At 58.1% G+C, this 57,671-nt stretch carries 50 protein-coding genes, 4 tRNA genes and 1 rRNA gene (1 of these 55 running past the window's edge); 31 read left to right on the plus strand and 24 right to left on the minus strand.

Features of this window, described 5'->3' with window-relative positions:
- Positions 1-70: 70 nt before the first annotated feature.
- A tRNA-Thr gene (locus tag H7K56_RS14925) sits at positions 71-146 on the plus strand.
- A gap of 32 nt (positions 147-178) precedes the next feature.
- Positions 179-294 (plus strand): 5S ribosomal RNA (gene rrf, locus H7K56_RS14930).
- A 151-nt stretch (positions 295-445) separates the two neighbouring features.
- Here rrf and H7K56_RS14935 read toward each other — a convergent pair.
- The 15 genes from H7K56_RS14935 to msrP all read right to left on the minus strand — a co-directional run bounded on the left by H7K56_RS14935 (position 446) and on the right by msrP (position 14,445).
- Positions 446-1,207: an amino acid ABC transporter ATP-binding protein gene (locus tag H7K56_RS14935; protein WP_058759889.1), complete on the minus strand. Its 762-nt coding sequence runs from the start codon at positions 1,205-1,207 to the stop codon at positions 446-448.
- A gap of 8 nt (positions 1,208-1,215) precedes the next feature.
- A complete protein-coding gene (locus H7K56_RS14940; RefSeq protein ID WP_058759888.1) occupies positions 1,216-2,316 on the minus strand; it encodes an amino acid ABC transporter permease in 1,101 nt (366 codons plus the stop codon).
- Positions 2,317-2,331: 15 nt separating this feature from the next.
- Entirely contained in the window at positions 2,332-3,510 is a 1,179-nt protein-coding gene (locus H7K56_RS14945; RefSeq protein WP_021508165.1) for an amino acid ABC transporter permease, read from the minus strand.
- A gap of 66 nt (positions 3,511-3,576) precedes the next feature.
- The gene (locus H7K56_RS14950; protein WP_058759887.1) at positions 3,577-4,602 is read right to left on the minus strand and encodes an amino acid ABC transporter substrate-binding protein; all 1,026 of its coding nucleotides are present in this window, start codon (positions 4,600-4,602) and stop codon (positions 3,577-3,579) included.
- A gap of 537 nt (positions 4,603-5,139) precedes the next feature.
- Positions 5,140-5,436 carry a DNA-binding transcriptional regulator Fis gene (fis, locus tag H7K56_RS14955; protein WP_003855228.1) on the minus strand — a complete coding sequence of 99 codons (297 nt, stop codon included), beginning with the start codon at positions 5,434-5,436 and terminating at the stop codon, positions 5,140-5,142.
- A 24-nt stretch (positions 5,437-5,460) separates the two neighbouring features.
- Positions 5,461-6,426 (minus strand): tRNA dihydrouridine synthase DusB, encoded by a 966-nt coding sequence (dusB, locus tag H7K56_RS14960; protein ID WP_040679767.1) that lies wholly within the window; start codon positions 6,424-6,426, stop codon positions 5,461-5,463.
- Positions 6,427-6,735: 309 nt separating this feature from the next.
- On the minus strand, positions 6,736-7,464 hold the full coding sequence (locus tag H7K56_RS14965) for a carbonic anhydrase (RefSeq protein ID WP_031279827.1): 729 nt from the start codon (positions 7,462-7,464) through the stop codon (positions 6,736-6,738).
- 195 nt (positions 7,465-7,659) lie between these two features.
- Positions 7,660-8,541, minus strand: coding sequence for a 50S ribosomal protein L11 methyltransferase (gene prmA / locus H7K56_RS14970; protein WP_150360354.1), 882 nt, complete (start codon positions 8,539-8,541; stop codon positions 7,660-7,662).
- Between the two features lie 12 nt (positions 8,542-8,553).
- Entirely contained in the window at positions 8,554-9,999 is a 1,446-nt protein-coding gene (gene panF / locus H7K56_RS14975) for a sodium/pantothenate symporter (protein WP_104093876.1), read from the minus strand.
- A complete protein-coding gene (locus H7K56_RS14980; protein ID WP_021508159.1) occupies positions 9,989-10,231 on the minus strand; it encodes a YhdT family protein in 243 nt (80 codons plus the stop codon). The genes panF and H7K56_RS14980 overlap by 11 nt, the downstream gene beginning before the upstream one ends.
- 71 nt (positions 10,232-10,302) lie before the next feature.
- A complete protein-coding gene (accC, locus tag H7K56_RS14985) occupies positions 10,303-11,652 on the minus strand; it encodes an acetyl-CoA carboxylase biotin carboxylase subunit (RefSeq protein ID WP_021508158.1) in 1,350 nt (449 codons plus the stop codon).
- Positions 11,653-11,663: 11 nt separating this feature from the next.
- The gene (gene accB, locus H7K56_RS14990; RefSeq protein WP_058759883.1) at positions 11,664-12,131 is read right to left on the minus strand and encodes an acetyl-CoA carboxylase biotin carboxyl carrier protein; all 468 of its coding nucleotides are present in this window, start codon (positions 12,129-12,131) and stop codon (positions 11,664-11,666) included.
- A 21-nt stretch (positions 12,132-12,152) separates the two neighbouring features.
- A complete protein-coding gene (gene aroQ, locus H7K56_RS14995) occupies positions 12,153-12,605 on the minus strand; it encodes a type II 3-dehydroquinate dehydratase (protein ID WP_021508156.1) in 453 nt (150 codons plus the stop codon).
- Positions 12,606-12,837: 232 nt separating this feature from the next.
- The gene (msrQ, locus tag H7K56_RS15000; protein WP_021508155.1) at positions 12,838-13,440 is read right to left on the minus strand and encodes a protein-methionine-sulfoxide reductase heme-binding subunit MsrQ; all 603 of its coding nucleotides are present in this window, start codon (positions 13,438-13,440) and stop codon (positions 12,838-12,840) included.
- Positions 13,441-14,445, minus strand: a complete 1,005-nt coding sequence (gene msrP / locus H7K56_RS15005) for a protein-methionine-sulfoxide reductase catalytic subunit MsrP (protein WP_058759882.1) — start codon at positions 14,443-14,445, stop codon at positions 13,441-13,443.
- 306 nt (positions 14,446-14,751) lie between these two features.
- Between msrP and csrD the strand changes: the two genes are divergently transcribed.
- The 8 genes from csrD (at position 14,752) to tldD (ending at position 27,278) form a co-directional block, all read left to right on the plus strand.
- Positions 14,752-16,698, plus strand: coding sequence for an RNase E specificity factor CsrD (gene csrD / locus H7K56_RS15010; RefSeq protein ID WP_150360355.1), 1,947 nt, complete (start codon positions 14,752-14,754; stop codon positions 16,696-16,698).
- 311 nt (positions 16,699-17,009) lie between these two features.
- On the plus strand, positions 17,010-18,053 hold the full coding sequence (gene mreB, locus H7K56_RS15015) for a rod shape-determining protein MreB (protein ID WP_003855260.1): 1,044 nt from the start codon (positions 17,010-17,012) through the stop codon (positions 18,051-18,053).
- Between the two features lie 268 nt (positions 18,054-18,321).
- Positions 18,322-19,356 (plus strand): rod shape-determining protein MreC, encoded by a 1,035-nt coding sequence (mreC, locus tag H7K56_RS15020; protein WP_021508152.1) that lies wholly within the window; start codon positions 18,322-18,324, stop codon positions 19,354-19,356.
- Entirely contained in the window at positions 19,353-19,841 is a 489-nt protein-coding gene (gene mreD / locus H7K56_RS15025; protein WP_031279826.1) for a rod shape-determining protein MreD, read from the plus strand. Before mreC ends, mreD begins: the two co-directional genes overlap by 4 nt.
- A gap of 8 nt (positions 19,842-19,849) precedes the next feature.
- Positions 19,850-20,443, plus strand: a complete 594-nt coding sequence (locus H7K56_RS15030) for a Maf family protein (RefSeq protein WP_058775723.1) — start codon at positions 19,850-19,852, stop codon at positions 20,441-20,443.
- Complete coding sequence (gene rng / locus H7K56_RS15035) at positions 20,433-21,902, plus strand: ribonuclease G (RefSeq protein WP_021508149.1); 1,470 nt, start codon at positions 20,433-20,435, stop codon at positions 21,900-21,902. Before H7K56_RS15030 ends, rng begins: the two co-directional genes overlap by 11 nt.
- A gap of 47 nt (positions 21,903-21,949) precedes the next feature.
- A complete protein-coding gene (yhdP, locus tag H7K56_RS15040; protein WP_150360356.1) occupies positions 21,950-25,768 on the plus strand; it encodes an AsmA2 domain-containing protein YhdP in 3,819 nt (1,272 codons plus the stop codon).
- A gap of 64 nt (positions 25,769-25,832) precedes the next feature.
- The gene (gene tldD, locus H7K56_RS15045) at positions 25,833-27,278 is read left to right on the plus strand and encodes a metalloprotease TldD (RefSeq protein ID WP_136545551.1); all 1,446 of its coding nucleotides are present in this window, start codon (positions 25,833-25,835) and stop codon (positions 27,276-27,278) included.
- A 326-nt stretch (positions 27,279-27,604) separates the two neighbouring features.
- Here the strand turns inward: tldD and aaeR are convergent, their stop codons facing one another.
- The gene (gene aaeR / locus H7K56_RS15050; RefSeq protein ID WP_031279824.1) at positions 27,605-28,522 is read right to left on the minus strand and encodes an HTH-type transcriptional activator AaeR; all 918 of its coding nucleotides are present in this window, start codon (positions 28,520-28,522) and stop codon (positions 27,605-27,607) included.
- A 258-nt stretch (positions 28,523-28,780) separates the two neighbouring features.
- On the opposite strand from aaeR, the gene aaeX reads away from it, so the two are divergent.
- The 5 genes from aaeX to H7K56_RS15075 all read left to right on the plus strand — a co-directional run bounded on the left by aaeX (position 28,781) and on the right by H7K56_RS15075 (position 33,737).
- Complete coding sequence (gene aaeX / locus H7K56_RS15055; protein ID WP_021508145.1) at positions 28,781-28,984, plus strand: p-hydroxybenzoic acid efflux pump operon protein AaeX; 204 nt, start codon at positions 28,781-28,783, stop codon at positions 28,982-28,984.
- Between the two features lie 8 nt (positions 28,985-28,992).
- Entirely contained in the window at positions 28,993-29,922 is a 930-nt protein-coding gene (aaeA, locus tag H7K56_RS15060) for a p-hydroxybenzoic acid efflux pump subunit AaeA (RefSeq protein ID WP_058759877.1), read from the plus strand.
- A gap of 11 nt (positions 29,923-29,933) precedes the next feature.
- Positions 29,934-31,886 carry a p-hydroxybenzoic acid efflux pump subunit AaeB gene (aaeB, locus tag H7K56_RS15065; RefSeq protein WP_021508143.1) on the plus strand — a complete coding sequence of 651 codons (1,953 nt, stop codon included), beginning with the start codon at positions 29,934-29,936 and terminating at the stop codon, positions 31,884-31,886.
- 111 nt (positions 31,887-31,997) lie between these two features.
- Complete coding sequence (locus H7K56_RS15070; RefSeq protein ID WP_081316069.1) at positions 31,998-33,452, plus strand: NAD-dependent succinate-semialdehyde dehydrogenase; 1,455 nt, start codon at positions 31,998-32,000, stop codon at positions 33,450-33,452.
- A 15-nt stretch (positions 33,453-33,467) separates the two neighbouring features.
- Complete coding sequence (locus H7K56_RS15075) at positions 33,468-33,737, plus strand: barstar family protein (protein ID WP_059011515.1); 270 nt, start codon at positions 33,468-33,470, stop codon at positions 33,735-33,737.
- A gap of 59 nt (positions 33,738-33,796) precedes the next feature.
- Here H7K56_RS15075 and yhcN (H7K56_RS15080) read toward each other — a convergent pair whose 3' ends face one another.
- The 4 genes from yhcN (H7K56_RS15080) to argR all read right to left on the minus strand — a co-directional run bounded on the left by yhcN (H7K56_RS15080) (position 33,797) and on the right by argR (position 35,750).
- Positions 33,797-34,063, minus strand: a complete 267-nt coding sequence (gene yhcN, locus H7K56_RS15080; protein WP_021508140.1) for a peroxide/acid stress response protein YhcN — start codon at positions 34,061-34,063, stop codon at positions 33,797-33,799.
- A gap of 103 nt (positions 34,064-34,166) precedes the next feature.
- Entirely contained in the window at positions 34,167-34,433 is a 267-nt protein-coding gene (locus tag H7K56_RS15085) for a YdgH/BhsA/McbA-like domain containing protein (protein WP_021508139.1), read from the minus strand.
- Between the two features lie 90 nt (positions 34,434-34,523).
- Positions 34,524-34,787, minus strand: coding sequence for a peroxide/acid stress response protein YhcN (gene yhcN, locus H7K56_RS15090; RefSeq protein ID WP_021508138.1), 264 nt, complete (start codon positions 34,785-34,787; stop codon positions 34,524-34,526).
- Between the two features lie 492 nt (positions 34,788-35,279).
- A complete protein-coding gene (gene argR, locus H7K56_RS15095; RefSeq protein ID WP_021508137.1) occupies positions 35,280-35,750 on the minus strand; it encodes a transcriptional regulator ArgR in 471 nt (156 codons plus the stop codon).
- Positions 35,751-36,170: 420 nt separating this feature from the next.
- On the opposite strand from argR, the gene mdh reads away from it, so the two are divergent.
- Positions 36,171-37,106: a malate dehydrogenase gene (mdh, locus tag H7K56_RS15100; protein WP_021508136.1), complete on the plus strand. Its 936-nt coding sequence runs from the start codon at positions 36,171-36,173 to the stop codon at positions 37,104-37,106.
- A gap of 46 nt (positions 37,107-37,152) precedes the next feature.
- Here the strand turns inward: mdh and mscM are convergent, their stop codons facing one another.
- From mscM to rsgA, 3 genes are all read right to left on the minus strand, one after another.
- Positions 37,153-40,488 carry a miniconductance mechanosensitive channel MscM gene (gene mscM, locus H7K56_RS15105; protein ID WP_088516104.1) on the minus strand — a complete coding sequence of 1,112 codons (3,336 nt, stop codon included), beginning with the start codon at positions 40,486-40,488 and terminating at the stop codon, positions 37,153-37,155.
- A 17-nt stretch (positions 40,489-40,505) separates the two neighbouring features.
- Positions 40,506-41,402: an archaetidylserine decarboxylase gene (asd, locus tag H7K56_RS15110; protein WP_021508134.1), complete on the minus strand. Its 897-nt coding sequence runs from the start codon at positions 41,400-41,402 to the stop codon at positions 40,506-40,508.
- Positions 41,403-41,495: 93 nt separating this feature from the next.
- Positions 41,496-42,545 carry a small ribosomal subunit biogenesis GTPase RsgA gene (gene rsgA / locus H7K56_RS15115; protein ID WP_031279822.1) on the minus strand — a complete coding sequence of 350 codons (1,050 nt, stop codon included), beginning with the start codon at positions 42,543-42,545 and terminating at the stop codon, positions 41,496-41,498.
- A 102-nt stretch (positions 42,546-42,647) separates the two neighbouring features.
- On the opposite strand from rsgA, the gene orn reads away from it, so the two are divergent.
- From orn to H7K56_RS15135, 4 genes are all read left to right on the plus strand, one after another.
- Entirely contained in the window at positions 42,648-43,196 is a 549-nt protein-coding gene (orn, locus tag H7K56_RS15120) for an oligoribonuclease (protein ID WP_021508132.1), read from the plus strand.
- Between the two features lie 236 nt (positions 43,197-43,432).
- Positions 43,433-43,508, plus strand: a tRNA-Gly gene (locus H7K56_RS15125).
- 91 nt (positions 43,509-43,599) lie between these two features.
- Positions 43,600-43,675, plus strand: a tRNA-Gly gene (locus tag H7K56_RS15130).
- Positions 43,676-43,874: 199 nt separating this feature from the next.
- Positions 43,875-43,950: transfer RNA gene (locus tag H7K56_RS15135), tRNA-Gly, on the plus strand.
- A gap of 431 nt (positions 43,951-44,381) precedes the next feature.
- Here the strand turns inward: H7K56_RS15135 and queG are convergent.
- A complete protein-coding gene (gene queG, locus H7K56_RS15140; protein WP_150360357.1) occupies positions 44,382-45,521 on the minus strand; it encodes a tRNA epoxyqueuosine(34) reductase QueG in 1,140 nt (379 codons plus the stop codon).
- On the opposite strand from queG, the gene nnr reads away from it, so the two are divergent.
- The 11 genes from nnr to H7K56_RS15195 form a co-directional block, all read left to right on the plus strand.
- Positions 45,520-47,037 (plus strand): bifunctional ADP-dependent NAD(P)H-hydrate dehydratase/NAD(P)H-hydrate epimerase, encoded by a 1,518-nt coding sequence (nnr, locus tag H7K56_RS15145; protein WP_150360358.1) that lies wholly within the window; start codon positions 45,520-45,522, stop codon positions 47,035-47,037. The two genes, queG and nnr, sit on opposite strands and share 2 nt — an antisense overlap.
- Before the next feature lie 3 nt (positions 47,038-47,040).
- Positions 47,041-47,517, plus strand: coding sequence for a tRNA (adenosine(37)-N6)-threonylcarbamoyltransferase complex ATPase subunit type 1 TsaE (gene tsaE / locus H7K56_RS15150; protein ID WP_059012451.1), 477 nt, complete (start codon positions 47,041-47,043; stop codon positions 47,515-47,517).
- Positions 47,517-49,172, plus strand: a complete 1,656-nt coding sequence (amiB, locus tag H7K56_RS15155) for an N-acetylmuramoyl-L-alanine amidase AmiB (RefSeq protein ID WP_371824683.1) — start codon at positions 47,517-47,519, stop codon at positions 49,170-49,172. The genes tsaE and amiB overlap by 1 nt, the downstream gene beginning before the upstream one ends.
- A 42-nt stretch (positions 49,173-49,214) precedes the next feature.
- Positions 49,215-51,074: a DNA mismatch repair endonuclease MutL gene (gene mutL / locus H7K56_RS15160; protein WP_150360359.1), complete on the plus strand. Its 1,860-nt coding sequence runs from the start codon at positions 49,215-49,217 to the stop codon at positions 51,072-51,074.
- Positions 51,067-52,008, plus strand: coding sequence for a tRNA (adenosine(37)-N6)-dimethylallyltransferase MiaA (gene miaA / locus H7K56_RS15165; protein ID WP_031280158.1), 942 nt, complete (start codon positions 51,067-51,069; stop codon positions 52,006-52,008). Before mutL ends, miaA begins: the two co-directional genes overlap by 8 nt.
- Before the next feature lie 110 nt (positions 52,009-52,118).
- Positions 52,119-52,433 (plus strand): RNA chaperone Hfq, encoded by a 315-nt coding sequence (gene hfq, locus H7K56_RS15170; RefSeq protein ID WP_010618006.1) that lies wholly within the window; start codon positions 52,119-52,121, stop codon positions 52,431-52,433.
- An 80-nt stretch (positions 52,434-52,513) separates the two neighbouring features.
- Positions 52,514-53,794, plus strand: a complete 1,281-nt coding sequence (gene hflX, locus H7K56_RS15175) for a ribosome rescue GTPase HflX (protein ID WP_021509763.1) — start codon at positions 52,514-52,516, stop codon at positions 53,792-53,794.
- A gap of 79 nt (positions 53,795-53,873) precedes the next feature.
- Entirely contained in the window at positions 53,874-55,109 is a 1,236-nt protein-coding gene (gene hflK / locus H7K56_RS15180; RefSeq protein ID WP_021509762.1) for an FtsH protease activity modulator HflK, read from the plus strand.
- Between the two features lie 3 nt (positions 55,110-55,112).
- Complete coding sequence (gene hflC, locus H7K56_RS15185) at positions 55,113-56,117, plus strand: protease modulator HflC (RefSeq protein WP_021509761.1); 1,005 nt, start codon at positions 55,113-55,115, stop codon at positions 56,115-56,117.
- Between the two features lie 57 nt (positions 56,118-56,174).
- A complete protein-coding gene (locus H7K56_RS15190) occupies positions 56,175-56,375 on the plus strand; it encodes a DUF2065 domain-containing protein (protein WP_031280157.1) in 201 nt (66 codons plus the stop codon).
- A gap of 175 nt (positions 56,376-56,550) precedes the next feature.
- Positions 56,551-57,671, plus strand: partial view of an adenylosuccinate synthase gene (locus H7K56_RS15195; protein ID WP_104188201.1) — the 5' portion only. 178 nt of this gene lie beyond the right edge of the window; only the first 1,121 of its 1,299 coding nucleotides appear in the window; it begins with the start codon at positions 56,551-56,553; its stop codon lies beyond the right edge, outside the window.

Below are 57,671 nucleotides of genomic sequence, written 5' to 3' on the forward strand. Positions count from 1 at the left end.
CGTAGCGCCGATGGTAGTGTGGGGCCTCCCCATGCGAGAGTAGGGAACTGCCAGGCATCAAATTTAGTGTGCTGATATGGCTCAGTTGGTAGAGCGCACCCTTGGTAAGGGTGAGGTCCCCAGTTCGACTCTGGGTATCAGCACCAGTTATGGCATGAGTTCGGTTTAAAAGAATTTGCCTGGCGGCAACAGCGCGGTGGTCCCACCTGACCCCATGCCGAACTCAGAAGTGAAACGCCGTAGCGCCGATGGTAGTGTGGGGTATCCCCATGCGAGAGTAGGGAACTGCCAGGCATCAAACACGAAAGCCCTGAACATTTGTTCAGGGCTTTTTTGTTTTCCGCGGTGACCTTTATCGCAATAAAAACGCTCAATAAAATCCACAGACGTAAAAAAGCCCCTGCCATGCTGGCAAGGGCTGAATGATGCGGCGAATCGTGTTCGCTTAGTGGATAACCTGCGACAGAAACGCCCGGGTCCGCTCGGATTTTGGATTCGCAAAGAACTCTTCCGGCGGCGCCATCTCAACGATTTCACCGCGATCCATGAAGATCACCCGATCGGCAACCGTACGCGCAAAGCCCATCTCATGCGTCACACACAGCATCGTCATCCCGTCTTCCGCCAGGCCGATCATGGTATCCAGCACCTCTTTAACCATCTCAGGATCGAGCGCGGAGGTGGGCTCATCGAATAACATAATCTTCGGCTTCATACACAGCGAACGGGCGATGGCTACGCGCTGCTGCTGTCCGCCAGAGAGCTGCCCGGGAAACTTATGGGCATGCTCAGCAATGCGCACGCGCTGCAGATAGTGCATTGCCAGCTCTTCGGCCTCTTTCTTTGGCATCTTGCGTACCCACATCGGTGCCAGCGTGCAGTTCTGCAGGACGGTCAGATGCGGGAAGAGATTGAAGTGCTGAAATACCATGCCGACTTCAGTGCGCACGCGTTCAATATTGCGCACATCATCATTCAGGTGGATGCCGTCTACGACAATCCGTCCCTGCTGATGCTCTTCCAGATGGTTGATGCAGCGAATAGTGGTGGATTTACCTGAACCCGAAGGGCCGCACAGCACGATACGCTCGCGCGGTTTCACCTGCAGGTTGATATCTTTCAGCACGTGGAATTGCCCGTACCATTTGTTCACGTTTTCGAGCGTAATCATCATGGCGTTAGCCGCCGTTGTCATTGTTTGTGTCATGTAAAACCTCAGTGCGATTTACGCCCGGTGTGGAAGCGCTTCTCCAGATACTGGCTATAGCGCGACATGCTAAAACAGAAAATCCAGTAAACCAGTGCAGCGAAGACGTAGCCTTCGGTCGACATACCCAGCCATGTAGGGTCGACGGTTGCCTGCTGCACGCTACTGAACAGATCGAACAGGCCGATGATGATCACCAGGCTGGTATCTTTAAACAGCGCGATGATGGTGTTCACCAGACCGGGAATGGTCAGCTTGAGCGCCTGCGGTAAAATCACCAGCGCCTGGGTTTTCCAGTAGCCGAGCGCCAGCGACTCTGCCGCTTCGTACTGGCCTTTAGGCAGGGCCTGCAGCCCGCCACGTACCACTTCGGCGACATACGCCGACTGGAACAGGATCACGCCAACCAGCGCACGCACCAGTTTGTCTATCGTGGTGCCCTCCGCCATAAACAGCGGCAGCATCACTGAAGACATGAACAGCACAGTAATCAGCGGTACGCCACGCCAGAACTCAATGAAAATCACCGACAGGGTGCGTACCACCGGCATTTTAGAGCGACGGCCCAGCGCCAGCAGAATGCCGAGCGGCAGCGCCCCGGCAATGCCGACAGATGCGATAATCAGCGTCAGCGTCAGGCCGCCCCACTGGCGCGTTTCCACGCGATCCAGCCCGAAATAGCCGCCATACAGCAGCAGCCAGACGACGACCGGATAGATCACCGCCCAGCAGGCGATATAGCGGCCGCGGCGCGGCATGGATTTGATAAACATCGGCACAATCGACAGCAGGCCAATCACCAGCGCCAGATTGATGCGCCAGCGCAGCTCATGCGGATAGAGCCCGTACATGAACTGGCCAAAGCGCGCGTGGATAAAGACCCAGCAGGCGCCCGCTTTCGTACAGTCCGCACGGGTTTCGCCAATCCAGTTAGCCTGGAAGATCAACCAGTTCAGCGCCGGCGGGATAACGCTCCAGATAATCCACAGGCTGAGTAACGTGAGCAGCGTATTCAGCCAGCTGGAGAACAGGTTTTTACGCGCCCAGAGCCAGGCTTTACCCAGTGGATTGCCCGACACCGGCGGCGTTTCGTGTGTGGTCACAGACATAATGGTTCCGTTCTCTTAACGCTCAACCAGCGCAATTTTGCGGTTATAGAGGTTCATCAGCAGCGAAATGAGCAGACTGATAATCAGATAAACCGCCATGGTGATGGCAATGGTTTCAATTGCCTGGCCGGTCTGATTCAGTACGGTGCCGGCAAACAGCGACACCATATCCGGATAGCCGATCGCGGCCGCCAGCGAGGAGTTTTTTACGATGTTAAGGTACTGGCTGGTGAGCGGCGGGATAATCACGCGCATCGCTTGCGGAATGATCACCTGACGCAGCGTAACCGGGTTGGGCAGCCCGAGCGAACGTGCCGCTTCGCTCTGACCATGCGGTACTGACTGAATCCCGGCGCGAATCACCTCAGCAATAAAGGAAGAGGTGTAGATCGACAGTGCCAGCGTCAGCGCTGCCAGTTCCGGAATCATGGCAAAGCCACCGCGGAAGTTGAAACCGCGCAGCTCGGGCACATCCCAGTGCGTGGCGGCACCAAACAGCGTATGGGCGATCAGCGGCAGCAGCACAATTAAACCGGCCGCAGCGGGCCAGGTGCGGCGCAGCTGACCGGTTTTCAGCTGATGCTTGCGGTTGAAGCGGAACAGCGCGGCGCTGGCGGCGATGGCAATCGCCAGCGCGATCAGGAATGGCCAGGTGCCGGGTGCATACTCCGGCCACGGTATATACAAACCGCGGTTGCTGACAAAAGCCAGATCGAACGCGTTCAGCGCCTGACGCGGGCCCGGCAGATTGCGCAGCACGGCAAAGTACCAGAAGAAGATTTGCAGCAGCGGCGGGATATTACGGAACGTCTCGATATAAATGGTCGACAGCTTGCGCAGCAGCCAGTTATCCGACAGGCGCGCCAGACCGATGGCGAAGCCGAGGATGGAGGCGAAGACAATACAGAGCGCGGAGACCAGCAGGGTGTTGGTTAACCCGACCATAAACACGCGCGCGTAGGTATCGCCTTCGCTGTAATCGATCAGATGCTGGACGATGCCGAAACCGGCATTGCGCTCAAGAAAGCCAAAGCCGGAGGTGATACCGCGATTGGCAAGGTTGATCACCGTGTTGTGGATCAGATAACCCACCACAGCAAACACCGCCACAATCGCGACAATCTGGTAAAGCCAGGCGCGAACCGTAGGATTACCGAACGAAAAATCCCTTTTCACGGTTGGGCGTTGCGACATGTTAAAACCTCAGTGAAGAATACGCGTGGGCACCGCAGGATGCGGTGCCCGACTGGCAGGAGACAATTAACGCACTGGTGGAGCGTACTGGATGCCGCCCTGGTTCCAGAGCGCATTCTGGCCGCGTGCAATTTTCAGCGCGCTGTCTTTACCAACGTTACGATCGAACACTTCCTGATAGTTACCAACCTGCTTGATGATGTTGTACGCCCACTTGTTGTCGAGCTTCAGGTCTTTACCGAAATCACCCTCTGCGCCCAGCAGGTGTGCCATATCTGGCGTGGTTGGTTTCGCCGCCATCTCATCAACGTTCTTCGAGCTGATGCCCATCTCTTCCGCATTCAGCATGGCGAACAGCGACCATTTCACGATGGTGAACCAGTCATCATCACCGCGACGCACGACCGGGCCCAGCGGCTCTTTCGAAATCACTTCTGGCAGTACGATAAAGTCATCCGGCTTGCCCAGCTTGATGCGCAGCGCATACAGCTGTGACTGGTCAGAAGAGAGGGTATCGCAGCGGCCGCTATCCAGCGCTTTTGCAGACTCATCAGAGCGGTCGAAGGTGACCGGCGTGTACTGCATTTTGTTAGCTTTAAAGTAGTCGGCCACGTTCAGCTCGGTATCGGTACCGGCCTGGATACACACGGTGGCACCATCCAGCTCTTTGGCACTTTTCAGACCGGCTTTCTTATGGGTCAGGAAGCCGATGCCGTCATAATAGTTTACGCCGGCGAACAGGAAGCCCATGCCGCCATCACGTGATGAGGTCCAGGTGGTGTTACGCGACAGGATATCCACCTCGCCTGACTGCAGCGCAGTGAAGCGTTCTTTAGCGGTCAGCGGGGTGTATTTTACTTTGCTGGCATCGCCGAAGACCGCAGCAGCAGCGGCGCGGCACACGTCAACATCGATACCGGTGAATTTGCCGCTGGCGTCAGCGTAGGAGAACCCTGGCAGACCATCGCTGATACCGCACTGTATAAACCCTTTCTTCTTAATGGCGTCCAGCGTGGTGCCTGCGTGCGCCTGCTGGGTCACGGCGAACAGCGAGGCGGCAGCAATCAGGGTGGAAAGCATCATCTTTTTCATAAAGCATCCTGTGTGGCGAGATCGTGTGTTGTTATGTTTGCGCGCACTTTACTGTGCGCTTATTTCTTTCTGTGGCGTTTAGCCATCCACGACACTGCAAAGCTGATGCCAGGTTTGCAGAATCCTGAATTCACTGGAAAGATCTTTTAATAAACGGACGTATCCGGAAAGTTGTCGCTACTATCGCGCACCAAAAGGCAGCATGACGAGTCGCCACGATCACAAATAGTGCAAAAAGTTTCACTATATGGAAGCAGTGTGAGCTAACGCTCATGAACAGGTGTACGGCAAAGTGGAATTACCGCTGAAGCGGTTCAGGATCACAAACAAAGCGGGCTGAGAGGCGATCGGAAGGATTTTTTCTGCGCAAAAACAGGGCAGGGCAGCGGCCCTGAGAGAGATGAGCTATCACGCCGGCGATTGCAACTATCGTTACCATTTTGACGTTAATCGTTTCACGCGGTGTTAACGCACAAACAGCAGCAACAAAAACGCCAGCCCAGAGGCTGGCGTTATCGCAGCAAGGAACCAGAACGCTTAGTTCATGCCGTATTTTTTCAGCTTCTTACGCAGCGTACCGCGGTTGATGCCCATCATCAGGGCAGCGCGGGTCTGGTTGCCACGGGTATACTGCATCACCATGTCCAACAGAGGCTGCTCGACTTCAGCCAGTACCAGCTCATACAGGTCACTTACATCCTGACCGTTCAGTTGAGCAAAATAGTTCTTCAGTGCCTGTTTAACCGAATCACGCAGAGGCTTTTGCGTCACCTGATCCTGTGAGTTAACGGTAGAAACGGTCAGTACGTCAGAATTTACGCGTTGTTCGAACATAGTTCTTTCAGCTCTTTATTTCGTTTACGCAAGATTTTCGAAGTATGCCTCCAACGCCTCCAGCTGTTCGCTGGCATCCTCTATGGCGTTGAATGTGCGCCGAAACTGGTCGTCAGGGGCACTTTCCTGCAAATACCAGGAAACGTGTTTTCGGGCAATACGGTATCCCTTGCGCTGACCGTAAAAGTCGTGCAGCTCCCGTATGTGTCCAATCAGCATATGCTTCACTTCAGCCAGCGGCTTCGGTGCCAGCAGCTCCCCTGTGTCCAGATAATGCTGGATTTCCCGGAAGATCCACGGTCTTCCCTGAGCAGCGCGTCCCACCATCAGAGCATCGGCTCCGGTGTAGTCGAGCACTGCCCTGGCTTTGTGCGGGTCAGTAATGTCACCATTCGCGATAATCGGAATAGCGACGCTCTGCTTAACTGTCCGAATGCTGTCGTATTCAGCTTGCCCTTCAAACAAACAGGCGCGCGTGCGGCCATGAATGGTCAGGGCCTGAATACCACAGCGTTCAGCCAATTGGGCAATCTCTACACAATTACGATTTTCTTTGTCCCAGCCGGTGCGAATCTTCAGCGTAACCGGTACATCGACTGCGTTCACCACCGCACGGAGGATTGACTCCACCAGTTGCGGATGCTGCAGCAGCGCTGAACCTGCCATCTTACGATTCACTTTTTTAGCCGGGCAGCCCATGTTGATGTCGATAACCTGTGCACCGGACGCAACATTAATGCGCGCGGCGGCGGCCATCTCATCGGGATCGCAACCCGCAATTTGCACGGCGCGAATACCGGGCTCGTCACTATGCACCATACGCAAACGCGATTTGTCACTGGCCCAGACTTCCGGGTTCGATGACAGCATCTCGGAGACAGTCATACCGGCGCCGTTGTCATAACACAGGGTGCGAAATGGCTTGTCGGATACTCCGGCCATAGGCGCAGCGATGAGTCGATTACGTAGCTGGTGATGTCCAATGCGCATGAAAAAGAAGTGACCCTAACTGTTCGCAAGGCGGCGTATATTACGCATTTTTTCCGGAAGATGAAAGGCCAAACTTTGAACAATTCGCCGTTTAAGATCAGGGAAATGGGGCTTAGCAGCGGGATATTCATCATTACTTGTTTAAATTCAGTGCATTACAAAAAATACGCTGAAATTGTGAGCAAAAGTTTTTCCAAAAATATGCGCTGAATCACAACATAAAAACCGCCACTTCCGCGAATCGGCAAGAGAAATGGCGGTGATTTGATTGAAAAGTGAACGCTTTATTTACGTTTAGTGAGTATTTCGTTACTCAACCACCAGCCGGCCATTGAGCGGCTGCACCGGGCGGCTGTTACCGTGTTCACCTAGCACCGCGCTGAAGGCCTGCAGCTGCTGTGCGGAAGCCGTTACCGGTTGCTTCATCACCAGCCAGCGCACGCCTTCACTGCACGGTGGCGTGGTGAGTGAACCGCTGAAGCGGTAGTAACGGCGATCGGCGGGTAGCAGTGGCGTAATATCGACATCCTGCTGCAGCGTAGCCGGCTGATTGACCTGCGCCGGCAGCGTATCCAGCAGCGTCGTCAGTACCGGATTTGCCGCACCGGCTTCGAACATCACCCCGATGACCGCCAGCTGCTGCTGCTCGTCACTGAATACAAAGTGGCCCTCAAGCGGATAGCGTTTGCCGTCGATCAGGTTTTCGCTCGGGGTATGGAAGTGGAACTGCTTCAGCGTGAAGGTCTCGCCGTCCAGCGTCAGCGTATCGCCCTGCTGCAGGTTGATCTGCACGGTGTGGCCGTTGTTAACAATCGCGGCCTGGCGCGCCTGCAGTTCCAGCGTCAGCGCCGGCAGACTGGCATGCAGCGCCTGGCGAATATCAATCGGCGACTGATTCACGCCCTGCTTGCAGACGTGAAAATCAGGGGACAGGTCGCCCCACTGCTGTGGCTGAGCATAATCCCAGGCGGCAGCCTGAACGTGAGCAAAAGGCGCTGCTGCCAGCAGCAGAGCGATCAGTGTGTGTTTGCTTTTCATCATCATTTATTCACTAAGCGATATATCAATGTTATGTGCCGCGCACGGCACGGTTAACAGGGATAGCGCTATCGCCTGGTGCAGCAGTCTACTGATTTCAATGTAAAGAAACGGCAGGAAAACGGGGCTGGCGGGGATTTGAGACAGGTCTCAGTCGGGTAAAATCGGGCCAGCAGTCGCTGGCCCATGCGTCGGTTAGCGGCGCACGCCAGTGATGCGACACCACTCCTCTTTTTCCGCCACGGCGTCCAGCGCAAAGCGCTCCGCATAGGCTTCACACACGCTCTCCGCCTGGCTGGCCAGCACGCCGGACAGGCCGAGATGGCCGCCGGCTTTCGGCAGCACGCTAATCAGCGGCGCCAGTTCGCGCAGCGGACCGGCGAGGATATTGGCGACCACCACATCCGCCTGCAGGTTTTCCGGCTGCTGGTGCGGCAGATACAGCGACAGGCGGTCGGCCACGCCGTTGCGCTCCGCGTTATCGCGGCTGGCCTGGATCGCCTGCGGATCGATATCAATGCCGATCGCCTGCGCTGCACCGAGTTTCAGCGCGGCGATGGCCAGAATGCCGGAGCCACAGCCAAAATCGATCACCGTTTTGCCCTGCAGATCGAGACCATCCAGCCAGCTCAGACACAGCGACGTGGTGGGATGGGTGCCGGTACCAAAGGCCAGACCGGGATCAAGCATCACGTTGACCGCATCCGGATCCGGCACGTCGCGCCAGCTTGGGCAGATCCACAGGCGTTCACCGAAACGCATCGGATGGAAGTTATCCATCCATTCGCGCTCCCAGTCTTTATCCTCGATCTGTTCGATCTTATGGCGGAAACCCGATCCCAGCAGCGGATGCTGGCTCAGTTCAGCCACCACATCGTCCATGGCGGTTTCCGCGTCGAACAGGCCAATCACATCGGTATCGCCCCACAGGCGGGTTTCACCGGGCAGCGGCTCATACACCGGGTTGTCGTGCGTGTCCTGAAAGGTGACCGACACCGCACCGGCGTCCATCAGCGCGTCGCTGAGGGTTTCGGCGTGCTCGCCGGTGCTGTTAATTTTGATTTGAATCCATGGCATAGCGTTTCTCTTTTATTCCAGGGCAGCATCGCGAGCGTCAGGCGCGCTGCCGAACAGATTACCCACCAGAAAGGCCAGCAGGCTTAATGTCAACGATGGCACGATAGGGTGAAAGCCCCACAGTTCGATTTTCAGGCTGGCAAGCAGCGTATAGCATCCGGCTCCCACCACCATGCCACTGATGGCGCCCGCCGCATTGGCGCGCTCCCAGTACAGTCCCAGCACCAGCGGCCACAGAAAGACCGCTTCAAGGCCACCGAACGCCAGCAGGTTGAGCCAGATAATCATATCTGGCGGATTCCAGGCCGCCAGCAGCAGCAGCAGGCCGAGCACAAAGGTGATGGTGCCGGAGAGCAGCCGCAGACGCGCCTCGTTCTCGCTGTGCTGCGGCGCGATACGCAGGTAAAGATCTTTGATCAGCGTAGCGGACGATTGCAGCAGCTGCGCGTTAATCGTCGACATGATCGCCGCCATTGGCGCCGCGAGGAACACGCCAGCCGCCATCGGTGGCAGCACGGTGATCATCAGCGTCGGGATCACGCGATCCGGAATCGCCAGATCCGGCAGTACCGCGCGACCGAGTGCGCCGGCCAGATGCATACCGAGCATCAGTATCACCACCACGATGGTGCCGAGTATGATACCGCGATGCATCGCTTTGCTGTCTTTGTAGGAGATGCAGCGCACGGCGGTATGCGGCAGCCCAATCACGCCAAAGCACACCAGTACGGCAAACGAACTGAGGAAGGTTGGATTGATGACGTTGCCGACGCCTTCCGGTGACACCAGCTGCGGATCGATGCTACGCAGTTTGGTGACCGCCGTTGCCAGACCGCCCGCCTGGTGGATGACGGCAAACAGCAGCAGGAAGGTGCCAATCAGCATCACCAGCCCTTGCATGGCATCGTTGAGCACGCTGGCGCGAAAGCCGCCGAACGCGGTATACAGCGCGATGGTGCCGCCAAAAATCAGCAGCCCGGTGTCATAAGGAATACCGGCGGCCGTCTCCAGCAGGCGCGCGCCGCCGATGAACTGTACCGTCATGGCACCAATAAACGCCACCAGCAGGCTGATACTGGCCAGCCAGATGAGCAGCGGACTGCGGTAGCGGCCATACAGCATGTCATTGAGCGTCACCGCGTTGTAGCGTCGTGCCAGAATCGCGAATTTTTTGCCCAGCACGCCGAGCGACAGCCAGACCGCCGGCACCTGGATCATCGCCAGCAGTACCCAGCCCAGCCCGTATTTATACGCCGCGCCCGGCCCGCCAATAAATGAGCTGGCGCTGATGTAAGTGGTGGTGATGGTCATCGCCAGCACAAAACCGCCCATCGAGCGACTGCCGAGGAAATACTCACTCAGGAAGTTGCCGTGGCGCTGTTTGCGCATGGCAAACACCGACAGCCCGGCAATCAGCACCAGATAGGCCAGCAGTGGCAGAATGATTTCAGTTTCCATCGTGGTCCTCCAGAGACATATCGCGGAACACCACGCGCACCATCAGCCAGCACAGGCCAATGAACAGCACGGGCGCGAACACGCAGGAGAACTCAAACCAGCGCGGTAAACCGGTGAAACCGCTTTGTGTGCCGCCGAGCCATGCGGACACGCCCCAGACGGCGAGGTACGCCAGCGTCAGGTACAGCGACCAGCGCGCCTCTTTGTTAGCTTGCAAAAAACGCCCATCCATCATGCAACCTCAAAGGCAACAAAAATGAAAAAGGCCGGTTTAACCGGCCTCTGCATTGCTCTGCGCTGCGCTTACTTCTCGTGCAGGCCGAGTTTTTTCTCCAGATAGTGGATGTTAGTACCACCCTGCTGGAAGTTTTCGTCGGTCATGATGCGCATCTGCAGATCGACGTTGGTCTTGATGCCGTCGATGATCAGTTCTGCCAGCGCATTTTTCATGCGCGCAATAGCCACGTCACGGTTTTCGCCGTAGGTAATCAGCTTACCAATCATTGAGTCGTAATACGGCGGCACGCTGTAGCCGGCATAGATGTGCGATTCCCAGCGCACGCCAAAACCGCCTGGCGCGTGGAAACGAGTGATCTTGCCCGGGCTCGGCAGGAAGGTGTTCGGGTCTTCGGCGTTGATACGGCACTCGACCGCATGACCGCGCACCACCACATCTTCCTGTTTGATGGACAGCGGCTGACCGGCAGCAATACGCAGCTGCTCTTTGATCAGGTCGACGCCGGTGATCATCTCGGTGACCGGATGTTCCACCTGAATACGGGTGTTCATCTCGATGAAGTAGAACTCACCGTTTTCATACAGGAACTCGAACGTACCGGCACCGCGATAGCCGATCTCTACGCAGGCGTTAGAGCAGCGCTCGCCGATGTAACGACGCAGTTCCGGCGTGATGCCCGGTGCTGGTGCTTCTTCGACCACTTTCTGGTGGCGGCGCTGCATGGAGCAGTCACGTTCGGCCAGATAGATGGCGTTGCCCTGACCGTCGGCCAGAACCTGAATCTCGATGTGGCGTGGATTCTCGAGGAATTTCTCCATGTACACCATGTCGTTGTTGAAAGCCGCTTTGGCTTCCGCTTTCGTCATGTTGATGGACTGCTCAAGATCCTTGTCGCTGCGCACAACGCGCATACCGCGACCGCCGCCGCCGCCAGAGGCTTTGATGATCACCGGGTAGCCGATGCGCTTGGCGATGGCACGGTTTTTCTCCATGTCGTCGGTCAGCGAACCGTCGGAGCCTGGTACGGTCGGTACGCCGGCTTTTTTCATCGCGTTGATCGCTGACACTTTGTCGCCCATCAGGCGAATGGTGTCGGCTTTCGGACCGATAAAGATAAAGCCAGAGCGCTCAACCTGCTCGGCGAAATCGGCGTTCTCAGAGAGGAAGCCGTAGCCCGGGTGGATCGCAACCGCGCCGGTGATTTCGGCGGCGGAGATCAGCGCCGGGATATTAAGATAACTTTTGACCGACTGCGCCGGGCCGATGCAGACGGTTTCGTCCGCCAGCAGCACGTGCTTCAGATCGCGGTCTGCCGTGGAGTGTACCGCCACAGTCTTGATGCCCAGTTCTTTACAGGCACGCAGAATGCGCAGCGCAATCTCACCACGGTTAGCAATGACAATTTTATCCAGCATGCTTCGCCTCGTTATTCGATGACGACCAGCGGCTCGTCGAATTCAACCGGCTGGCCGCTTTCCACCAGGATCGCCTTCACAACGCCGGATTTATCGGCTTCGATCTGGTTCATCATTTTCATCGCTTCAACGATGCACAGGGTGTCGCCAGCGTTCACTTTCTGACCCACTTCCACAAACGCTTTGGCGTCCGGGCTTGGGGTGCGATAGAAGGTACCGACCATCGGCGAACGCACGATGTGGCCGCTGACTTCAGGTTTAGCCGCTTCTGCAGCGACAGGCGCAGCAGCAGGTGCAACCGCAGCAGCCAGCGCAGGCTGTGGAGCCGGAACAGCATAAGCCTGCTGCATCATAGGGTAACCGACATTGGCAGGTGAACGGCTGATGCGAACCGACTCTTCGCCTTCAGAGATTTCCAGCTCAGCGATGCCGGACTCTTCAACCAGTTCGATCAGTTTCTTAATTTTACGAATATCCATGAGTGTGGTTCCGTACTCTGTTTAATTGGAATGTGACAGGCGTTTTACGGCCGTTTGTAAAGCCCACGAGTAGCCGTCGGCGCCCAGTCCGCAGATGACGCCGGCAGATACATCGGAAAGATAGGAGTGATGTCGGAACGGTTCGCGTGCATGCACATTAGAGAGATGCACCTCAATAAAAGGAATGCTAACCGCCAACAGCGCATCGCGCAGGGCAACGCTGGTGTGCGTAAACGCAGCCGGGTTGATGATGATGTAATCGACGTTGCCGCGGGCTTCGTGAATACGATCAATCAGCTGGTATTCCGCATTCGATTGCAAATGACTCAATTTCACATGGTGCTGGTCGGCCTGTTGCGTCAGATCGCTGACAATCTGCGCCAGCGTCGTGTGACCATACTTGTCAGGCTCGCGCGTTCCCAACAGGTTCAGGTTGGGTCCGTTTAACAGCAGTATGTGAAATTTATGCGCCATCTTGCGGCTATCTCCTGCAATCAGTAAGGCATCGCGTAAAATACCGCGACATCCTTCATTTGTCACTCTTCAGAGTGAAAAAGAAGACTTCGCTTGCAATAAAGCCGGGCATTATATCCGTTTCGAGGCAATTCGCAGCAAAATACTGGTCTTATCTGCGAAGTTGATCCGGCGAGGCCCGAAGGCCACACCTTTTAACAGATCTCGCAGCAGGAAAACAACCTTGCGGGGATTATCGGCGCAGAAGTTTACGCAACTTATTGTAACGCCAGCCTAACAGCGCCAGCGCCAGTAATGCATAAATCCACGGCTGCGGTGACAGCACTTTCACAGACCAAAGATAGTGGACAGGCGCGAGGATCGCGACCAGATAGATGCCGTTGTGCAGCGTTTGCCAGCGGCGTCCCAGTTTGCGCTGGGCGCGCTGAAAAGAGGTGATGGCGAGAGCAAACAGAATAATCCAGCTGATCATGCCCAGTAACAAATAGGGGCGCGAGACAATCTCACTGCCGAGTAATCGCAGATGATCGTAACCCAGTTCCAGCAGATAGTAGCTGGTGAGATGCAGACAGGCCCAGGCAAAGCACCACAGGCCGAGCAGCCGGCGGGTACGAATCAGCAGCGGCTGCTTCAGATAACGCGTCAGTGGGCTCACCAGCAGCGTCGCCAGCAGCAGCTTCAGCGCCATGCGGCCGGTAAAATGCTGGATATCTTTCGCCGGATCGGCGCTCAGCCAGCCCTGGTTTGCCGCCAGAAACAGGTACACCAGCGGCAAAAACGCCGCCAGATGCAGCACCACTTTCAGCAGCGTAACGTGGCGTAATGTCAGGCGCACTCAGTAGTTCTCCCGTAAATCGAGACCGCGATACAGCGAGGCCACCTCTTTAGCATAACCGTTGAACAGCAGCGTCGGCTGGCGTTCCACCTTGAGAATGCCGCCCGCACCGATAAAGCGCTCAGTAGCCTGCGACCAGCGCGGGTGGTTGACGTGCGGATTCACGTTAGCGTAGAAGCCATACTCGTTGGCGGCGATCTGGCTCCAGGTGGTAGGCGGACGATCGTGCGTCAGGGTAATTTTGACGATCGACTTAATCCCTTTGAAGCCATATTTCCACGGCACCGTCAGGCGAATCGGCGCGCCGTTTTGCGGCGGCAGCGCTTTGCCGTAAACGCCGGTGCTGAGCAGCGTCAGCGGATGCATCGCTTCGTCCAGCCGCAAGCCTTCAACATAGGGATAATCCAGCCCGCCGCCGATAAAGCGGTCCTTTTGTCCTGGCATCTGATCGGGCGCGTATAGCGTCTGGAAGGCGACATAGCGGGCATTGCTGGTGGGTTCAGCCAGCTTCAGCAGCTTGTTGAGTTCAAAGCCTACCCAGGGAATCACCATCGACCAGGCTTCAACGCAGCGCATGCGATAGATACGCTGCTCCATGGCGAAGCGTTTGAAGATGTCGTCCATATCCAGCGTCATCGGCTTCGCCACTTCGCCCTCAATGCGCAATTGCCACGGGTCAGTTTTCAGCGTGCCGGCATTGGCGGCAGGATCGGCTTTGTCGAGACCAAATTCGTAGAAGTTGTTGTAGCCTGCGACTTTATCAAACGGCGTCAGCGGCAGGTCCGCCTGCCACTGGGCCGGTTTACTGAACTGCAGATCGCGTCCGGCAGGCGCCGGCGGCCTGTCATTGCCCTTAAACCAGCTCAGCACATCGGCCTGTGCGCCGCCGGGCAGACTGGCCGCGGCAGCACCAAGCCCCAGCGCTTTCAGCACCTGGCGGCGGCGCAGATTAAAAATGCTTTCCGGCGTAACATCGGCTTCGGTAAGGATGTGCTTGCGCTTCATGGCGTTCTCCGGCAAATCGATTAACTGCAGCTAGCATGATCAAACGCTGCCCGGCGCGCCACTTTTGCTGGCAAAATGTGAAATTTCCTGGCCGGTGCGTTCTGTTGAGAATAGGACGAAAAAGCCGCCCCGGAAGCCAGCGCTTCACACTTTGACGTTATACTCGCGCCGCAGGGTGGCGAAACCCGGCGCCGGGCGGGCGCTGATTTGGATCGGTAATTGTGATAATTTGCTCAGGTTTGCACCAGCGCGGCTGGCGCGAACCGTTGGCTGGCGTTCATAAACCGCAGTGATACAGGCACAGGGATGCGATTAACAACCAAGTTTTCTGCGTTTATTACCTTATTAAGCTTACTGGCGATGTTACTGATGCTGGTAGGCTGCGCTTTTAGTTTTATCTGGCTGTCGCAGCAGCGCGTAGAGAACCGCGTGCAGACGCTGGCGACGGAAGTCGATAAAGCGCTGGCCAGCCAGTCACCGCAGGAACTGACGCATTGGCTGACGCGCCTGATGCCCGTCATCAATGCCGAACAGCTGGAACTGCATCACGATGATACCGTGCTGTTCCGCCTCGCGCGTCATGAAAATCCGATGCTGGAAGACGAGCCCAACCGTTTCATTCAACTGGATGTACCGCTGGTGCACGCGCCGGGCATGGCGCTGCGCGTGGTGGTGCTCGATCCCGCCAAAACCTGGTTCCGCTCGTTCACCGGTGCCTACACGCTGATTATCCTGCTGACGGTGGTGGCGATCATGTCGGCGCTGCTGGTGATGACGCACCGCTGGCTTAACCGCCGCTGGCAGCATATGGAGCGGCTGGAGGCGCGCGCGGAGCGCATTCTGGCTGGCGAGCGCGCGCCACGCAGCGATACCATCGCCGAATGGCCGCCGAAAGCCAGCCGCGCTATCGATCTGCTGCTGGGGGATTTACAGGAGGCCGGCGAGCAGCGTCTGCGTATCGACACCTTAATCCGCACCTTTGCCGCGCAGGATTCGCGCACCGGCCTGAATAATCGCCTGTTTTTCGATAACCAGCTGGCCACGTTGCTGGAAGACCAGGAAGACGTTGGCACGCACGGTGTGGTGATGATGGTGCGGCTGCCGGACCTCGACACCCTGCATGAAACCCTCGGACCGACGCTGGTCGATGAATACCTGTTCGACCTGGTGAACATGCTCTCCACCTTCGTGCTGCGCTATCCGGGTGCGCTGCTGGCGCGCTATTTCCGCAGCGACTTTGCCGTACTGCTGCCGCACCGCACTTTGAAAGAGGCCAACAGCATTGCCGACCAGCTGATCAACGCGGTGGATTCACTGCCGCCGATGCGCATGGTGGATCGCGATGACCTAATCCACATTGGCATCAGCGCCTGGCGCAGCGGCGAGTCGGTGTCGCAGGTGATGGAGAATGTCGAACTGGCCACGCGCCGGGCGGCGCTGCAGGGCGGCAACAACTGGTCGGTAGGCGAGGGCAATACGCTGGAGATGGGGCGCGGCAGCGTGCGCTGGCGCACCCTGCTGGAAAACACCGTAAACCGCGGCGGCCCGCGTCTGTACCAGAAACCGGCGGTGCTGCTGGACGGCAAAGTGCATCACCGTGAAATGCTGGCGCGCGTGTTCGACGGCGATAAAGAGGTGGTGTCGGCAGAGTTCATGCCGCTGGTGCTGCAACTCGGCATGGCCGACAGCTGGGATCGCCAGCTGGTCATGCGTATTGCGGCGCTGTCGGAGGTCTGGCCGGATGAAACGCTGGCGCTGCCGGTGAATATCGATTCGCTGCTGCAACGGCCGTTCCAGCGCTGGCTGCAAAAATTGCTGCTGCAGTGCAGTAAATCGCAAAGAAAACGATTTTTATTTGAACTTGCTGAGGCGGATGTTTGTCAACACATCAATCGTTTAGTGCCGGTTTTCCGTATGCTGACCGCGTTTGGCTGTCGGATTGCGGTAGATCAGGCCGGATTAACGGTGGTGAGTAGCGCTTACATCAAGCAGTTCCCGATTGAGCTGATTAAGCTCGACCCGGGCCTGATTCGCAACATTGAGCGCCGTACAGAAAATCAGCTCTTCGTGCAAAGTTTGCTGGAGGTGTGTAAATCCACGCCCACCAAAGTCTTTGCCGCCGGTGTACGCACGCGCGCGGAGTGGCAAACGTTGGCCGGGCTGGGCGTCGCGGGCGGCCAGGGCGACTTTTTTGCTCCCTCGCTGCCGGTGAACAGTAACGTGAAGAAACACTCGCAACGTTACCGGATTTAGCGCGTCAGCCACAGATACGGCAGCAGGCGGCTATTTTTCGCCTTTATGCCGTGCGCAGCCGGCGCGATCGGCGGCGGGAAATGTTAGATTTTATGTCGGAATTCACCCGCGACCGGCGGGTGAATTTGCGTTTAGAGCGGCAGCTTAGCGCCGTTTAACGCCGGTGTCGGACGGCAGCACCGCCGCGAAAAATTATTCAGCCTGGTTTTTCACCGAAGCAGAACGTTTTTGCGCCTTGTAGCGGCTTCGCGTGGTTGGTAAAGTAGGCGGATTTTATTTTCCGCCCCCAGCTTGCAGGATTATCCCTTAGTATGTTTAAAAAATTTCGTGGCATGTTTTCCAATGACTTGTCCATTGACCTGGGTACCGCGAATACCCTGATTTACGTAAAAGGACAAGGCATCGTGCTGAACGAGCCTTCTGTGGTTGCCATTCGTCAGGATCGCGCCGGCTCCCCAAAGAGCGTAGCGGCTGTTGGTCATGATGCAAAGCAGATGCTTGGCCGTACGCCGGGTAACATCGCAGCTATCCGTCCGATGAAAGATGGCGTTATCGCCGACTTCTTCGTGACTGAAAAAATGCTCCAGCACTTCATCAAGCAAGTGCACAGCAACAGCTTTATGCGCCCCAGCCCACGCGTGCTGGTGTGCGTGCCGGTCGGTGCGACCCAGGTTGAGCGTCGTGCCATCCGCGAATCGGCGCAGGGCGCCGGTGCCCGTGAAGTGTTCCTGATTGAAGAACCCATGGCCGCGGCAATCGGCGCAGGTCTGCCAGTGTCGGAAGCGACCGGCTCGATGGTGGTGGATATCGGTGGCGGTACGACCGAAGTCGCGGTTATCTCCCTGAACGGCGTGGTTTACTCTTCTTCTGTGCGTATTGGTGGCGATCGCTTTGATGAAGCTATCATTAACTACGTGCGCCGTAATTACGGCTCGCTGATTGGTGAAGCCACCGCTGAGCGTATCAAGCATGAGATCGGTTCTGCTTATCCGGGTGACGAAGTGCGCGAGATCGAAGTGCGCGGCCGTAACCTGGCTGAGGGCGTGCCGCGTGGCTTTACGCTGAACTCGAATGAAATCCTGGAAGCGCTGCAGGAGCCACTGACCGGTATCGTCAGTGCCGTGATGGTCGCGCTGGAGCAGTGCCCGCCGGAGCTGGCTTCTGACATCTCCGAGCGCGGTATGGTGCTGACCGGTGGCGGCGCGCTGCTGCGTAACCTGGATCGTCTGCTGATGGAAGAGACCGGTATTCCGGTGGTAGTCGCAGAAGATCCGCTGACCTGCGTAGCGCGCGGCGGCGGTAAAGCACTGGAAATGATCGACATGCATGGCGGCGATTTGTTCAGCGAGGAGTAATTCCTCTCCGGCTGAGACCGTGGTCAAATTGCGCAGGGAATAGCGACGATACCCAAAATCAGCACAACGGCAGGACGATGGCCATCGCATGCCGCACGGCAGCCTCAGCAGCAGGCACCGGGCAGCAGCGGCACAACGTCGTCACTGCGGTTTGCAGGATGCGGGGTAACTGGCGACGCTGCGCACGACGGCGTATAGCGTCCAGCCCTGGAGGCGTGAGTGCTGACACTCACGCTTCTTCCCTGATGTCGAGGAATTCGCAGAATTTATGAAGCCGATTTTTAGCAGGGGACCTTCCCTGCAGTTGCGCCTGTTTCTGGCCGTGATTGTGGCTATCGCGATTATTGTCGCCGATAGCCGGATCAGCACGTTCTCCCAGATCCGCAACTACCTGGACACGTCGGTCAGTCCATTTTACTTCCTGGCCAACGGGCCACGACAGCTTCTTGACGGCGTTTCCGAAACGCTGGCCTCGCGCCAGCAGCTGGAGCTGGAAAACAAAGCGCTGCGCCGTGAGCTCTTCCTGAAAAACAGTGACCTGCTGATGCTGGGGCAATACAAGCAGGAAAACGCGCGTCTGCGCGAGCTGCTCGGCTCGCCGCTGCGTCAGGATGAGCACAAAATGGTGACCCAGGTGATCTCCACCGGCACCGATCCTTACACCGATCAGGTGATCATCGATAAAGGCAGCGTCAACGGCGTGTATGAAGGCCAGCCGGTGATCAGCGATAAAGGCGTGGTCGGCCAGGTGGTGGCGGTAGGGCAGATGACCAGCCGCGTGCTGCTGATCTGCGATGCCTCGCACGCCCTGCCGATTCAGGTGCTGCGTAACGATATTCGCGTCATCGCCGCCGGTAACGGCTGCAGCGAAGATCTGCAGCTGGAGCATCTGCCGGGCAATACGGATATTCGCGTCGGTGATGTGCTGGTGACGTCGGGCCTGGGCGGACGCTTCCCGGAAGGTTATCCGGTCGGCGTGGTGTCGTCAGTGAAAGTGGATACGCAGCGTGCCTATACCGTGATTCAGGCGCGTCCGACCGCCGGTCTGCAGCGTCTGCGCTACCTGCTGCTGCTGTGGGGTGCGGATAAGAACGGCGACATGCCGATGGCACCGGATGAAGTGCATCGCGTGGCCAACGAGCGCCTGATGCAGATGATGCCGCAGGTGCTGCCGCCCGCGGGCGAAATGGGGCCGCCGGCACCCGCCATGATGCAGCAAAATCAGCAGATGGGGCCGCCACAGCCCGCCGCCAGCAGCCGTTCGCAGGGTAATCCGGCGAACTCGCGCGGAGGCCAGCCTTGAGTCGATATCGCAGCCAGGGGCGTTGGGTGATCTGGCTGTCCTTCCTTGTTGCGCTTATCCTGCAAATCATGCCGTGGCCGGATCAGATTTACATGTTCCGGCCATCGTGGCTATTGCTGATCCTGATCTACTGGGTGCTGGCGCTGCCGCACCGGGTCAATGTGGGCACCGGCTTTTTCCTCGGCGCCATTATGGATCTGGTCGCCGGCTCAACGCTGGGCGTGCGTGCGCTGGCGTTCAGCATTATCGCCTATCTGGTGGCCTTTAAATTTCAGCTATTCCGTAATCTGGCGTTGTGGCAGCAGGCATTAATGGTTATGGTGCTGTCGCTGGCGGTTGATGTGATTGTTTTCTGGGCAGAATTTCTGGTCATCAACGTCTCCTTCCGCCCGGAAATCTTCTGGAGTAGCGTGGTCGACGGTATCCTGTGGCCCTGGCTATTCTTACTGATGAGAAAGATTCGCCGTCAGTTTGCTGTGCAATAAGGAATAGAATGATAACCCTCTACCTGGCTTCCGGCTCACCGCGTCGGCGCGAGCTGTTAACGCAGCTTGGCCTGCAGTTTGAGCGCCTGATTACCGATGTTGAAGAGCAGCGTCAGCCGGGCGAAGCGGCGGAGTCTTATGTGCGGCGTCTGGCCAGCGATAAGGCGCGGGCCGGCGTGCAGATAGCACCGCAGGATCTGCCGGTGCTGGGCGCTGACACCATCGTGGTGCTGAATGGCGAAGTGCTGGAGAAACCGCGCGATGCGGCGCATGCCGCGCAGATGCTGGGTAAACTGGCCGGGCAAACCCATCAGGTCATGACGGCCGTGGCGCTGGCCGATGCGCAGGGCGAGCTGGATTGCCTGGTGACCACAGACGTGACATTCCGCACTATCACGGCAGAGGAAATTTCGCACTATATCGCCAGCGGCGAGCCGATGGATAAAGCCGGCGCGTACGGAATTCAGGGCCTGGGCGGCAACTTTGTGCGCCGCATCAATGGAAGTTATCACGCCGTAGTGGGATTGCCGCTGGTGGAAACCAGCGAACTGCTGAGCCATTTTCAGTCGCTGCGTGCGTTAAGGGGACAAGATGACGGCTGAACTGCTGGTAAATGTGACACCTTCTGAAACCCGTGTTGCCTATATTGACGGCGGCATTCTGCAGGAAATCCATATTGAGCGCGAAGCGCGGCGCGGTATTGTCGGCAATATCTACAAAGGGCGCGTCAGCCGGGTACTGCCGGGCATGCAGGCGGCGTTTGTCGATATCGGGATGGACAAAGCGGCCTTTCTGCACGCCTCGGACATCATGCCACACACCGAATGCGTGGCGGGTGATGAGAAGAAGAACTTTATCGTGCGCGATATCGCCGAGCTGGTGCGTCAGGGACAGGATTTAATGGTGCAGGTGGTGAAAGATCCGCTCGGCACCAAAGGCGCCCGTCTCACCACCGATATCACGCTGCCGTCGCGCTACCTGGTCTTTATGCCGGGGGCTTCACACGTGGGCGTCTCACAGCGCATTGAAAGCGAAGCCGAACGTGAGCGGCTGAAAGCGGTGGTTGCCGCTTACTGTGACGATCTCGGCGGCTTTATTATTCGTACCGCCGCAGAAGGCATTGGCGCAGAAGAGCTGGCGCAGGACGCGGCATTTTTAAAGCGCCTGTGGACCAAAGTCAGCGAGCGTAAGAAGCGCAACCAGACGCGCTGCCTGCTGTACGGCGAGCTGGCGCTGGCACAGCGCGTGCTGCGAGATTTCGCCGGCGCAGCGCTGGATCGCATCCGCGTCGATTCGCGCCTGACCTGCGATCTGCTGGTGGAATTTACCAGCGAATATATTCCGGAGATGGCCAGCAAGCTGGAGCTGTACAACGGCAAGCAGCCGATTTTCGATCTCTATGATGTGGAGAACGAGATTCAGCGCTCGCTCGAGCGCAAGGTGGAACTGAAATCTGGCGGTTACCTGATTATCGACCAGACCGAAGCGATGACCACGGTGGACATTAACACCGGTGCGTTTGTCGGCCACCGCAACCTCGACGAAACCATTTTTAATACTAATATCGAAGCCACGCAGGCGATTGCGCGCCAGCTGCGGCTGCGTAATCTCGGCGGCATTATCATCATCGACTTTATCGACATGAATAATGACGATCATCGCCGGCGCGTGCTGCACTCGCTGGAGAGCGCGCTGAGCAAAGATCGCGTCAAAACCAGCATCAACGGCTTCTCCGCGCTGGGGCTGGTCGAGATGACGCGCAAACGCACGCGCGAAAGCATTGAGCACGTGCTGTGTGCCGATTGCCCGGTGTGCCAGGGACGCGGTTCGCTGAAGACGGTGGAGACCGTGTGCTATGAAATCATGCGTGAAATCGTCCGCGTCCATCACGCTTACGACTCCGACAGCTTCCTGGTGTACGTGTCGCCCGCAGTGGGTGAAGCGCTGAAAAGCGATGAGTCGCACGCGCTGGCCGAAGTGGAAATTTTTGTCGGCAAGCAGGTCAAAGTACAGGTTGAACCGCTCTACACGCAGGAGCAGTTTGACGTCGTCATGATGTAAGTCGTGAGGTTGAACGCCGTAACCCAACGGAAAGCAAGGAGAGGTGTGTGAGGCGGTTGCCGGGGATTTTGTTACTGCTGCTCGCCGCAATCATCGTCATTGTGGCGCTGCTGGTCAGCGGGCTGCGCCTTGTGATGCCGCATCTCAACAGCTATCGCGGCGAGGTGCTGCACACTCTTTCGCGCGTCAGCGGCGTCACCATCGATGCCAGTGAAGTTCAGGGAAAATGGGAGAATTTTGGCCCGACCCTGCAGGTGCGCGATCTGCGTATCGACATGGATAAAGATGGCGAGCTGCAGATTGGCCGCGTTACGCTGGCGCTCAATGTGTGGCAGTCGCTGCTGCACTGGCGCTGGCAGTTTCGCGATCTCACCTTCTGGCAGCTGCGGCTGGCAACCAACCGTCCGTTGCTCACCAGCGACGAGCAAAAAAATAGCTTCAAACCGGCCCAAATCAACGATCTGTTCTTACGCCAGTTTGACCATTTCGATTTGCGTGACAGCAGCATCCGTTTTCTCACGCCTTCCGGCCAGCATGCCGAACTGGCGATTCCCCGCCTTACCTGGCTGAACGAGGACAACCGCCATCGCGCCGAAGGCGAAGTGAGCCTGTCCAGCTTCACCGGCCAGCACGGCGTGGTGCAGGTACGGCTCGATCTTAACGATACTAACGGCTTACTCAACGACGGCCGCATCTGGATGCAGGCCGATGATGTGGACGTGCGCCCGTGGATTGGCCGCTGGCTGCGTGATAATACCAGCCTGCAAAGCGCGCGTTTCAGCCTGGCCGCGTGGGTCAACCTGCGCGACGGCGAAGTGTACGCGGGCGATCTGCTGCTGAGCAAAGGCGGCGCACGCTGGCGCGGCGAGCAGGGCGATCATCAACTGCAGGTGGATGGCCTGACCGCGCATCTGGCGCGCTACCAGAATGGCTGGAGCCTGACGGTGCCGCAAACCCGGCTGATGACTGACGGCGTGGCCTGGGATGCCGGCCATATCGCCCTGCTGTGGAAGCCGGAAGATAAACAGATGATCGGCGCGAACAGTGCAGCGGAAGTGCGGGTGCGTGCCACCCGGCTCGATCTGCAGCGTCTGGCACCGCTGGTGCCGCTGTTTGCGCCGCTCTCGCCCACGCTGCTGGACAACTGGCGGGCGCTGCAGCCGCGCGGCTATATCGACGCGCTGGCGCTGGATATTCCGCTGGCGCAGCCGGAGCAGACGCGTTTGCAGGCGCGCTGGCGCGATCTGGCGTGGCAGCACTGGCAGCTTTTGCCGGGCATCAGCAATCTGAGCGGCAGCGCCAGCGGCAGTCTGAACCACGGCCAGCTGGATGTGCAGATGGGCCAGGCCGAAGTGCCGTACGGCGATATGTTCCAGGCGCCGTTACAGATTCAGCAGGTCACCGGCAGGATTAACTGGCTGCGCGATGGCAACGGCCTGACGCTGGATGGCCAGCAGCTGGACGTGCAGGCACGTTCGCTATGGGCGCGCGGCGATTTCCGCTATCAGCAAAATGTCGGTAAAGCGCCGCGCCTCGACATTCTTGCCGGGATTCGCGTCACCGATGCCGGTGATGCGTGGCGCTACTTCCCCGAGCCGCTGATGGGCCACGATCTGACGCAGTATCTCAGCGAAGCGGTCAAAGGCGGCCAGGTGGAGAATGCCACGCTGCTGTTTGCCGGCGATCCGCGTCTGTTCCCGTTCAAACACCACGACGGCATGTTTGAAGTGGCCGTGCCGGTGCGCAATGCTACCTTCCAGTTCCAGCCAGGCTGGCCGGCGCTGCAAAACCTCGATATCGACCTCGATTTTATCAACGACGGTCTGTGGATGAAGGCGGCGCAAACCCGGCTGGGTGCGGTGGACGCGCGCAACGTCAGTGCGGTAATCCCGGATTACCTGAAAGAGAAGCTGATCATTGACGGTGATTTGAGCGGCGAAGGTAAAGATATCGCCGACTATTTCGCCCGCACGCCGCTCAAATCCACGCTGGGTGCGGCGCTGGAGCAGCTGCAGATTGGCGGCAACGTGCGTGGTTCGCTCAACCTGGATATTCCGCTGGATGGGGAACTGGTGCACGCCAGCGGTAACGTGGTGCTGAATAACAACAGCCTGCACATTAAGCCGCTCAACACCACGCTGAAAAACCTGACCGGACGTTTCCGCTACAACAACGGAAACCTGGAGAGTGAAGAGCTGCAGGCCAACTGGTTCGGTCAGCCCACCGGCGTGCGTTTCACCACCACGGAAAATCCCGATGATTTTGGCGTTAACGTCAAACTGCTGGGCGACTGGCAGCCGGCAAAACTGGCCATGCTGCCTGCCAGTGTAAGCAGTAAGCTGGGCGGCAGTCTGGCGTGGCAGGGCAATGTCGACATCACGCTGCCGCATCAGGGTGGGGCGCGCTACAAGGTTGATATCAATGGTGACGGCAAGACAGTGAGCAGTCACTTACCTCCACCACTGGATAAAGAGGCCGGTGAGGCACTGCCCATCGCCATTAATGCCAGCGGCGATTTGCACAGTTTTAACCTCAGCGGCAGCGTGCGTGAGCACCATCGCTTTAACAGCCGCTGGCTGCTGGAGCCGCAGCTGCGCGTCGATCGCGGTATCTGGCTGAATGATGCCAAAAGCACGCCGGCGCTACCGGATCGGCGCGGGATGGTACTCAATCTGCCGGCGCTGGACGGCGAAGCCTGGCTGGGGCTGATGACCGGCGCGACGGGTTCACGCAATGCGCAGGGCGAGACGGACATCGGCGGCGCATTGCTGCCGGGCGATGTGACGTTGCGCACCCCGGCCCTGACGCTCGGCGGCCAGCAGTGGCACGATGTTAATGCCACGGTGACCCAGGGCGCGGGCGGCAGCACGCAGCTGCAGCTGGAGAGCCGCGAAGCGCGCGGCAGCCTGCGAACCGCACAACACGCGCCGTGGCAAATCGACCTGAGCTATCTTTATTACAATCCGCAATGGAGTGACGGTGAAGCGGGCAAGGCCTCCTCGCCGTTCAGCGGTGACAGCGGCATTGATTTCCGCAGCTGGCCAGCGCTGCAGCTCAACTGCGCTGAGTGCTGGCTGCGCGGGCAGAAGTTCGGCCACATCCAGGCCAGGCTCCAGCCGCAGGGAGAGACGTTAGCACTCACTAACGGCAGCGTCGATACCGGCAGCTCGAAGCTCAATGTCGCGGGTGAATGGGTGAACAAAGCGGGCGAGCAGCGCACCTCGTTAAAAGGCAGCCTGAGCGGCAAAAATATCAATGATGCCACCAACTGGTTTGGCATGAACACGCCGCTGCGCGATGCGCCGTTTAAAATTGATTATGACCTGCACTGGCGCTCCGCACCGTGGCAGCCTTCAGAAAAGACGCTGAGCGGCACGCTGAAAACCCACTTCGGCAAAGGGCAGATTGCGGATGTGAACACCGGTCGTGCCGGACAGTTGTTGCGGCTGGTGAGCTTCGATGCCCTGCTGCGTAAGCTGCGCTTCGATTTTAGCGATACCTTTAATGAAGGTTTCTGGTTTGATTCGATCAACGGCACGGCGTGGATTGAAAACGGCGTGATGCGCACCGATAACCTGCTGGTAGATGGCCTCGAAGCGGATATCGCCATGCAGGGCAAAATAGATCTGGTGCAGCGGCAAATCGACATGGAAGCGGTGGTGGCACCGGAGATCGGTGCCTCGGTTGGCGTGGCCACCGCGTTTGTGATTAACCCGGTGGTCGGCGCGGCGGTTTTTGCCGCCAGCAAGGTGCTGGCTCCGTTGTGGAATAAGATTTCGCTGCTGCGCTATCACATCAGCGGACCGCTGGATAAGCCGGAAATCAATGAAGTGCTGCGCAAACCGCGCGAAGCCGATAAGAAGTGAATTTGACGCCGTCGGGGAATTGCCGCAGGCTATGACTATCCGAGCACATAATGAGTGAGAAACGATGACTCTGAATCTGGTAAGTGAGCAGTTACTAGCTGCGAACAGCATTAATCAGCAGGACCTTTTTTCCCTGTTAGGGCAGCTTTCAGAACGTCGTCTGGACTATGCCGATCTCTATTTTCAGTCCAGCTTCCATGAATCCTGGGTGCTGGAAGACAAAATCATTAAAGATGGCTCTTATCATATCGATCAGGGCGTGGGCGTCCGCGCGGTAAGCGGCGAGAAAACCGGTTTTGCCTATGCCGATCAAATCAGCCTCAACGCCCTGCGCCAGTCGTCCGAAGCGGCGCGCAGTATCGTGCGCGAGCAGGGCAACGGTAAAGCGCACGCGCTCTCCGCGGTGCTTAACCGTTCGCTGTACGCCCCGGTCAATCCGCTGGACAGCCTGACGCGCGAAGACAAAATCGCGCTGCTGCACCGGGTTGATAAAGTGGCACGCGCCGCCGATCCGCGCGTGCAGGAAGTGAATGCCAGCCTGAGCGGCGTCTACGAGCAGGTGCTGGTTGCCGCCACCGACGGTACGCTGGCGGCGGATATTCGTCCGCTGGTGCGCCTGTCCATTAGCGTTCAGGTGGAAGATCAGGGTAAACGCGAGCGCGGCGCCAGCGGCGGCGGTGCGCGTACCGGCTACGAATTCTTCCTTGCCGATGAGAGCGGTGATGTACGGGCCGATGCCTGGGCGCGCGAAGCGGTGCGCATGGCGCTGGTTAACCTGTCTGCCGTCGCGGCACCAGCCGGTACGCTGCCAGTGGTGCTGGGTGCGGGCTGGCCAGGCGTGCTGCTGCACGAAGCGGTGGGCCACGGTCTGGAAGGGGATTTCAACCGCCGCGAGACTTCCGTCTTCAGCGGTAAGATGGGCCAGCTGGTGGCGTCCGAACTCTGCACCGTGGTTGACGACGGTACCCTGCAAGGGCTGCGTGGTTCGCTGGCGGTGGATGATGAAGGCGTGCCGGGACAGTACAACGTGCTGATCGAAAACGGCGTGCTGAAAGGCTATATGCAGGACAAGCTCAATGCGCGTCTGATGGGCGTGCCGCCTACCGGTAACGGGCGTCGTGAATCCTATGCGCACCTGCCGATGCCGCGCATGACCAACACCTATATGCTGGCAGGCAAATCGACGCCGCAGGAGATCATTGAGAGTGTGGAGTATGGTCTGTATGCCCCTAACTTTGGCGGCGGCCAGGTCGATATCACCTCCGGCAAGTTTGTGTTCTCGACCTCCGAGGCTTATCTGATCGAGAACGGCAAAGTCACCAAACCGGTGAAAGGCGCTACGCTGATCGGCTCCGGCATTGAGGCGATGCAGCAGATTTCCATGGTCGGGAACGATCTGGCGCTGGATAAGGGCGTCGGCGTGTGCGGTAAAGAGGGCCAGAGCGTGCCGGTCGGCGTAGGTCAGCCCACGCTGAAGCTGGATAAAATTACCGTGGGCGGAACAGCTTAAGGTTCATGCTGGTGCGCATCAGTGCGCACCCTGTCAAAACCGCGCAATGGGTTTGTACAATGCTTGTCAGTTATGAGTAAACAGCACGCACACTTTGGTAGCGGCGCAATTTATTGCGCGAAGCATGGATGGGAACGGTGCTGCTAGTAGTACGCGCGATTAATCGCGCTGCTACGAAATCTGCGGTAATTGAATTTGGTACTTAACTGATCGGCATTACGCAATTGTTTTGTCAGGTCACCCTTCGTGGTGACCTGGCATGCATAACTGCCCCGCATTTTCCCGTATGCGCCCTTCAGGCCGACCACACCAGCGCCAGACGGCGGCTAACTTTTGCGGTGCTGCTGATACTGCCTCGCCACCTGCCTGAAATACTCGGTCAGATAATTGATACACACCTGCACCTTGAGCGGCAGCTTATCCTTCTCGGTATAGACGGCATACACCGGGCGCGGCTCCGAGTGATACTGCGGGAACAAAATATCGATCTCTCCGGCGTTAATCTCATCAATCACCCACATCAGCGGCACATAGGCGATACCGCAGCCCGCTTTCAGCCAGCGAATCAGCGTCTGAGAATCATTGGTGACAAAACGGCCCTGCGGCGTCAGGCGCGTCACCTGGCCTTCCGGCGCCACCAGCTCGAAGGTGTTATCCGGGCGCACGCTGTACTCCAGCCAGGAAAAGTTGTCGATTTCAGCCGGCTTTTCCGGCGTGCCGTGCTGGGCCAGGTAGCTCTTCGCCGCGCATACCACCATCGGCATGGCGCCCAGCCGGCGCGAGAACAGGTTGGAATCCTGCAACTCACCGACGCGTATCACCACATCCAGCCCGTTAGCAATCAGGTCCGGCGCCGGTATGCCGGTCATCAGGTTGACGCTCAGTCCCGGATATTCGTGCAGCATCTCGCTGGTCATGGCGGAGAGGACATTTTGCGCCATGGTGGTTGAGCAGCCGATGCGTAAAATCCCGATCGGCGTGTTGTTGAAGGCGTACAGCTGTTCGTGCACCTGCGAGGCCTCTGCCAGCATGCGGCGGCAGCCCTGATAATAAATCTTACCGGCTTCGGTCAGGCCCAGACTGCGGGTGCTGCGGTTAAGCAGCTTCACCTGCAGCTCATCTTCCAGTCTGGCAACAATCTGGCTGATTGACGAGACGCTGAGCTGCAGCTGGCGTGCGGCGGCGGTAAATGAGCCCAATTCAACCACTTTGGCGAAAATGGACATGCCTTTGAGTCGTTCCATTGTTTACTCTGGCTAAAAAGTGATTTAGCTCACAATATGTAGAAAACGTATAGTCAAGCGCGTTACTATACGCACGCTGGGTCTCTTCACCGCACCTGAACACGGCAGTGTTTACCCGATGATACGCTATGATTAGCTCAACGCGGCCTGAATGTTGTCATCAGATTATCCGTCACCCCACTATCATCAACCCGACGTGCCAGAGGGCATGAGGGCAGGTATCGGTGCAATCCGGCAAGGTCGAACTAAGGAACCGAAATGAGTGTGCTTCCGGTATTTGTCGTATTCGGGCTGTCTTTTCCGCCCATCTTCATTGAACTACTGGTTTCGCTGGCGCTGTTCTGGCTGGTGAAACGCGTGCTGACGCCCAGCGGGATTTACGATCTGGTGTGGCACCCGGCACTTTTTAACACAGCGCTGTATTGCTGTGTGTTTTACCTTGTATCCCGTCTATTCGTCTGAGGTTTTAAGTGAAAGCGCTAATAAGAAAAATCGCGCGTTACGCCATTACGCTCCTGCTGGTTATCATCGCTGTTGTTATCATCTTCCGCGCCTGGGTGTTCTATACCGAGTCGCCGTGGACGCGTGACGCCAAATTCTCCGCCGATGTGGTGGCGATCTCCCCGGACGTGACCGGACTGATCACCGACGTCCCGGTACACGACAACCAGCTGGTGAAAAAAGGCGATACGCTGTTTATCGTCGACCGTCCGCGCTATCAGAAAGCGCTGGATGAGGCGCAGGCGGATGTCGAATATTACCAGGCGCTGGTCAGCGAAAAACGCCGTGAAGCGGCGCGCCGTAACCAGCTCGGTACCAGCGCGATGTCGCGTGAAGCCATTGAGCAGTCGAACAGCGACCTGCAGACCAGCGAACATCAGCTGGCCAAAGCGGTGGCGACGCGCGATCTGGCGGTGATCGACCTCGATCGCACCACCATCAAAGCGCCGTCCGACGGCTGGGTCACCAACCTCAACGTCTATCAGGGTGAATTCATCACGCGCGGCTCGGTGGCCGTGGCGCTGGTGCAGCAGCACTCGTTCTACGTGCTGGCCTACATGGAAGAGACCAAGCTGGATGGCGTGCGTCCCGGCTTCCGCGCGGAAATTACTCCGCTGGGCAGCAACACGGTGCTGCGCGGCACGGTTGACAGTATCGCGGCTGGCGTGACCAACAGCAGCAGCAGCGTCGACAGCAAAGGCATGGCCACCGTGGACTCCAACCTTGAGTGGGTGCGTCTGGCGCAGCGCGTACCGGTGCGTATTCGCCTTGACGATCAACCCGGCAACCGCTTCCCGGCGGGGACCACCGCCACCGTGGTGATCACCGGTGACAAAGACCGCCAGACCAAAGTGTCGCCGATGGCGCAGCTGTTCAACCGCCTGCGTGAGTTTGGTTAAGCGGGGGCGATATGATTGAGTTTTTGCGTTTCCCGGTAAAGCTGACCTTCGCGCTGGTGGCAGCGCTGATGATTGGCTTTCACTTCAATCTGGAAACGCCGCGCTGGGCGGTGATGACCGCCGGCATCGTGGCTGGCGGCACCGCCTTTGCCGCGGGCGGCGATCCTTATTCTGGCGCGCTGCGCTACCGTGGCGTTCTGCGTATTATCGGCACCTTTATCGGCTGTATCGCGGCACTCACCATCATGATTGCGACGGTGCGCGCGCCGGTGGTGATGCTGCTGCTGTGCTGCCTGTGGGCCGGCATGTGCGTCTGGCTCTCATCGCTGATTAAAGTCGAAAACTCCTACGCGCTGGGCCTCGCCGGCTACACCGCGCTGATCATCGTGGTGACCGCGGATGCCAGCGGCGGCCTGACGCTGGCGCCGCAGTTCGCCGTGGAGCGCTGCAGCGAAATTGTGCTCGGTATTCTGTGCGCTATTCTCGCCGACATGCTGTTCTCTCCGCGCTCGATCAAGAAAGTGATTGATGCGGAAGTGGATGCGCTGTTGGTAGCGCACTACCGCCTGCTGCAGCTGTGCGTGGCGCACGAGGATAAAGAGGAAGTCGACAAAGCCTGGAGCGCACTGGTGCGCCGCACGACCGCGCTCAACGGTATGCGCAGCCAGCTGCTGATGGAGTCGTCGCGCTGGAGCAACACCAGCCGCCGGCTGCAAATGCTCAACACGCTATCGCTGACGCTAATTACTCAGGCCGCCGAGACCTTCCTGATTCAGAATTCGCGCCCGGATTACATCCCGCCGCAGTATCGCCTGCTGATTGAGAAAGAGGTAACCAGCGTCAGTGACGTACATAAGCGCATGAAGCTGATGCGCCGCGTTATTGGCGTCAGCAGTAAAAGCGTGCCGTTTACCCTGGCCAGCTGGGTCGGCGCAGCAACCGAATATCTGCTGCTGATCAATGGCGTCAAAAGTAACAGCCGTATCACCACGCTGGAGGAGAGCATTCTGCAGCGTGAAGTGGTGATCCAGGCGCGTTCAGCGGAGACGCATCATGCGATGATCAATGGCGTGCGCACTTTTGTCGCCACCGCGCTCGGTTCGCTGTTCTGGCTGTATACTGGCTGGACTTCCGGCAGCGGCTGCATGGTGATGCTGGCGGTGATTACCGCGCTGGCGATGCGTATGCCGAATCCGCTGATGATGGCGAAAGACTTCTTCTACGGCATGGCCTTTGCGGTGCCGCTGGGCATGCTCTACTTCATCTGGGTATTGCCGGGCACCCAGCAAAGTGCCTTGCTGTTGTGTATCGCGATTGGCGCACTCGGCTTTATCGGCGGCATCTTTGTACAGCGGCGGCAGATTGGTACGCTGGGCGCGCTGATCGGCACCATCAACGTGCTGGTGCTGGATAACCCGATGAAGTTTGAGTTCAACGTGTTTCTCGACAACGCGCTCGGTCAGTGGATTGGCAGCTTTGTGGCGATGATGGTGATTTTGCTGATTCGTGACAAATCCAAAGCCCGCACCGGACGCAAGCTGCTGAATCGCTTTATGTATGCTGCGGTGGCCGCGCTGACCACCAATCAGGCGCGCCGGCGTGAAAACCATTTACCGGCGCTTTATCAGCAGCTGTTCCTGCTGCTTAATCTGTTCCCGGGCGATATCGACAAATACCGGATTGCGCTCACGCTGATTATTGGTCATCAGCGCCTGCGCAACGCAGAGGTGCCGGTCAATGCCGATCTGTCGGCGTATCACCGCCAGCTGCGCGCCACCGCCGACCGCATTATTGCGGCCAGCAGCGATGATAAACGGCGCTACTACTTTGAGCGCCTGCTGCAGGAGCTGGACGTTTATCAGCAGAAGCTGCAGCACTATGCCGCCCCGGCCAGCGTGACGGAACCGGTGAAACGGCTGTCGATGATGCTGGATAAGTACCAGAACACCCTCATCCAAATCTGAAACTGGCCGCTGCCTGGCGCAGCGGCTGGCCTGATGCCACGCTGACCCTCATTGCCCGATTATTGCCATCTATACTTTCCTGACAGGATGCTTACTGACAGGAGAATAACGATGTCCACTTCCCTGCAACAACACGAACTGTTCAACACTGGCTACTTCGCTGACGGCCAGTGGCACACCGCTAGCAGCACCTTTGATGTCACCAATCCGGCCACCGGCGAGGTACTGGCGCAGGTGGCGAAAGCCGGCAAGGCTGAAACCGAACAGGCGATTGCCGCCGCACAGCGCGCTTTTCCGGCGTGGCGCGACAAAACCGCCAAACAGCGCAGCGAAATCCTTTATCGCTGGTACCAGCTGATCATTGAGCACAAAAGCTGGCTGGGCCAGCTGATGACCGCCGAGCAGGGCAAACCGCTGCAGGAAGCCGAGGGTGAAGTAGAGTACGCCGCCAGCTTTATTCAATGGTTTGCCGAGCAGGCGAAGCGCGCCAACGGCGAAATTATCCCGCCGGCCAAAGCCGGTTCACGTATTCTGGCAACGCGCGAGCCGATTGGCGTCGTCGCTGCCATCACGCCGTGGAATTTCCCGATGGCGATGCTGACGCGCAAACTCGGCCCGGCGCTGGCGGCCGGCTGCACCGGCATCATCAAGCCAGCCAATAACACCCCGCTCAGCGCCTTTGCGCTGGTGGCGCTGGCACAAAAAGCGGGCGTGCCGGACGGCGTGCTGAACGCGGTAGCTGGCGACACGCACGCCATCAGCGACGCCATTATGGCTTCCCGCGCGGTGCGTAAAATCTCCTTTACCGGTTCCACCGCAGTGGGGAAAACGCTGATGCGGAACGCGGCCGAAACCATGAAGAAAGTCTCGATGGAGCTGGGCGGCAACGCGCCCTATATCGTGTTTGACGATGCCGATATCGACGCGGCGGTGCAGGGGGCTATCGCCAACAAATTCCGTAACGCCGGCCAGGTGTGCGTCAGCGTTAATCGCTTCTATATCCACAACGCAATATACGACCGCTTTGTGCATCAGTTGGCTGAGGCGGTGGGCAAACTAAAAGTGGGCAATGGCGTGGAGCCTGGCGTGGTGGTCGGGCCGCTGATTGAGCCGTCTGCGGTGGAGAAAGTGGCGGAGCATGTCAAAGATGCGCTGAGCAAAGGCGGGAAGCTGCTGGTGGGCGGCGAGCGCCATCCGCTGGGCGGCAACTTCTGGCAGCCGACGGTGATTGCCGATGCGCATGAAGAGATGCAGCTGGCGCGGGAAGAGACCTTCGGTCCGGTGGCTGCCTGCTTCCGCTTTGACGATGAAGCTGAGGTAATCGCGCGCGCCAACAACACCGAATACGGTCTGGCGGCTTACTTCTATACGCAGAATCTGCAGCGCGTGTTTCGCGTTTCGGCGGCGCTGGAAGCCGGCATGATTGGGATCAACGAGTGCGCGGTCTCGACCGAGCTGGCGCCGTTTGGCGGCGTGAAAGAGTCCGGACTGGGACGCGAAGGATCGGTGCTGGGCATGGAAGAGTATCTGGAAGTCAAAGCGCTGCACCTCGGCGGTCTGGCGTAGCGAGAGGATGTCACCATGAGAACCGAGCGTTTCGACTTCAATGAAATCGTCGATCAGGCTCATTTCTACCGTCAGTTTTGCGAACGTTTCGCGCTGGCGGATCGCACCATTCACGATCTGGACGATCTGTGGGAAATGATCATCGGCGAGCAGATGCCGCTGCCGCTGGAAATTGCGTTCATCAATCTGGGGAAAGGGCAGAAACGCCGCTATGGTGCGCTGATATTGCTATTCGATGAGGCAGAAGAGGAGCTGGAAGGCCAGCTCCGCTTTAATGTTCAGTAGCACAACCAAAAAGGGCCCCGGCAGGCGGGGCCAAAGGGTTCGTCAGAATTGACGAGGAATTATTTGTACAGCTCTGCAGTCAGGTGATAGCTGTCACCGGTGCGCGCTTCAATCACTTTATACGCGCTGGCACCCTGCTCGTCGGCTTTCTGAGAAAGCTGAGCGCGGTAATCCATAGGTGAGCCGCCTGTTCCGCTAACGGTAATGGTCTGGCCGGTAGATTGCAGATTCTGCGCGGATTCATCCGTTACCAGTTGGGCAGCTGAAGCGCCAAAAGCGAACAGAGAAAGCAGCGTAGCGGTTGCGATGGTTGTTTTGATTTTCATAATTCGTCTCCTCATTAGAATCAACAACCTGCGGCACGAAGAGGGTAAGCGGGTCGTCGATCTTCTCCCGGCGACTGCATAACGCCGGATCGATAGTTAAAGTTTATTTGTACAGTTCAGCCGTCACGTGGAAGGTGTTGTCCTGATTGTTCTCAATGATGCGGTAATGGCTGGCACCCTGAGCATCGGCTTTCTGGGACAGTTCCTGACGGATATTGGTCTGGTCGCCATCGACGCCGCTCACGCTAATGGTCTGATTCAGTGGCTGCAGATTTTCAGCCTGGGTGTTGGTTACCAGGGTGGCAGCACTGGCGCCAAAAGACAGAACGGAAGCCAGACTCAGTACAGCAATAGATAATTTGGTTTTCATGATTCACTCTCCTGAAATGGGGTGGGCAACCTGAGAGGCAAACGCCTCTCAAACGGGTCGCCGTTCACACTGCATCTTGTTCCGGCAAACTTATTTATAAAGTTCCGCGGTTGCGTGGTAGCTGTTGTCGTTATAAGCCTCAACAACGCGATAGGCTTTAGCACCTTGCGCTTCAGCTTTGGCGTTCAGCTGCTGATGGATATCCATCGGTGAGCCGCCAATGCCGCTGACGCTGATGGTGCCGACCGGCTGCAGGTTCGCTGCCTGTTCGGCATTGATAGAATCTGCGGCGAAAGCACCAAATGACAGGGCAGATAGAACACTCAGGGTGGCGATAGTAGTTTTAACGTTCATGGTATTTTTCCTCGTCTTCTGTTTTTCTCTTTTTGATTTCGTGTGATTTGCATCACGAAAAGAAGTATAGATCTAATCACCCATGAAATTAATATCCCGCTAATAATGATTGGTTGTAATTCTTTATCCTTATGGCACATTTTTATAACGCAAAGTTATTAAAACCGCCTGGATCTTAACCAGGAGGGTGTATTTTCATGCAAAAACAATGATCTGCATCAAATTATCTTTTTGTGCGAAACAATGTGGTTGATCAAGCTGGCTGCGCGCTAAAAGCAAGAGATAACCGCTAAGCACTAATTGTAAAGCAGCGTAAAATAGCGCAAAGGGTTAAGCAGGCGAAAAGGTCGTACCAATAGTTCCCCGCATTGAGAACCCGGCGGAATATGGCTAAGCGGTTATTTTGTAAGGTGTTGGCGATAAAACAGCGGGAGAAACGTGGGCGGGCAGGCAAGGTTACCGGCAGGTGAACCGCCGGTAACAGACAGGGTTTTATAGTTCCTGTTCGAATAACACCAGCACGGCGTCATACAGCTGCTTCACCGTAAAGGCGCGCGCTGGCGTAATAAAGATGGTGTCGTCACCGGCGATGGTGCCGAGAATGCCTTCGGCTTTGCCGAGGGAGTCGAGCAGGCGGGCGATCAGCTGGGCCGCGCCCGGGCTGGTATGAATCACTACCAGCGCATCGTTATAGTCGATATCCAGCACCAGATTCTTCAGCGGACTGGTGGTGGTAGGCACGCCCAGTTCGGCAGGCAGGCAGTACACCATCTCCATTTTGGCGTTACGCGTGCGCACCGCGCCAAACTTGGTCAGCATACGAGAAACTTTTGACTGGTTGATGTTGCCGAAGCCGTCTTCCTGCAGCGCCTGGACAATTTCGCCCTGAGAGCTGAACTTTTCTTCTTTCAGTAAGGCTTTGAACGCCTTTATCAGATCGTCTTGTTTAGATGGGTTTCGCATAAGCTACCAATAAAAGAGGGTTGCAGCAGGCAACAGGCCCGTCGCAGATAAATTATTATGCATTTAGATGAATTTTTATGCAATAAGCGGATGCGTGAATTCACGGCATGCGCGTGTGGGGCGGGCATGATAACAGAGTTTTATCCTGCACCAAAATCGCGCGCTGGCGCGCAAAGCGAAGGTTGCAAAGTTGTTATATTATTGAAGTGGTAACAACAAAACGATGATCATTGCCGTCCATAGTCTTCTGGCTGCGACTGGATCATTCAGGCGACTTCTGAAGTGGAGATGTCTCGGGAGCCGATTGCGGCGTAATGTTATTGCGCGACAGGTGTGTCGCTATCGCCTGAGAAGTTGATTAAACTCGTAACCTGATGGATTTCCGGCATATCTCTGCCCCACCTTAATAAGGAGTTCAGGATGAAAGTTGCCGTTCTCGGTGCAGCTGGTGGTATTGGCCAGGCACTCGCTCTGCTGCTCAAGACCCAATTACCCGCAGGTTCAGCCCTCTCACTGTATGACATTGCCCCGGTGACACCAGGCGTCGCGGTTGATCTCAGTCACATTCCTACCGCCGTGAAAGTTGAAGGGTTCAGTGGCGAAGATGCGACGCCGGCTCTGCACGGCGCCGATGTGGTGCTGATCTCGGCCGGTGTGGCACGCAAACCTGGCATGGACCGCGCCGATCTGTTTAACGTCAACGCCGGTATCGTGCGTAACCTGATTGAACAGGTGGCGACCACCGCGCCAAAAGCGCTGATTGGCGTCATCACTAACCCGGTAAATACCACGGTGGCGATTGCCGCCGAAGTGCTGAAAAAAGCCGGGGTGTACGATAAAAACCGGCTGTTTGGCGTCTCGACGCTGGATGTGATTCGCGCCAACACCTTTGTCGCTGCCCTGAAGGGCAAACAGCCTACGGAGATTGAAGTGCCGGTGGTCGGCGGGCATTCAGGCGTGACCATTCTGCCGCTGCTGTCGCAGGTTAAAGGCGTCAGCTTCAGCGAGCAGGAGATCGCCGACCTGACGAAACGTATTCAGAATGCCGGTACCGAAGTGGTGGAAGCCAAAGCCGGTGGCGGCTCGGCGACGCTGTCGATGGGCCAGGCGGCGGCGCGCTTTGGTCTGTCGCTGATTCGTGCACTGCAGGGCGAAGCCAATGTCGTAGAGTGCGCCTATGTGGAAGGCGACGGCGAGTACGCGCGCTTCTTCTCGCAGCCGCTGCTGCTGGGCAAAAACGGTATCGCCGAACGCCGTCCGCTCGGGCCGCTCAGTGATTTCGAACAGCAGGCGCTCAACGGCATGCTGGAGACGCTGAAAAAAGATATCGCGCAGGGCGAAGAGTTTGTGAAGTAACTCGCGCGTAAAGAAAAAACGCCCGGCGCATGCCGGGCGTTTTGTTTTACAGGCCACCGGATTTGAAAGTCCGGCTGGCAGCCGAACCGTTGCTGGCCGGCGTTTTGCGCCCCAGCGTTTCCATCCGTACCTGGAACGGCGGGAACGGCATCTCAATGCCATGCTCTTCAAAGCCGCGCAGAATCAGCTGATGCAGCTCATGACGCAGCGGCATACGATGGCCCATCTCCGCCGCGTGCACGCGCAGCTCAAACAGCTGAATGCCCTGCTGCAAGTCCACCAGGAACACATCCGGCGCCGGCATATCCAGCACGTAGGTGCAGCGATCGGCCGCCTGCTTCAGGATGGTCGTCACCTCTTCGCTGTTAACGTGGGCCGGTGCCGGAATGGTCAGCACCACGCGCGTCACCGAATCCGACAGCGACCAGTTGACGAACTGCTCGGTGATAAAGGCCTTGTTCGGCACGATAATCTCTTTGCGGTCCCAGTCGGTAATGGTGGTGGCGCGCGTATTGATGCGGGTGATGCTGCCGGTCAAATCGCGAATTGTCACGGTATCGCCGATACGAATCGGTTTCTCAAACAGGATGATCAGGCCGGAGATAAAGTTAGCGAAGATCTCCTGCATCCCAAAGCCCAGTCCCAGACCCAGCGCCGCTACCAGCCACTGCAGTTTTGACCACTCCACGCCAATAATCGAGAAGCCAATCAGACCGCCGACCAGCATCAGCGCGTATTTGGTCAGGGTGGTAATGGCGTAACCGGTACCGGGCGACAGGCTGAGGTGTTGCAGCAGCGCCAGCTCCAGCAGCGCCGGCATATTGCGCACCAGCTGGGTGGTGATGATAAAGATCAGGATGGCGATCAGCACGGCACCCAGCGTAATGGGCTGTACGCTCTCGACGCCCTGCACCGTGGTGCTGGCATCCCACAGCGGAATGTTGTCGAGGAAACTGAACGCGGAGTGGATCTCAGACCACAGCACAATCACCGACACCAGCGCAATCAGCGTCAGAATCGAGCGGACCAGCCGCAGCGACTGCGCGCTGATCGCATCCAGATCGATAATCGGCTCTTCGACTTCCACGGTATCGGTGCTGACGGCAGACTGCTGCTCTTTTTCCTCTTCGCTGCGCGCGCGGTTGGCCAGCATATCGGCACGACGCTGGCGCGCGCGGTCAAAGGCGATGCGGCGGCGCTGAATCAGCATCCAGCGGCGAATGATGTGGTAAATCACCAGCAGGAAGAACCAGATGCCGACCGAGGTTTCCAGACGCGCCAGCAGCGCCTGCGCGGTGGCCAGATAGCCAATGCAGGAGGCCAGCGCCGCCACCAGCGGAATGGCGATCATCAGGTTCCACAGAATCCGGTTAACGAAGTTGTCGCCGTTGCCCTCTTTATCCAAATAGAGCGGGATACCGGCGCGTTTCAGACTGACGGTGACAATGCTCAGCGCCCCGCAGATCAGAATAAAGCACAGGCGCCCCAGCGTGGCGGAGAACTGCGGATCGTCGAGGTTGGCGAAAGCAATCAGCAGCATAATCAGCGGTACGATCAGGCCGACCGTCAGCGAGTAATAACGCATGGCGCGCGCGACCCGCGCCTGCGGCCAGCGGAAGTGCACGACAAACAGGCCGTCAGGACGGGCAAAAGCCGCGCTAATCATGAATGCCCACAGCAGCGGCAGGGTGGCAGTGATGCCATCGCCAATCGCCACGGCAAACGGGTAAGGCCAGGCGTGCTGCAGGCCAAAGCCGAGCGCGGCCCACAGCACCGGCAGCGGCACCGCGACCAGAATCGACCAGAAGACGGTGCGCAGCGTCAGGCTGAAGCGGTCCTGCGTCACTTTCCCCACGCGGCTGGCCGCACGCGCCATAAAGGCGTTGTAGTGACGACGTGTGCTGATGCTAAAGCCCACCAGCAAAATGGCGCCAATAATCGGCAGCACCGTTTCGCGGTTAGTGAACATCATCGCCAGCGCTTTGCCCAGCTGGCCCAGCGTGTCCAGCGACAGCAGGCGCGTCAGGTCGGTGGCCACGTCCAGCGGATATTTCAGGCCAACCGGGCTGACGTCGGCGGTCCAGAACAGATAGCGGTGCGTCGCCTCTTTAACTTCACTCAGCGCGTCCTGCAGCTGCGTATTGGAAACCTTCAGCTTGGTGATTTCCAGAATCAGCGTGTCGCAGCCGGAAATCAGCGAGTTCAGCAGTTCACGCTGGGTTTTCAGCTGGGCATCCAGAATGCGCGTCTGTTCACTGGTGAACGGCGTGCCGTCCGCCTGTTTCTCTTTGCGCAGCGCCTGCTGGCGCTCCAGCAGGTCTTCATAATGCAGCCGCTGCACGCGCAGCTGGCCCATTTCACTGTCGATCTGCTGGGATTTCGGCATCTCCGGCAGGCGCGCCACCTGCGCGCGCAGCGCTTCACCCAGCAGATTCGACACGCCCAGCCACTGTGACTGCTCGCGCAGCGTGCTCAGCGCCTGGCGCACCTGCAATGTCTGATTGGTGGCGAGACGCTGCTGCGAGGCCACCAGATCCATACGCTGCGCCTGCTGATTCAGATCGGCGGAGAGCTCGCGGTTAACGCGGAACTGATCGCTGATGGAGGCCGGCAAATCGCCGCTGTTTTCCGCCAGCTGTTCGGTGCGCTCCAGCGCCAGTTCGGCTTCGCGCTGACGCTGGTTGTTGAGCTGATTGCGCAGCGCCTGCAGATAGTTATCCAGCTGGGTGGCTTTGCGCTGATGCACTTCCGCGCGCATGCGCGCCAGCTCCTGACGGTTATTGGCCGACAGCTGCGCCAGCTCCAGCTCATCTACCCGCGCTTTACTGGCAGCGCTCTCGGTCTGACGCGCATAAATCTGCGCCTGTGCCAGCGGGGTAGCGGCAGCCGCCACGCCCTGTGCACGCCGTTCGCTTTCGGTCATGGCGCGCCGCGCATCGGTCTGCTGCTGCGGCAGCTGCGACAGAGAATCGCTGATTTCGCGGGCGCGATCCTGCTCCTGCTGCGCCTGGCGGCTCTCCTCCAGCAGCTGGCTGCTAACCTGCAGGATCTCCTGATCCAGCTCGGCATTGCTCATGTTGCTGCGCACTGGCTTGCTGCTGTCGGTCAGCGTGGCGATTTGCTGACGTAGCTCGCGCGCCAGCCGCGGGAAATCATCGATCACCTGCTGATACTGTTTCGCCCGTTCCAGCGAGTCGTCGCGTTCGGACAGAAAGTTAATTGCTGCTTCCAGCGCCTGCACCTGTTCGGCCTGGCTGGGCGAGCTTTTCGCGGATTTCGCCGTTTCCAGATCCTGTTTCAGCTGGCTGGCGGGTGGAACGGTGGCGGCAAAGACGGTGCTGCTGAGCACCAGGCTCAGCAGCAGAAAAAGAGAGGCGCGCACGGCGGTGTTTCCCGGAATTAGTCGATGAGCGGAGCGCTGTCGCCGGGCTGCGGCAGGGCGATAGCCAGCGGCTGACCCAGGCGGGTTTTGCTTTCGGCTTCAAGGCTTTCAGCCAGCTTGACGCGGTTCGGCGCGAACAGGTTGATCACCGTCGAGCCCAGCTTAAAGCGGCCCATCTCCTGACCTTTCAGCAGCACGACCGCGCCATCATGATCGGCCGATGGGTAGCGCCAGCGTTTGATCACCCCTTCGCGCGGCGGCGTCACGGTGCCGGCCCAGACGGTTTCGATGCTGCCGACGATGGTGGCGCCCACGAGGATCTGCACCATCGGGCCGTGATCGGTATCGAATACGCAGATCACGCGTTCGTTACGGGCAAACAGGTTCGGGATGTTGCGCGCGGTCAGCGGGTTAACCGAGTAGAGATCGCCCGGCACGTAGATCATTTCGCGCAGGATGCCGTTACACGGCATGTGCACGCGGTGGTAGTCGCGCGGCGCAAGGTAAGTGGTAACGAACTCACCGTCGACAAATTTTTCCGCCAGATCGTCATTGCCGGCCAGCAGCGCCTGCAGCGAGTAGGTGTGGCCTTTGGCCTGGAAGATCTGATCGCCAGCAATACGGCCCAGCTGGCTGATGGCGCCATCGGCTGGCAAGGCCAGCAGCGAAGCGTCCGGATCGATAGGGCGCGCACCCTCTTTTAACGGGCGTACAAAGAAGTCATTAAAGGTGCGGTAGCTGCCGGTGTGCGGCTTGCTGGCTTCCGCCATATCCACTTTGTAGAACCAGACAAAAATGTCGATGACCGCTTTGGTCAGCCAGCCAGCGCGGCGGCTGGCGCCCCAACCGGCGAGTTCGGTCAGCGCTTTTTTAGGCAGAATGTGATTCAGGCCGAGTTTAAAACGATCAAACACCGTTGCCTCCTGGCTTAATAACGTTTGGTTTACACAAAAGGGGGCGGATTGTAGCAGCGCCCCGGTCAGTTGGCGAATGTGCCGTTGTACCCGTTAATCTTCGCTGGCGGAAAAGTTTTTACGCGTTTTTACTTGCGCCATGCTCTCCAGAATACGGTGGTAGTTATCGAAGCGTGAAATGTCGATGATCCCGTTCTCCACCGCTTCGCGGATGGCGCAGCCAGGGTCGTTGTCGTGCTTGCAGTCACGGAACTTGCAACCGCCGAGAAATTCACGGAATTCGACAAATCCCTGGGTAATTTGTTCCGGCTCCAGATGCCACAAACCGAACTCGCGCACGCCAGGCGAATCGATGACATCGCCGCCGTGCGGGAAGTGATACAGCCGTGAGGCGGTGGTGGTGTGCTGGCCGAGGCCGGACACGTCCGACACATCATTGGTCAGGATCTCATCGCCTGCCAGGTCGAGGCCGAGCAGGTTGTTCAGCAGGCTGGATTTCCCCACGCCCGACTGACCGGCAAAAATGCTGACCCGGCCGGTGAGCGCCGCTTCCAGATCCTTCAGTCCATCTTTGGCGCGGCTCGACACCATCAGTACGCGATAGCCAATGTGGCGATAGATATCCATCTGCTCATCGACAAACGCCCGCGCGTCGTCATCCAGCAGATCGGTTTTATTCAGTACCAGCAGCGGCTCCACGCCGAGCGTTTCGCTGGCCACCAGATAGCGATCGATAATGTTCAGCGACAGCTCTGGCAGGATCGCCGACACAATAATGATCTGATCAATGTTAGCGGCGATCGGTTTCACGCCGTCATAGAAGTCCGGGCGCGTCAGCACCGTCTGGCGCGGGTGCACGGCTTCAACAATACCTTTGCCACCGTTTTCGCCGGCGGCGCGCCACACTACGCGGTCACCGGTGACCAGCGAGCGAATAGTGCGGCGAATATTACAGCGATGCACCTCGCCGGCGCTGTCTTCCACATCCGCGTGCATGCCAAAGCGGCTGATTACTACGCCCTCAGAGGCTTCACCAAACAGGCTGTCGTCCGGTTCCGGCTTTTCGTTCCGTTGCTGCAGACGACGCTGATGGTTGGCGCTGACGCGACGTTGTTGACCCTTCGACAATTTATTTTTGCTCACGCATCCTCTCACGCTTTCGCCAGGCTTCGCCCCGCTGGGCAAAACGTCTATGATACACCTTAATTCAGGCTAATGACGACTTTGGCAACAGGCGGGAAATGCATGACAGCGGGAAATGAAAACAATCTGATTTGGATCGACCTGGAAATGACCGGACTGGATCCGGAGCGCGATCGCATTATTGAGATCGCCACCATTGTAACGGACGCCAACCTCAACATTCTGGCCGAAGGGCCGGTACTGGCGGTGCATCAGTCCGATGCGCAGCTGGCGCTGATGGATGACTGGAACGTGCGCACCCACACCAATAGCGGCCTGGTTGCGCGCGTGAAGGCCAGCCAGCATGACGATCGTGCGGCGGAGCAGGCGACGATTGCGTTTCTGCAGCAGTGGGTTCCGGCCAACACCTCACCGATTTGCGGCAACAGCATTGGCCAGGATCGCCGCTTCCTGTTTAAGTACATGCCGGAGCTGGAAGCCTATTTCCACTACCGCTATCTCGATGTCAGCACGCTGAAAGAGCTGGCGCGCCGCTGGAAGCCAGAGATTCTGCCAGGCTTTAAAAAGGCCGGTACGCATCAGGCGCTGGACGACATTCGCGAGTCCATTGCCGAGCTGGCCTACTACCGCGAGCACTTCCTGCAGCTGTAAATCAACGCGGGTGCGCAGGAAAGCAGCAGTTTGCCGATTAAAACAGCAAACGCGCGCAAAGCGCAAAATTTTGCTTTGCAACGCTTGCGGCGGGAAGGATTTCTCGTATAATGCGCACCCCGTACCGGTGAAGAATTTACAACAGGTACGGAGCAGTAAAAGTAACAAATGTTCTGAATCAGGTAGTTCAGTTGCGCTAAGGCGGTCAACGCCGCAGCAGATTGAAAGACAATGATGCGGGAATAGCTCAGTTGGTAGAGCACGACCTTGCCAAGGTCGGGGTCGCGAGTTCGAGTCTCGTTTCCCGCTCCAGAACGTGCAGTAAAAAGTAATGCATCAGAATCAAGGATTTCAGCCGCGTCCAGGCCGTTAACGCCGCAGCGCAATGAAAGACGACGATTATGCGGGAATAGCTCAGTTGGTAGAGCACGACCTTGCCAAGGTCGGGGTCGCGAGTTCGAGTCTCGTTTCCCGCTCCAGTCTCTGTTGCAGTACGCCATCCAAATCACGGATTTAGTCTTTTTGCGGTTGTTGTGACTTAAGAATGCCGGTACATAATCGAGTATTTGAGTATGCAACAAGGCGGCAACTGAGCGAATCCCTGGGAGCTTACACGAGTAAGTGACCTGGGTGAGCGAAGGCAGCCAACGCCGTGGCAGACTAAAATACGAAGATTATGCGGGAATAGCTCAGTTGGTAGAGCACGACCTTGCCAAGGTCGGGGTCGCGAGTTCGAGTCTCGTTTCCCGCTCCAGATTTTCATATTCACTAAAGTTATTTGCCCCCGGGCACAATCAGACATACAACTGCTGCAGTCGTTTTACCTGTGCGGTTCCGTTTGTTATCTGGAAATTTTGCACGCCGCGTGAGTGCCCAGGATGTCTGCGTCTGTTGCAGTAATCTTACAGGTTATCCACAATGCGCCCGCAACGTGCTGACGGCGTTTTACCCTATCTGCAAAACCGTTTTGAACAGAGTTATCCACAAGCTCTGGACAAGCCCCTGCGCGCAAAACCCGACGTAAATGTTTACAGTAATTATCTAACCCTATGTTTTTTATTGGGTAAATGATATTTCAGACTGTGAATGCCCCTTTTAGACGAAATAACGATCCACGTCACTATTCGGGGAAATAATTTTATTCACAGCATGTGGAAAAGCATAATATCCTGCGCGATTGCTCAATCATGCATCACGCGGTAACCCTTTCTCGACGGCGCGCACCAGCCGCTGCTGCTGTGCCGATTGCACCTCTACCGCCTGCGCCGCGCGCTTTTGCCGCTGCTGCGCGATCGCCCAGTCAATGTGCTCATCCAGCAGCGGATGTTCACCGCGCCGCTGTTCTAATGCCGTGAGATTTTCGGGTGCCCAGGGCGCATTACCCAGCGCCACCGCCACATTACGCAGCCAGCGCAGATGGCCGATGCGGCGAATGGCGGAGCCTTCCGTGACGCGCAGAAAACGGGCTTCATCCCAGCCGAACAGTTCGACCAGCTGCGGCGCGTGCAGCACCGCGCGCGGCGAAAAATCCTCTTCATCGGTCAGCTGACCATAGCGGTTCCACGGGCAGATCAGCTGGCAGTCGTCACAGCCGTAAATGCGGTTGCCGATCAGCGGACGCAGCGCTTCGGGAATGGCGCCTTCCAGTTCAATGGCGAGATAGGAGATGCAGCGGCGCGCATCGACGACATAAGGTTCGACGATGGCGCCGGTCGGGCAGATGGTCATGCAGGCGACGCAGCGGCCGCACTGCTCTTGCTGCGGCTCATCCAACGGCAGCGGTAGATCAATCAGCAGTTCGCCGAGGAAAAACCATGAGCCGGCTTCGCGATTCAGCACCAGCGAATGTTTGCCGGTCCAGCCGAGTCCGGCTTTGACGGCAATCGGCCGCTCCAGAATCGGCGCGGAGTCAACAAACGGACGAAAATTGAGTTCGCCGCAGTGGGCCTGGATTTTTTCTCCGAGCTTTTTCAGTCGATTGCGCAATACTTTGTGGTAATCGCGGCCCAGCGCGTAGCGGCTGACATAACCCAGCTGCGGGTTTTTTAACGTGCTGGCAAACGCGGCTTTGGCCGGAAGATAGTTCATGCGTACGCTGATCACGCGCAGCGTGCCGGGCAGCAGTTCATGCGGACGGGCGCGCATCATACCGTGACGCGCCATCCAGTCCATCTCGCCGTGATACTGTTTCTCCAGCCACTGCTGCAGTTTCGGCTCTTCGGCGCTCAGGTCGGTATCGCAAATACCCACCTGCTGAAAGCCGAGTTCGCGCCCCCACTGTTTAATCTGTTGAGCGAGCTGTTGAAGATCGAGAGGGTATGACATGAGAGACCAGGCAATTGAAGCAAACGCACGCAGTTTACCACACTCTGTCTGGCCTGCGCAGGCCATGCCGCAACTGGAGTGCGACGCCGCCGATAGCCTGGGCCTGACGCTGTATGAACTGATGCAGCGCGCCGGGCAGGCCAGTTATGAACGGATTCGCCAGCAGTGGCCGCAGGCGCAGCACTGGCTGATTTTATGCGGCCACGGTAATAACGGCGGCGATGGCTACGTGGTGGCGCGGCTGGCGCAGGCCGCCGGGCTAAGCGTGACGCTGCTGGCCTGTGACAGCGAACGTCCGCTGCCGGAAGAAGCACAGCAGGCGCGCGACGGCTGGCTGGCGGCGGGCGGCGTAATTCATGCCGCCGACGCTGCCTGGCCGGAACACATCGACGTGATTGTTGATGCGCTGCTGGGCACCGGGCTGAATCGCGCGCCTGCCGCGCCTTATCAGTCGCTGATCGAACAGGTCAACGCGCACGCCGCGCCGGTGTTTGCCGTCGATATCCCTTCCGGGCTGGTGGCGGCGACCGGCACCACGCCAGGTGCCGCAGTGGTGGCGGACTGCACGCTGAGCATGATCGCGCTAAAGCCTGGTCTGCTCACCGGCAAAGCGCGCGACCACGTCGGCGTGCTGCATTGCGCGACGCTTGGTCTGGACGCGTTTCTGGCCGGCGAGCAGGCGCCAGTTCATCGCTATGCCGCCCGGGATTTGTCGCGCTGGCTGAAGCCGCGTAAAGCCACTTCTCACAAAGGCGATCACGGCCGTTTGCTGGTGGTCGGCGGCGACAGCGGTACGGCCGGCGCGATCCGCATGACCGGCGAAGCGGCGTTGCGCAGCGGTGCCGGACTTGTGCGGGTATTAACGCATGAAGATAATATTGGCCCGATTCTCAGCGCGCGGCCGGAGCTGATGGTGGATGCCCTGAGCGATGCGCGGCTGGATGACGCGCTGGCGTGGGCGGATGTCATCGCCATCGGCCCTGGTCTTGGCCAGCGTGAATGGGCTCAGAAGGCACTGAAAAAGGTGGCACTGAGTGAAAAGCCGATGCTTTGGGATGCTGATGCGCTTAACCTGCTGGCAATCAATGCAGATAACCGTCAGAATCGCATCATTACGCCGCATCCCGGCGAGGCCGCACGCCTGCTCGGGGTGAAAACCGCAGAGATTGAGAGTGACCGCTTACACGCCGCGCAGACCCTGGCAAACCGCTACGGCGGCGTGGTGGTGCTGAAAGGTGCCGGTACGGTAATTGCCAGCGCGACGGGCGACATGGCGATTGCGGATGTCGGCAATGCGGGCATGGCGTCCGGCGGTATGGGCGATGTGCTGAGCGGTATGATCGCCGCCCTGCTGGGCCAGCAGGCCACCCTGTTTGACGCCGCCTGTGCGGGCTGTGTCGCGCACGGTGCCGCGGCGGATGCGGTAGCGCGACAGCGCGGGACGCGCGGCATGTTAGCCACTGATTTGTTCGCACTGCTGTGGCAGTTTGTTAATCCAGAGATGATCCAACAATAAAGCATGAAGACCTGTGTTATTCCTTTGCCCGATGAGGCGGCAACCCTGAATCTGGGTGCGCAACTGGCCCGCGTTTGCAGCAGCGCGGTGGTGATCTATCTGTATGGCGATCTGGGTGCCGGTAAAACCACCTTCAGCCGCGGCTTTTTGCAGGCGCTTGGCCATCAGGGCAACGTCAAAAGTCCAACCTATACGCTGGTTGAGCCCTATCAGCTGGGCGACCGCAGCCTGTACCATTTCGATCTCTATCGCCTCGCCGACCCGGAAGAGCTGGAGTTTATGGGCATCCGTGACTACTTCAGCGGCGACGCGCTGTGCCTGGTTGAGTGGCCGCAGCAGGGCGCGGGTGTGCTGCCAGAGCCGGATCTGGCACTGACGCTAAGCTACGTTGCCAGCGCGCGCGCAGCGGAGATCAGCGCGCATTCGCCGCTGGGCGATACGCTGCTGCAGCAGTTTCAGCAGGGCAGGGAACCGGCATGATGTCACGCGTTACCGGGATGATGCTCGCCCTGCTGTGTCTGTTCTCCTCGTCGGCGCTGGCCGCGACACTATCGGATATCAAAGTCGATAACGGCGACAGCCAGGCGACGGTGACCCTGAGCTTCAACGGTCAGCCGGTGTATGGCTTCTTTCCGCTGCACAACCCGAACCGGGTGGTGCTGGATATTCGCCAGAGCGGCAATATTCAGGGGCTGCCGCTCAACTTTAGCGGCGAAAATATCGTTAAACGGATTCGTAATAGCCAGCCGAAGGATAAGCAGAGCATCCGGCTGGTGTTTGAGCTGACTCAGGCGGCAAAAACGCGCGCCAGTACGCAGCGCGACGGCAATCAGTACCGCGTGGTCTTCACCATCAGCGGCACCCAGCCGGCCAGACGCAGCACCGCGGCGGCACCGGTGACGCGTGCGCGCCAGAGCGACAGCGCTACGACCAGCCAGGGTAATCCGTTCAACGCCAATCCGGTGACGGCGGTGACCAGCAGCAACACCACGGTGCGTCCGGGCGGCGCGGTCAGCCGTAACGATGCGGTGATCGTGGCGATTGATGCCGGACACGGCGGTCAGGATCCGGGCGCCTCGGGCCAGCATGGTTTGCATGAGAAGAATGTCACCATCGCCATTGCCCGTAAGCTTAAAGCGCTGATGGATCAGGACCCGATGTTCAAACCGGTGCTGACGCGTAACGGCGACTACTTTATTTCGGTGATGGGCCGTTCTGAAGTGGCGCGTAAAGAGAACGCTAACCTGCTGGTATCGATTCACGCCGACGCCGCACCGAATCACTCTGCTACCGGGGCTTCGGTTTGGGTGCTGTCCAACCGTCGCGCCAACAGCGAAATGGCTAATTGGCTGGAGCAGAAAGAGAAACAGTCTGAGCTGCTGGGCGGCGCGGGCGATCTGCTGGCGAACAGCCAGGCCGATCCCTACCTGAGCCAGGCGGTGCTGGATCTGCAGTTTGGCCATTCACAGCGCGTCGGCTATGACGTGGCGGTTAAAGTGCTGCAGCAGCTGCGCGGCGTAACGCCGTTGCACAAACGTCTGCCGGAACATGCCAGCCTCGGCGTGCTGCGTTCGCCGGACATCCCTTCTTTACTGGTTGAAACCGGCTTTATCAGTAACGCCGGGGAGGAGCGGCTGCTAGGCAGCAGCGCGTATCAGGAAAAGATTGCCCAGTCGATTTACAAAGGACTGCGTAACTATTTCCTCGCGCATCCGCTGCAATCGGTCCCAAAGGAGGAAAACCGGCCGCTGGATCGCGCACCAGCGGTTAGCGTCGCCAGCAACCCGGCCACCGGCACCGTGCAGTACACCGGTGCTACCCAGCGCCATACCGTAACGCGCGGCGAGACGCTGTCCGGCATTGCCGCGCGCTACGGTGTCAGCATGGCAACGCTGCGCGAGCTGAATAACCTGAAGCGCGATGTAGTGTGGGTCGGCCAGCGGCTGAAAGTGCCGGCCGGTTCCGGCGTCAGCAGCGCGGCCAGCCGTCCGGCGCGGCACAAAGTGGTGCGCGGTGATTCGCTGACGGCGATTGCCGCGAAGTACGGCGTCAGCCCGAAAGCCATCATGCAGGCGAATAACATGAAGTCGAGCAACGTGATGCTGGGGCAAAATTTAAAGATTCCACAATCCTGATGAGGGGCTGCGCGCAGCCCATACCTGATAAGGATCACCACCATGCCAATACAGATTTTACCGCCTCAGCTGGCGAACCAGATTGCCGCTGGCGAAGTGGTTGAGCGCCCGGCCTCGGTCGTAAAAGAGCTGGTGGAAAACAGCCTTGATGCCGGAGCGACGCGCATTGAGGTCGATATTGAGAAGGGCGGTGCAAAGCTGATCCGCATCCGCGACAACGGCTGCGGCATTGCCAGAGATGAACTGGCGATGGCGCTGGCCCGCCACGCCACCAGCAAAATCGCCTCGCTGGATGATCTGGAGGCGATTGTCAGCCTCGGCTTTCGCGGCGAAGCGCTGGCGAGTATCAGCTCGGTGTCGCGCCTGACGCTAACGTCGCGCACTGCCGATCAGCAGGAAGCCTGGCAGGCCTATGCCGAAGGGCGCGATATGGCGGTGACGGTCAAACCCGCCGCCCACCCGGTGGGAACCTCGCTGGAAGTGCTCGATCTGTTCTACAACACGCCTGCCCGTCGTAAATTCATGCGCACCGAAAAGACCGAGTTCACCCATATTGATGAGGTGATTCGCCGCATTGCGCTGGCGCGTTTCGACGTCGCCATTTCGCTGACGCACAACGGCAAGCTGGTGCGTCAGTATCGCGGCGTGACGCAGGAGGCGCAGCGCGAGCGGCGTCTGGGTGCCATCTGCGGAACGCCTTTCATGCAGCACGCGCTGCGCATTGACTGGCAGCACGACGATCTGGCGCTGCGCGGCTGGGTGGCCGATCCGGCGGGGTCGCGTCAGGTTACCGACCTGCAGTACTGCTACGTTAACGGTCGCATGATGCGCGACAAGCTGATTAATCACGCCATCCGCCAGGCCTATCAAACCCAGCTCGGTGAAGATCAGCAGCCAGCCTATGTACTGTATCTGGAGATTGACCCGCATCAGGTGGATGTCAACGTGCATCCCGCGAAGCATGAGGTGCGTTTTCATCAGTCGCGTCTGGTGCATGACTTTATCTGGCAGGGCGTGATGAGCGTGCTGCAGGCCAGTCGCAGCGCCGAATTGCCGCTGGCCCATGCCGAAGAGCCACCGCCGCAGTGGCAGCCTGAGAACCGCCAGGCCGCCGGGGCGAATCACTTTGCCCAGCCGGCAACCGGTGCGCGCAGCGGTGGCAGCGCGGCATCCGGCGGCACGGGCGGCCAGTGGCAGCCGAAAGAGCCGGGCTATCGCGCGCGTGAAGGGGCGGTTTATCAGCAGCTGATAAAAACACCGGCGGCGGAGACGCCACGCACACCGGCCGCTGAATCTGAACCCGCGCCACGCCCGGCACCCGCGCGTGAAGCGCCGCTGGCCGCCCACACGCAAAGTTTTGGCCGGGTGCTCAGCGTGGTGCGCGAGCGCTATGCGCTGCTGGAGCGCGGGGAGACCTTGCAGCTGCTGTCATTAAGCGTAGCGGCGCGCTGGCTCAAACAGGCCCAGCTGCAACCCGGCGATGAGGGGCTCAAACCGCAGCCGCTGCTGATCCCGGTACGGCTGAAAATCGCTCACGAAGAGTTAAGCGTGATTGCTGCCCAGGCGGCGCTGTTAAGCCAGATGGGCATTGATTTACAACGGGAAGGACAGCATGTGACGCTGCGCGCTGTCCCTTTACCGTTACGAACACAAAATTTACAAATCTTGATTCCAGACCTGTTAGGCTATCTCGCCCGGCAGCAAGAGGTTTCTGCTTCCGCACTGGCCCAGTGGCTGGCGCGACGCGACGATGCGGCAGAACCTCACTGGAATCACTCGCAGGCGATCACGCTGCTGGCAGAGCTCGAACGGCTCTGCCCGCATCTGCTGAAATCGCCGCCTTCAGGTCTGTTACAGACCCTTGAGATTGAGAGCGCGCTAAACGCGTTGAAGCATGAGTGAACTGAACCAGGCTAGCCGGCCAAAGGCAATTTTTTTGATGGGACCGACCGCCTCCGGTAAGACGGCATTAGCCATTGCGCTGCGTCAGCAACTTCCGGTGGAACTTATTAGCGTTGACTCTGCCTTAATCTATCGCGGGATGGATATTGGCACGGCGAAACCGTCGGCACAGGAGTTGGCGCAGGCACCCCATCGCTTGCTGGACATTCGCGACCCGGCGGAGAGCTATTCCGCTGCTGAGTTTCGTCGCGATGCGCTGGCAGAAATGGCGGAGATTACCCAAAAAGGTAAGATTCCGCTGCTTGTTGGTGGAACCATGCTTTACTTCAAAGCGTTGCTGGAAGGATTGTCGCCGCTGCCCTCGGCCGATCCGGAAGTGCGTCAGCGAATAGAGCAAATGGCGGCGGAAAAAGGCTGGGAAGCCCTGCACCGCCAGCTGTGTGAAATCGATCCGGTCGCCGGTAGTCGTATTCATCCGAATGATCCGCAGAGACTTTCGCGAGCACTGGAAGTTTTTTTTATTTCGGGTAAAACTTTAACGGAACTGACAAAAACGGCCGGTGAAGCGTTACCCTACGATGTGTACCAGTTTGCTATCGCTCCGGCGAGCCGTGAACTGTTACACCAGCGCATCGCGTTGCGTTACGACCAGATGTTAGCGTCAGGTTTTGAAGCGGAGGCTCGGGCACTGTTTGCACGAGGTGATTTGCATACGGACATGCCTTCCATTCGCTGTGTTGGTTACCGTCAGATGTGGTCTTATCTGTCTGGCGAAATCGATTACGACGAAATGGTTTATCGGGGAATTTGCGCCACCCGGCAGCTCGCTAAACGCCAGATGACCTGGTTACGTGGCTGGCCCGACGTCCACTGGTTAGACAGTGACGCGCCAGAATTAGCGCGTAATGCGGTGCTTCAGGTTGTTAGTGCGTAGCAGGGATGATTGTGTACAATTGGTCCGTTATCGTGCGCAAATTTTTACGCAGTTTTTCTGAACCACGGTTCACAAAGTAACAAACAACAAGCATATAAGGAAAAGATAGAATGGCTAAGGGGCAATCATTACAAGACCCGTTTTTGAACGCATTGCGTCGTGAACGTGTACCGGTTTCGATCTATTTGGTGAATGGTATTAAGCTGCAGGGACAAATTGAATCCTTTGATCAGTTCGTCATTCTGTTGAAAAACACGGTAAGCCAGATGGTGTATAAGCACGCCATCTCTACAGTGGTTCCTTCTCGTCCGGTTTCGCACCATAGCAACAACGCGGGCGGCAGCGGTGGCAGTAACTACCACCATGGCGGAAGCAACCAGGGCGCTCAGTCGCAGCCACAACAAGACGGCGATAACGCAGAGTAATTCTGCACGGCCGTAAAGCCAGGGCTGGGGAGCGAGTGCGTTTTCCCGTCCTGGTTATTTTATTTTAGCGAGGTTATAGCTTGTTTGACCGTTATGATGCCGGTGAGCAGGCCGTACTGGTACACATCTGGTTCTCCCAAGACAAAGAGCTGGAAGATTTGCAGGAGTTTGAAACTCTTGTCTCTTCTGCGGGCGTCGATGCGCTGCAAGTGATTACCGGCAGCCGTAAAGCGCCACATCCCAAATATTTTGTCGGTGAAGGAAAGGCAGTTGAAATTGCCGATGCGGTGAAAGCGAGTGGAGCATCGGTCGTTTTATTCGATCATGCCTTATCCCCTGCTCAGGAACGTAATCTTGAGCGGCTGTGCGAATGTCGCGTAATCGATCGCACCGGCTTAATTCTCGATATTTTTGCCCAGCGCGCCCGCACCCATGAAGGGAAATTGCAGGTCGAGCTGGCACAGTTACGCCATCTTGCCACCCGTCTGGTGCGCGGATGGACTCACCTTGAGCGGCAGAAAGGCGGTATCGGCCTGCGTGGACCGGGTGAAACCCAGCTGGAAACCGACCGTCGTTTACTGCGCGGCCGCATCAGCCAGATTCTGTCCCGCCTTGAACGCGTGGAGAAACAGCGTGAGCAGGGACGTCAGGCGCGTGCGAAAGCCGATGTGCCGACCGTCTCCCTGGTGGGCTACACCAACGCCGGCAAATCCACCCTGTTCAACGCCATCACTTCAGCCAACGTGTATGCTGCCGACCAGCTGTTCGCCACGCTGGACCCGACGCTGCGCCGCCTCAACGTGGCCGATGTCGGCGAAGTGGTGCTGGCGGATACGGTAGGCTTTATCCGACACCTGCCGCATGACTTAGTGGCGGCGTTTAAAGCCACCCTGCAGGAAACCCGTCAGGCGTCGCTGCTGCTGCACGTGATTGACGCCGCGGATTTGCGCGTCAATGACAACATCGACGCCGTAAACGAAGTGCTGGCAGAGATTGAAGCCGATGAGATTCCGGTGCTGCTGGTGATGAACAAGATCGATATGCTGGATGGCTTTGAGCCGCGTATCGATCGCGACGAAGAAAACCGGCCGACGCGCGTGTGGCTGTCGGCGCAGAGCGGTGCCGGTTTGCCGCTGCTGTGGCAGGCGCTGTCCGAGCGCTTAGCCGGTGAAGTGGCGCAGTATGATTTACGTCTGCCGCCGGAAGCGGGCCGCCTGCGCAGCCGCTTCTATCAGTTGCAGGCGATTGAAAAAGAGTGGAATGAAGAAGATGGCTGCGTAGGTTTGCAGGTGCGAATGCCGATTGTTGACTGGCGCCGCTTGTGCAAGCAGGAACCGCAGCTCGCCAGTTATATTGTTTGACCGTTGCCCAACTCATTTACCCCAGGACGTGCCCGGCACGTGGCAGGGTAAACTTATATACAATAAATGGAGTAGAGACATGGCGTGGAATCAGCCCGGAAATAACGGACAGGACCGCGACCCGTGGGGAAGCAGCAATAACCAAGGCGGCAACTCTGGGGGAAATAAAGGAGGTCGCGATCAGGGACCTCCTGATCTGGATGATATCTTCCGTAAGCTGAGTAAAAAACTCGGCGGACTGGGCGGTGGCAAACAGAGCGATAACGGCCAGCGCAGCGGCGGCAGCGGTGGCAAACTGGTTGGCATTGTCGCCGTGGCGGCAGTGGTTATCTGGGCAGCCAGTGGTTTCTACACCATCAAAGAAGCGGAGCGCGGGGTCGTGACGCGTTTCGGCAAATTCAGCCATCTGGTTGAGCCTGGCCTCAACTGGAAACCGACCTTTATCGATCAGGTGCGGGCCGTCAACGTCGAAGCGGTGCGTGAGCTGGCGGCGTCGGGCGTGATGCTGACTTCGGACGAGAACGTGGTGCGCGTGGAGATGAACGTGCAGTACCGCGTGACCGATCCAGAGCGCTACCTGTATGCGGTGACCAGTGCCGATGACAGCCTGCGTCAGGCCACTGACAGCGCGCTGCGCGGCGTGATTGGCCGCTCGACCATGGACCGTATCCTCACCGAAGGCCGTACCGTCGTGCGTAGCGATACCCAGCGTGAAATCGACGAAACCATTCGTCCTTACAACATGGGTATTACGCTGCTTGACGTCAACTTCCAGGCGGCGCGTCCACCGGAAGAGGTCAAAGCCGCGTTTGACGATGCGATTGCCGCCCGCGAAAACCGCGAGCAGTACGTGCGTGAAGCTGAAGCGTACGCCAACGAAGTGCAGCCGCGTGCAAACGGCCAGGCGCAGCGTATTCTTGAAGAGGCGCGAGCCTACAAAGAGCGGACTGTGCTGGAAGCGCAGGGTGAAGTGGCGCGGTTCGCGCGTCTGCTGCCGGAGTACAAAGCCGCACCGCAGATCACCAAAGAACGTCTCTACATTGAAAGCATGGAGCGCGTGCTCAGCCATACCCGCAAAGTGCTGGTTAACGACCGCGGCAATAGCCTGATGGTGCTGCCGCTGGATCAGCTGATGCGTGGCGGCCAGGCAGGCGGCCAGAGCGGTCAGAACAATGCCAATCTGATGAAGTTACCGTCGTCACCGGGCAGCAATGCCGGCCGCGGCGACACTTCATCCTACAGTCCGGACAGCATCATGGATCAGCGTCGCGCCAATGCGCTGCGTAACGATACCCAGCGCGAAGGGAGGGAGTAATCGATGCGTAAGCCAATCATCGCCGTAATTATTGTTGTTCTGGTGGTGCTGTACGCCTCACTGTTCGTGGTGCAGGAAGGCCAGCGCGGTATCGTGCTGCGCTTTGGTAAAGTGCTGCGTGATGATGAGAACAAGCCGCAGGTGTACGCACCGGGCCTGCACTTCAAGATTCCATTTATTGAAACCGTGAAGTCGCTGGATGCGCGCATCCAGACCATGGATAACCAGGCGGATCGTTTCGTCACCAAAGAGAAGAAAGACCTGATTGTGGACTCTTACATCAAGTGGCGCATCAGCGATTTCAGCCGTTACTACCTCGCGACTGGCGGTGGCGATGTATCTCAGGCGGAAGTACTGCTGAAACGTAAGTTCAGCGACCGTCTGCGTTCAGAAATGGGCCGTCTTGATGTGAAAGATATCGTCACCGACTCGCGTGGCCGTCTGACTACCGACGTACGCGATGCGCTGAACACCGGCAGTGCCGGCAATGACGACGAAGTGCAGACGCCAGCCGCTGACGATGCGATTGCCAGCGCGGCTGCCCGCGTTGAGCGCGAGACCAACAGCAATGAGCCAGCGCCAAACCCGAACAGTATGGCGGCGCTGGGTATTCAGGTGGTCGACGTGCGCATCAAGCAGATCAACCTGCCGACCGAAGTGTCGGACGCGATCTACAACCGTATGCGCGCCGAGCGTGAAGCGGTAGCACGTAGCCAGCGCTCACAGGGTCAGGAAGAGGCGGAAAAACTGCGCGCCCAGGCCGATTATCAGGTAACCCGTACGCTGGCAGAAGCGCAGCGTCAGGCGCTGATCAGCCGTGGTGAAGGGGATGGTGAAGCGGCCAAGCTGTTCGCCGACGCTTTCAGCCAGGATCCTGATTTCTACGCCTTTATCCGCAGCCTGCGTGCCTATGAGAACAGCTTCGCGGACAATCAGGACGTGATGGTGCTGAGCCCGGATAGCGATTTCTTCCGCTATATGAAGGCGCCAACTAACGTCTCGCGTTAATAACTGTTATAACCTTGAGGCCGACACTGATGTCGGCCTTTTTTTTGGGAAAACAGAATGAACACAACCGTCTGGATGGCGCTGGCTTTGGTGCTGGTGCTGGAGGGATTAGGACCGATGCTGCTGCCGCGCCTGTGGCGTCGCATGATTCTGGCGATGACGCAGTTACCGGACCGTATACTGCACCGTTTTGGCGGCGGGCTGGTGGTGGCGGGCGTGGTGATTTACGCCATGCTGAGCACGCACGCGAATGGCTGAGCAAAAATCTGCGCCCTGCCGCACGGCTAAATTGTGTCTGCTGTAGAGCATTGCCCCCAACATGTTGTAGTGATCAAAACTCAGGCAAAAAACAGCGCAATCGTATGCTAAAAGTGCTGAAAGAGTGAAAATCCGATGGTAGAATCCATTTTTAAGCAATCGGTGATTTTAGAAAATGGGTAAGAACGTCGTCGTACTGGGCACCCAATGGGGTGATGAAGGTAAAGGTAAGATCGTAGACCTTCTGACTGAACGCGCGAAATATGTTGTGCGTTACCAGGGTGGCCACAATGCAGGCCATACACTTGTCATCAACGGTGAGAAAACCGTCCTCCACTTAATTCCCTCTGGCATCCTGCGTGAAAACGTCACCAGCATCATTGGTAATGGTGTTGTGCTGTCGCCTGAAGCCCTGATGAAAGAGATGAACGGTCTGGAAGCGCGCGGTGTGCCGGTACGTGAACGTCTGCTGATCTCTGAAGCTTGTCCGCTGATTCTGCAATACCATGTGGCGATGGACCTGGCGCGTGAAAAAGCGCGCGGTGCCAAAGCTATCGGTACCACCGGTCGTGGTATCGGCCCAGCCTACGAAGATAAAGTTGCCCGTCGCGGTCTGCGCGTCAGCGACCTGTTCAACAAAGAAACCTTCGCCGTGAAGCTGAAAGAGATCGTTGATTTCTACAACTTCCAGCTGGTGAACTACTACAAAGAAGATGCAGTAGACTACGATAAAGTGCTGAGCGATGTGCTGGCGGTGGCCGACATCCTGACCGGCATGGTCGTTGACGTGTCTGAACTGCTGGACGGCGCGCGTAAGCGTGGCGACCTGATCATGTTCGAAGGCGCACAGGGTACGCTGCTGGATATCGACCACGGTACGTATCCGTACGTGACTTCGTCCAACACCACTGCTGGTGGCGTGGCGACCGGTTCAGGTATCGGTCCTCGCTACGTGGATTACGTGCTGGGCATCGTCAAAGCTTACTCGACCCGCGTCGGTGCCGGTCCATTCCCGACCGAACTGTTTGATGAAACCGGCGAGTTCCTGTGTAAGAAAGGTAACGAGTTCGGTGCCACCACCGGCCGTCGTCGTCGTACCGGCTGGCTGGATGCGGTAGCTGTGCGCCGCGCGGTGCAGATCAACTCCCTGTCCGGCTTCTGCATGACCAAACTGGACGTGCTGGATGGCCTGAAAGAGGTGAAAATCTGCGTCGGTTACCGTATGCCGGATGGCCGCGAGATGACCACCACGCCGCTGGCGGCAGAAGGCTGGGAAGGCATCGAGCCGATTTATGA

The sequence above is a fragment of the Pantoea dispersa genome (assembly GCF_014155765.1).
GTDB classification, from domain to species: Bacteria; Pseudomonadota; Gammaproteobacteria; order Enterobacterales; family Enterobacteriaceae; genus Pantoea; species Pantoea dispersa.

What these genes read in the sequence shown, in the direction of transcription:
- H7K56_RS14935 (WP_058759889.1), bottom strand. Translation starts at nt 1,207, where the DNA reads ATGACACAAACAATGACAACGGCGGCTAACGCCATGATGATTACGCTC.
- H7K56_RS14940 (WP_058759888.1), bottom strand. Translation starts at nt 2,316, where the DNA reads ATGTCTGTGACCACACACGAAACGCCGCCGGTGTCGGGCAATCCACTG.
- H7K56_RS14945 (WP_021508165.1), bottom strand. Translation starts at nt 3,510, where the DNA reads ATGTCGCAACGCCCAACCGTGAAAAGGGATTTTTCGTTCGGTAATCCT.
- H7K56_RS14950 (WP_058759887.1), bottom strand. Translation starts at nt 4,602, where the DNA reads ATGAAAAAGATGATGCTTTCCACCCTGATTGCTGCCGCCTCGCTGTTC.
- fis (WP_003855228.1), bottom strand. Translation starts at nt 5,436, where the DNA reads ATGTTCGAACAACGCGTAAATTCTGACGTACTGACCGTTTCTACCGTT.
- dusB (WP_040679767.1), bottom strand. Translation starts at nt 6,426, where the DNA reads ATGCGCATTGGACATCACCAGCTACGTAATCGACTCATCGCTGCGCCT.
- H7K56_RS14965 (WP_031279827.1), bottom strand. Translation starts at nt 7,464, where the DNA reads ATGAAAAGCAAACACACACTGATCGCTCTGCTGCTGGCAGCAGCGCCT.
- prmA (WP_150360354.1), bottom strand. Translation starts at nt 8,541, where the DNA reads ATGCCATGGATTCAAATCAAAATTAACAGCACCGGCGAGCACGCCGAA.
- panF (WP_104093876.1), bottom strand. Translation starts at nt 9,999, where the DNA reads ATGGAAACTGAAATCATTCTGCCACTGCTGGCCTATCTGGTGCTGATT.
- H7K56_RS14980 (WP_021508159.1), bottom strand. Translation starts at nt 10,231, where the DNA reads ATGGATGGGCGTTTTTTGCAAGCTAACAAAGAGGCGCGCTGGTCGCTG.
- accC (WP_021508158.1), bottom strand. Translation starts at nt 11,652, where the DNA reads ATGCTGGATAAAATTGTCATTGCTAACCGTGGTGAGATTGCGCTGCGC.
- accB (WP_058759883.1), bottom strand. Translation starts at nt 12,131, where the DNA reads ATGGATATTCGTAAAATTAAGAAACTGATCGAACTGGTTGAAGAGTCC.
- aroQ (WP_021508156.1), bottom strand. Translation starts at nt 12,605, where the DNA reads ATGGCGCATAAATTTCACATACTGCTGTTAAACGGACCCAACCTGAAC.
- msrP (WP_058759882.1), bottom strand. Translation starts at nt 14,445, where the DNA reads ATGAAGCGCAAGCACATCCTTACCGAAGCCGATGTTACGCCGGAAAGC.
- csrD (WP_150360355.1), top strand. Translation starts at nt 14,752, where the DNA reads ATGCGATTAACAACCAAGTTTTCTGCGTTTATTACCTTATTAAGCTTA.
- mreB (WP_003855260.1), top strand. Translation starts at nt 17,010, where the DNA reads ATGTTTAAAAAATTTCGTGGCATGTTTTCCAATGACTTGTCCATTGAC.
- mreC (WP_021508152.1), top strand. Translation starts at nt 18,322, where the DNA reads ATGAAGCCGATTTTTAGCAGGGGACCTTCCCTGCAGTTGCGCCTGTTT.
- H7K56_RS15030 (WP_058775723.1), top strand. Translation starts at nt 19,850, where the DNA reads ATGATAACCCTCTACCTGGCTTCCGGCTCACCGCGTCGGCGCGAGCTG.
- rng (WP_021508149.1), top strand. Translation starts at nt 20,433, where the DNA reads ATGACGGCTGAACTGCTGGTAAATGTGACACCTTCTGAAACCCGTGTT.
- tldD (WP_136545551.1), top strand. Translation starts at nt 25,833, where the DNA reads ATGACTCTGAATCTGGTAAGTGAGCAGTTACTAGCTGCGAACAGCATT.
- aaeR (WP_031279824.1), bottom strand. Translation starts at nt 28,522, where the DNA reads ATGGAACGACTCAAAGGCATGTCCATTTTCGCCAAAGTGGTTGAATTG.
- aaeX (WP_021508145.1), top strand. Translation starts at nt 28,781, where the DNA reads ATGAGTGTGCTTCCGGTATTTGTCGTATTCGGGCTGTCTTTTCCGCCC.
- aaeB (WP_021508143.1), top strand. Translation starts at nt 29,934, where the DNA reads ATGATTGAGTTTTTGCGTTTCCCGGTAAAGCTGACCTTCGCGCTGGTG.
- H7K56_RS15070 (WP_081316069.1), top strand. Translation starts at nt 31,998, where the DNA reads ATGTCCACTTCCCTGCAACAACACGAACTGTTCAACACTGGCTACTTC.
- H7K56_RS15075 (WP_059011515.1), top strand. Translation starts at nt 33,468, where the DNA reads ATGAGAACCGAGCGTTTCGACTTCAATGAAATCGTCGATCAGGCTCAT.
- yhcN (WP_021508140.1), bottom strand. Translation starts at nt 34,063, where the DNA reads ATGAAAATCAAAACAACCATCGCAACCGCTACGCTGCTTTCTCTGTTC.
- H7K56_RS15085 (WP_021508139.1), bottom strand. Translation starts at nt 34,433, where the DNA reads ATGAAAACCAAATTATCTATTGCTGTACTGAGTCTGGCTTCCGTTCTG.
- yhcN (WP_021508138.1), bottom strand. Translation starts at nt 34,787, where the DNA reads ATGAACGTTAAAACTACTATCGCCACCCTGAGTGTTCTATCTGCCCTG.
- argR (WP_021508137.1), bottom strand. Translation starts at nt 35,750, where the DNA reads ATGCGAAACCCATCTAAACAAGACGATCTGATAAAGGCGTTCAAAGCC.
- mdh (WP_021508136.1), top strand. Translation starts at nt 36,171, where the DNA reads ATGAAAGTTGCCGTTCTCGGTGCAGCTGGTGGTATTGGCCAGGCACTC.
- orn (WP_021508132.1), top strand. Translation starts at nt 42,648, where the DNA reads ATGACAGCGGGAAATGAAAACAATCTGATTTGGATCGACCTGGAAATG.
- nnr (WP_150360358.1), top strand. Translation starts at nt 45,520, where the DNA reads ATGAGAGACCAGGCAATTGAAGCAAACGCACGCAGTTTACCACACTCT.
- queG (WP_150360357.1), bottom strand. Translation starts at nt 45,521, where the DNA reads ATGTCATACCCTCTCGATCTTCAACAGCTCGCTCAACAGATTAAACAG.
- tsaE (WP_059012451.1), top strand. Translation starts at nt 47,041, where the DNA reads ATGAAGACCTGTGTTATTCCTTTGCCCGATGAGGCGGCAACCCTGAAT.
- amiB (WP_371824683.1), top strand. Translation starts at nt 47,517, where the DNA reads ATGTCACGCGTTACCGGGATGATGCTCGCCCTGCTGTGTCTGTTCTCC.
- mutL (WP_150360359.1), top strand. Translation starts at nt 49,215, where the DNA reads ATGCCAATACAGATTTTACCGCCTCAGCTGGCGAACCAGATTGCCGCT.
- miaA (WP_031280158.1), top strand. Translation starts at nt 51,067, where the DNA reads ATGAGTGAACTGAACCAGGCTAGCCGGCCAAAGGCAATTTTTTTGATG.
- hfq (WP_010618006.1), top strand. Translation starts at nt 52,119, where the DNA reads ATGGCTAAGGGGCAATCATTACAAGACCCGTTTTTGAACGCATTGCGT.
- hflK (WP_021509762.1), top strand. Translation starts at nt 53,874, where the DNA reads ATGGCGTGGAATCAGCCCGGAAATAACGGACAGGACCGCGACCCGTGG.
- hflC (WP_021509761.1), top strand. Translation starts at nt 55,113, where the DNA reads ATGCGTAAGCCAATCATCGCCGTAATTATTGTTGTTCTGGTGGTGCTG.
- H7K56_RS15190 (WP_031280157.1), top strand. Translation starts at nt 56,175, where the DNA reads ATGAACACAACCGTCTGGATGGCGCTGGCTTTGGTGCTGGTGCTGGAG.